48 protein-coding genes (1 of these 48 running past the window's edge) are annotated in these 57,671 nt (G+C 60.7%); 37 read left to right on the top strand and 11 right to left on the bottom strand.

Features of this window, described 5'->3' with window-relative positions; genetic code table 11:
• From JN12_RS08180 to hemE, 4 genes are all read left to right on the top strand, one after another.
• Positions 1 to 348: the end of a hybrid sensor histidine kinase/response regulator gene (locus tag JN12_RS08180; RefSeq protein WP_145020964.1), read on the top strand. Its footprint begins 1,206 nt before the window's first position; the window shows 348 of its 1,554 coding nt (coding positions 1,207-1,554); the start codon falls outside the window, past its left edge; the stop codon is at positions 346 to 348.
• Positions 348 to 2,504, top strand: a complete 2,157-nt coding sequence (locus JN12_RS08175; protein WP_145020960.1) for a hybrid sensor histidine kinase/response regulator — start codon at positions 348 to 350, stop codon at positions 2,502 to 2,504. Before JN12_RS08180 ends, JN12_RS08175 begins: the two co-directional genes overlap by 1 nt.
• Before the next feature lie 83 nt (positions 2,505 to 2,587).
• Positions 2,588 to 3,658 carry a radical SAM/SPASM domain-containing protein gene (locus JN12_RS08170; RefSeq protein WP_145020957.1) on the top strand — a complete coding sequence of 357 codons (1,071 nt, stop codon included), beginning with the start codon at positions 2,588 to 2,590 and terminating at the stop codon, positions 3,656 to 3,658.
• 181 nt (positions 3,659 to 3,839) lie between these two features.
• On the top strand, positions 3,840 to 4,862 hold the full coding sequence (gene hemE, locus JN12_RS08165) for a uroporphyrinogen decarboxylase (protein ID WP_145020954.1): 1,023 nt from the start codon (positions 3,840 to 3,842) through the stop codon (positions 4,860 to 4,862).
• A gap of 68 nt (positions 4,863 to 4,930) precedes the next feature.
• Here the strand turns inward: hemE and ybgF are convergent, their stop codons facing one another.
• The 7 genes from ybgF to JN12_RS08130 form a co-directional block, all read right to left on the bottom strand.
• On the bottom strand, positions 4,931 to 5,758 hold the full coding sequence (gene ybgF, locus JN12_RS08160; protein WP_145020951.1) for a tol-pal system protein YbgF: 828 nt from the start codon (positions 5,756 to 5,758) through the stop codon (positions 4,931 to 4,933).
• Positions 5,759 to 5,835: 77 nt separating this feature from the next.
• Complete coding sequence (gene pal, locus JN12_RS08155; protein ID WP_145020948.1) at positions 5,836 to 6,417, bottom strand: peptidoglycan-associated lipoprotein Pal; 582 nt, start codon at positions 6,415 to 6,417, stop codon at positions 5,836 to 5,838.
• 109 nt (positions 6,418 to 6,526) lie between these two features.
• A complete protein-coding gene (tolB, locus tag JN12_RS08150) occupies positions 6,527 to 7,813 on the bottom strand; it encodes a Tol-Pal system beta propeller repeat protein TolB (RefSeq protein ID WP_145020945.1) in 1,287 nt (428 codons plus the stop codon).
• Positions 7,810 to 8,550, bottom strand: a complete 741-nt coding sequence (locus tag JN12_RS08145) for an energy transducer TonB (RefSeq protein ID WP_145020942.1) — start codon at positions 8,548 to 8,550, stop codon at positions 7,810 to 7,812. Before JN12_RS08145 ends, tolB begins: the two co-directional genes overlap by 4 nt.
• A 44-nt stretch (positions 8,551 to 8,594) precedes the next feature.
• Positions 8,595 to 9,005 (bottom strand): protein TolR, encoded by a 411-nt coding sequence (tolR, locus tag JN12_RS08140; RefSeq protein ID WP_145020939.1) that lies wholly within the window; start codon positions 9,003 to 9,005, stop codon positions 8,595 to 8,597.
• 9 nt (positions 9,006 to 9,014) lie between these two features.
• Positions 9,015 to 9,689, bottom strand: a complete 675-nt coding sequence (gene tolQ / locus JN12_RS08135; protein ID WP_145020936.1) for a protein TolQ — start codon at positions 9,687 to 9,689, stop codon at positions 9,015 to 9,017.
• Between the two features lie 138 nt (positions 9,690 to 9,827).
• Entirely contained in the window at positions 9,828 to 10,607 is a 780-nt protein-coding gene (locus JN12_RS08130; protein ID WP_145020933.1) for a carbon-nitrogen family hydrolase, read from the bottom strand.
• 111 nt (positions 10,608 to 10,718) lie between these two features.
• Here JN12_RS08130 and hemW point away from each other — a divergent pair, with 111 nt between their 5' ends.
• From hemW to JN12_RS08030, 20 genes are all read left to right on the top strand, one after another.
• On the top strand, positions 10,719 to 11,861 hold the full coding sequence (hemW, locus tag JN12_RS08125; protein ID WP_145020930.1) for a radical SAM family heme chaperone HemW: 1,143 nt from the start codon (positions 10,719 to 10,721) through the stop codon (positions 11,859 to 11,861).
• Positions 11,862 to 12,018: 157 nt separating this feature from the next.
• Positions 12,019 to 13,050 (top strand): heat-inducible transcriptional repressor HrcA, encoded by a 1,032-nt coding sequence (gene hrcA / locus JN12_RS08120; RefSeq protein ID WP_145020926.1) that lies wholly within the window; start codon positions 12,019 to 12,021, stop codon positions 13,048 to 13,050.
• Between the two features lie 164 nt (positions 13,051 to 13,214).
• Entirely contained in the window at positions 13,215 to 13,799 is a 585-nt protein-coding gene (grpE, locus tag JN12_RS08115) for a nucleotide exchange factor GrpE (protein ID WP_145020923.1), read from the top strand.
• A 97-nt stretch (positions 13,800 to 13,896) separates the two neighbouring features.
• Entirely contained in the window at positions 13,897 to 15,855 is a 1,959-nt protein-coding gene (gene dnaK, locus JN12_RS08110) for a molecular chaperone DnaK (protein WP_281287727.1), read from the top strand.
• Positions 15,856 to 15,979: 124 nt separating this feature from the next.
• Entirely contained in the window at positions 15,980 to 17,101 is a 1,122-nt protein-coding gene (gene dnaJ / locus JN12_RS08105) for a molecular chaperone DnaJ (RefSeq protein WP_145020917.1), read from the top strand.
• A complete protein-coding gene (locus JN12_RS08100) occupies positions 17,098 to 17,655 on the top strand; it encodes a phospholipase D-like domain-containing protein (protein ID WP_246125799.1) in 558 nt (185 codons plus the stop codon). Before dnaJ ends, JN12_RS08100 begins: the two co-directional genes overlap by 4 nt.
• 86 nt (positions 17,656 to 17,741) lie before the next feature.
• A complete protein-coding gene (gene larB, locus JN12_RS08095) occupies positions 17,742 to 18,491 on the top strand; it encodes a nickel pincer cofactor biosynthesis protein LarB (protein ID WP_145020914.1) in 750 nt (249 codons plus the stop codon).
• A gap of 1 nt (position 18,492) precedes the next feature.
• Positions 18,493 to 19,671 (top strand): nickel pincer cofactor biosynthesis protein LarC, encoded by a 1,179-nt coding sequence (gene larC, locus JN12_RS08090; RefSeq protein WP_145020910.1) that lies wholly within the window; start codon positions 18,493 to 18,495, stop codon positions 19,669 to 19,671.
• On the top strand, positions 19,668 to 20,120 hold the full coding sequence (locus tag JN12_RS08085; protein WP_246125798.1) for a phosphatidylglycerophosphatase A family protein: 453 nt from the start codon (positions 19,668 to 19,670) through the stop codon (positions 20,118 to 20,120). The genes larC and JN12_RS08085 overlap by 4 nt, the downstream gene beginning before the upstream one ends.
• Positions 20,117 to 21,352 carry a competence/damage-inducible protein A gene (locus JN12_RS08080; RefSeq protein WP_145020903.1) on the top strand — a complete coding sequence of 412 codons (1,236 nt, stop codon included), beginning with the start codon at positions 20,117 to 20,119 and terminating at the stop codon, positions 21,350 to 21,352. Before JN12_RS08085 ends, JN12_RS08080 begins: the two co-directional genes overlap by 4 nt.
• A 19-nt stretch (positions 21,353 to 21,371) precedes the next feature.
• Positions 21,372 to 23,465 carry a sensor histidine kinase gene (locus JN12_RS08075; protein WP_145020900.1) on the top strand — a complete coding sequence of 698 codons (2,094 nt, stop codon included), beginning with the start codon at positions 21,372 to 21,374 and terminating at the stop codon, positions 23,463 to 23,465.
• 309 nt (positions 23,466 to 23,774) lie between these two features.
• Positions 23,775 to 24,791 (top strand): recombinase RecA, encoded by a 1,017-nt coding sequence (gene recA, locus JN12_RS08070; protein WP_145020895.1) that lies wholly within the window; start codon positions 23,775 to 23,777, stop codon positions 24,789 to 24,791.
• 156 nt (positions 24,792 to 24,947) lie between these two features.
• Positions 24,948 to 26,099, top strand: coding sequence for a type IV pilus twitching motility protein PilT (locus JN12_RS08065; RefSeq protein ID WP_145020892.1), 1,152 nt, complete (start codon positions 24,948 to 24,950; stop codon positions 26,097 to 26,099).
• 1 nt (position 26,100) lies between these two features.
• On the top strand, positions 26,101 to 26,562 hold the full coding sequence (locus JN12_RS08060) for a regulatory protein RecX (RefSeq protein WP_145020889.1): 462 nt from the start codon (positions 26,101 to 26,103) through the stop codon (positions 26,560 to 26,562).
• Positions 26,563 to 26,780: 218 nt separating this feature from the next.
• A complete protein-coding gene (gene alaS / locus JN12_RS08055; RefSeq protein WP_145020885.1) occupies positions 26,781 to 29,414 on the top strand; it encodes an alanine--tRNA ligase in 2,634 nt (877 codons plus the stop codon).
• Between the two features lie 74 nt (positions 29,415 to 29,488).
• Complete coding sequence (locus tag JN12_RS08050) at positions 29,489 to 30,619, top strand: ATP-binding response regulator (protein ID WP_145020882.1); 1,131 nt, start codon at positions 29,489 to 29,491, stop codon at positions 30,617 to 30,619.
• Between the two features lie 134 nt (positions 30,620 to 30,753).
• On the top strand, positions 30,754 to 31,632 hold the full coding sequence (argB, locus tag JN12_RS08045; RefSeq protein ID WP_145020879.1) for an acetylglutamate kinase: 879 nt from the start codon (positions 30,754 to 30,756) through the stop codon (positions 31,630 to 31,632).
• On the top strand, positions 31,629 to 32,819 hold the full coding sequence (locus tag JN12_RS08040) for an acetylornithine transaminase (RefSeq protein WP_145020876.1): 1,191 nt from the start codon (positions 31,629 to 31,631) through the stop codon (positions 32,817 to 32,819). Before argB ends, JN12_RS08040 begins: the two co-directional genes overlap by 4 nt.
• Positions 32,820 to 32,898: 79 nt before the next feature.
• On the top strand, positions 32,899 to 33,807 hold the full coding sequence (argF, locus tag JN12_RS08035) for an ornithine carbamoyltransferase (protein ID WP_145021253.1): 909 nt from the start codon (positions 32,899 to 32,901) through the stop codon (positions 33,805 to 33,807).
• 31 nt (positions 33,808 to 33,838) lie between these two features.
• Positions 33,839 to 35,059: an argininosuccinate synthase gene (locus JN12_RS08030; protein ID WP_145020873.1), complete on the top strand. Its 1,221-nt coding sequence runs from the start codon at positions 33,839 to 33,841 to the stop codon at positions 35,057 to 35,059.
• A 99-nt stretch (positions 35,060 to 35,158) separates the two neighbouring features.
• On the opposite strand, the gene JN12_RS08025 is transcribed toward JN12_RS08030, so the two are convergent.
• Complete coding sequence (locus tag JN12_RS08025) at positions 35,159 to 35,602, bottom strand: single-stranded DNA-binding protein (protein ID WP_145020870.1); 444 nt, start codon at positions 35,600 to 35,602, stop codon at positions 35,159 to 35,161.
• 142 nt (positions 35,603 to 35,744) lie between these two features.
• Between JN12_RS08025 and JN12_RS08020 the strand changes: the two genes are divergently transcribed.
• The 5 genes from JN12_RS08020 (at position 35,745) to JN12_RS08000 (ending at position 41,111) form a co-directional block, all read left to right on the top strand.
• Entirely contained in the window at positions 35,745 to 36,449 is a 705-nt protein-coding gene (locus JN12_RS08020; RefSeq protein WP_145020866.1) for a lysophospholipid acyltransferase family protein, read from the top strand.
• The gene (locus JN12_RS08015; RefSeq protein ID WP_145020864.1) at positions 36,446 to 36,628 is read left to right on the top strand and encodes a hypothetical protein; all 183 of its coding nucleotides are present in this window, start codon (positions 36,446 to 36,448) and stop codon (positions 36,626 to 36,628) included. Before JN12_RS08020 ends, JN12_RS08015 begins: the two co-directional genes overlap by 4 nt.
• 1 nt (position 36,629) lies before the next feature.
• A complete protein-coding gene (locus JN12_RS08010) occupies positions 36,630 to 37,025 on the top strand; it encodes a tetratricopeptide repeat protein (protein WP_145020861.1) in 396 nt (131 codons plus the stop codon).
• A gap of 66 nt (positions 37,026 to 37,091) precedes the next feature.
• On the top strand, positions 37,092 to 38,768 hold the full coding sequence (locus JN12_RS08005) for a ribonuclease J (RefSeq protein WP_145020858.1): 1,677 nt from the start codon (positions 37,092 to 37,094) through the stop codon (positions 38,766 to 38,768).
• Positions 38,769 to 38,816: 48 nt separating this feature from the next.
• Positions 38,817 to 41,111 (top strand): DNA translocase FtsK, encoded by a 2,295-nt coding sequence (locus JN12_RS08000; RefSeq protein WP_145020855.1) that lies wholly within the window; start codon positions 38,817 to 38,819, stop codon positions 41,109 to 41,111.
• Positions 41,112 to 41,117: 6 nt separating this feature from the next.
• Here the strand turns inward: JN12_RS08000 and pgsA are convergent, their stop codons facing one another.
• On the bottom strand, positions 41,118 to 41,663 hold the full coding sequence (gene pgsA / locus JN12_RS07995; RefSeq protein ID WP_211360518.1) for a CDP-diacylglycerol--glycerol-3-phosphate 3-phosphatidyltransferase: 546 nt from the start codon (positions 41,661 to 41,663) through the stop codon (positions 41,118 to 41,120).
• Positions 41,664 to 41,852: 189 nt separating this feature from the next.
• Here pgsA and JN12_RS20765 point away from each other — a divergent pair, with 189 nt between their 5' ends.
• From JN12_RS20765 to msrB, 8 genes are all read left to right on the top strand, one after another.
• A complete protein-coding gene (locus JN12_RS20765) occupies positions 41,853 to 44,186 on the top strand; it encodes a sensor histidine kinase (protein ID WP_246125797.1) in 2,334 nt (777 codons plus the stop codon).
• 48 nt (positions 44,187 to 44,234) lie between these two features.
• Positions 44,235 to 47,105, top strand: a complete 2,871-nt coding sequence (uvrA, locus tag JN12_RS07985; RefSeq protein ID WP_145020852.1) for an excinuclease ABC subunit UvrA — start codon at positions 44,235 to 44,237, stop codon at positions 47,103 to 47,105.
• Between the two features lie 214 nt (positions 47,106 to 47,319).
• The gene (locus JN12_RS07980; RefSeq protein ID WP_145020849.1) at positions 47,320 to 48,645 is read left to right on the top strand and encodes an HD domain-containing protein; all 1,326 of its coding nucleotides are present in this window, start codon (positions 47,320 to 47,322) and stop codon (positions 48,643 to 48,645) included.
• A gap of 1 nt (position 48,646) precedes the next feature.
• Positions 48,647 to 49,198, top strand: coding sequence for a hypothetical protein (locus JN12_RS07975; RefSeq protein WP_145020846.1), 552 nt, complete (start codon positions 48,647 to 48,649; stop codon positions 49,196 to 49,198).
• Between the two features lie 68 nt (positions 49,199 to 49,266).
• Entirely contained in the window at positions 49,267 to 52,431 is a 3,165-nt protein-coding gene (locus JN12_RS07970) for a site-specific DNA-methyltransferase (protein WP_145020843.1), read from the top strand.
• A complete protein-coding gene (locus JN12_RS07965; RefSeq protein WP_145020841.1) occupies positions 52,422 to 55,520 on the top strand; it encodes a DEAD/DEAH box helicase family protein in 3,099 nt (1,032 codons plus the stop codon). The genes JN12_RS07970 and JN12_RS07965 overlap by 10 nt, the downstream gene beginning before the upstream one ends.
• 18 nt (positions 55,521 to 55,538) lie before the next feature.
• Positions 55,539 to 56,126, top strand: a complete 588-nt coding sequence (locus JN12_RS07960; protein ID WP_145020838.1) for a phosphatase PAP2 family protein — start codon at positions 55,539 to 55,541, stop codon at positions 56,124 to 56,126.
• Between the two features lie 199 nt (positions 56,127 to 56,325).
• Positions 56,326 to 56,841, top strand: coding sequence for a peptide-methionine (R)-S-oxide reductase MsrB (gene msrB, locus JN12_RS07955; protein ID WP_211360517.1), 516 nt, complete (start codon positions 56,326 to 56,328; stop codon positions 56,839 to 56,841).
• Between the two features lie 16 nt (positions 56,842 to 56,857).
• On the opposite strand, the gene queF is transcribed toward msrB, so the two are convergent.
• Both queF and JN12_RS07945 read right to left on the bottom strand, forming a co-directional pair.
• A complete protein-coding gene (gene queF, locus JN12_RS07950; RefSeq protein WP_145020835.1) occupies positions 56,858 to 57,286 on the bottom strand; it encodes a preQ(1) synthase in 429 nt (142 codons plus the stop codon).
• Positions 57,287 to 57,357: 71 nt separating this feature from the next.
• On the bottom strand, positions 57,358 to 57,671 hold a 314-nt coding region (locus tag JN12_RS07945; protein ID WP_211360516.1), incomplete at its 5' end, for a transposase.

The following is a 57,671-nucleotide window of genomic DNA, read 5'->3' as shown; positions in this document are numbered from 1 at the left end:
GCAGAGATAGTGGCGAATGGCGGACAGATTCGGCAGTGGCTGGCCACCCAGCCCTATCCGGTGGATACACTCGGGACTGACGGTCGTTTTCTGTTGATTACGGTACGCGATACCGGAGTGGGTATCCCCTCCGATGCCCTGGGGACCATCTTCGACCGCTTCGTTCAGGCACGGAACCGGCGCCAGGGCAAGACCAAGGGGACCGGTCTTGGGCTGGCGTTCTGCCGCAAGGTGATGGATGTCCATCATGGTTATATCTGGGCCGAGAGCGAAGAGGGGAAGGGGAGCACCTTCGGCCTGCTCTTCCCCGTGGATGAGCGCAAAAAAGGGGAAGGGGCAGCCAGGTGATGAGCGGCAAGCGGCTGCGGCTCCTGCATATCGAGGATTCTCCGGAGGATGCCGCTCTCATTCTCAATGAGATCAGTGCCGGCGGGTATCAGCTGCAGTGTGAACGGGTCGCCAATACGGCAGCCATGCAAAAGGCTCTGGTCGACAATGTCTGGGACCTGGTCATTGCCGATTTCATCCTGCCGGGTTTCAGCGCGTTCGATGCCCTGATAATTCTCAGGGAAAGTGGTCTGAACCTGCCGTTCATCATCGTTTCCCGGCCGATCGGAGAGGATCAGCTGGTGGCGGCCATGAAGGCCGGTGCCCATGATTACCTGCTGAAGGAGAACCTGTCCCGGCTGGTGCCGGCCATAGAGCGGGAGCTCCGGGAGGCCGCCGAGCGAAGCCGGCACCGCAGGGCGGAGCAGGCCATCAGTCAGGGTAAAAAGGAGTGGGAGGCCGCTTTTGACTCGGTTTCCGACCTGATCGTTCTTACCGACCCTGATGGTGTGGTCATCCGCTGTAACAAGCGGCTCATCGAGTATTTCCTCACCTCGTACAGCGACATGCTGGGAAGGAATATCGTCGACATCTTTTACGGTTCCACCGAACCGGACAACCCGGTATTCCAGCCGGGAAACTTTTCCCAGGGGATCGACGATCTGGCCTTCCCGATGCTGGAGGGGTGGTTCACTGTCTCCAGCTACCCGTTTCACTGGGATGACAATCAACTGGCCGGCGGTGTGTACGTCATCAAGGATGTTACCAAGCGGAAACAGATCGAGCAGGAAAAGCAGATCATCGACCGGGAGCTCCTTACCCTTTACGCCATTGCCTACCGCCTCAATTCCGCCCGCAGCTCGAAGATGGTCATGGTCGACCTGCTCTTCCAGCTGCACAACATGCTGCAGATCGACTTTTCTAGCATCCACCTCCTGGACAACGGTGTGCTGAAGCTGCGTGCCTCCCTCGGGCTTCCCCGGAGCGCCCAGGAGGCGATCAAGCGTCTTCCCGACTACGCCCCCTGGGTGAACCAGGTCTTAGCGGGCAAGCCGTTCCGTTCCCACACCCTGGTGGGTCGGCTGCCGATGAAAATGGTCAAGGGTGCCCGTGAAATGGGGATCCGCGCCTGGTGTGCCGTCCCCCTGACCATTGGTCAGGACGTACTCGGCGTGCTCATGGTGGGACACAAGGCGGAGCGGCACTACTCGGACCGTGAGCTGTTCCTGCTCTCGTCCATTGCCAGCCAGCTGGCCGTGCTGATCGAGAACCACGCCCTGTACGACCAGATGAAGGAAAAGGCCGAGGAACTCCAGCGGAGCCGGCAGGCCCTCAAGGAAAACCTGCAGGAGGTGAAGAGGGCGAACATCGAACTGGGGCGATTGAATGCCGCCAAGAACAATTTTATCGGCATGGCGTCCCATGAGCTGAAAACCCCGATCACGTCAGTCCTCGGCGGAGTGCAGTTCCTTCTTCATTACAGCGACATCTCACTGACACCGGAGCAGCATGACATCTTTACCTCGGTCTACGAAGGGGTGCTCCAGTTGAAGGATATCGTGGACAATCTGCTCTCCATCTCCCGGATCGAGGCCAAGGGGTTGGTGTTGCAGAAACGCCCCCTCAACCTGGCACTGCTCTGCCGGGAGGTCTACGATACCTTTGCCCTCCCCCTGTCGAGGCGGCGGATCGTAGTGGATATCGAAGCGGATGAAGAGCCGGTACCGGCAGACGACTCCTTTACCAAGCTGGTGGTCAGGAACCTTCTGGAAAATGCCATCAAGTTTACTCCGGACGGCGGCTCGATCCTGCTCAGCGGCCGGGTGACGACCCGACAGGAACTTCTGGCCGGTACCGCGCTCATCCAGCAGTTCTATCCGCATTTTCCCAGGAATCTGGTCAAAGGGGAGCACTTCTACCGCCTGGAGGTGGTCGACAGCGGGATCGGCATAGCACCGGCGGAACGGCAACGGATCTTCGATAAGTTTTACAGCGCCGGCAGTCTCGACCACCATTCCTCCGGCAAGACCGACTTCATGTCCAAGGGGACCGGGCTGGGGCTCTCCATTGTCAAAGGGATACTGGACGCCCACCACGGCCTTGTTTGGGTGGAGGATGGCATGCACGGAACCGGCAGTGTCTTCACCCTCGTCTTTCCCCTCAATGACTCACCGTAGCCTTTGCATCGGCGAATCTTCTTGTTTTTCACGCATCTTTCATAGTAGGATTTTCAGGTTGTCAGCAACCGATCGGAGAGACCATGAACCAAGAGTTCGCCCCGAAGTGGGTCGCCTGGGAAACCACGCAAAAATGCAACCTGAAGTGCGTTCACTGCCGCTGTTCGTCGGACATTACCTCGTCGGAAGGGGATTTCACCACCGAAGAGGGGAAAAAGCTCTTGAAGGAGATCGCCGATTTCTCCAAACCGGTTATTGTCCTGTCGGGCGGCGAGCCGCTGCTCCGCCCGGACATCTTCGAGTTGGCCGAATACGGCACCTCCCTGGGACTGCGGATGTGCATGGCCACCAACGGTGCCCTGGTGACCGACGACGTTTGTCTCAAGATGAAAAAGGCCGACATCAAGATGGTGTCGCTCTCCCTGGACGGCTCGACAGCCGAGGTCCATGACAACTTTCGCCAGTGCCCAGGCGCCTTCGACGGTGTGATGAACGCCGCCGCCCTGTTCCGGAAGCACGGCCAGAAGTTCCTGATCAACTCCTCATTTACCAAGCGGAACCAGACCGACATCGCCCATACCTTCAAGCTGGCCAAGTCGCTCGGCGCTACTGCCTGGTACATGTTCATGATCGTTCCGACCGGTCGCGGCGAAGAAATCATGTCTGAACTGATCTCCAAGGAAGATTACGAGGAGATTCTCGACTGGCACTACGAGCAGGAGAAGCTGGAAGACGACATCCTCATGCGTCCCACCTGCGCCCCCCACTACTACCGGATCGTGCCGCAGAAGGCCAAGGCCGAGGGGGTCAAGTTCGAGCGCCGCTCCCTCACCTTCTCCACCGGCGGCGGCAAGGGGTGCATCGCGGCCCAGACCATCTGCCTCATCGACTGCTTCGGCAACGTCAAGCCCTGCTCCTATTTCCACCGTACTGCCGGCAACGTGAAGACCACGCCGTTTCGCGAGATCTGGGAAACATCGGAACTCTTCAACGACCTGCGCAACTTCAAGGCCTACAAGGGCAAATGTGGCCAGTGCGAGTACCTGAACGTCTGCGGCGGCTGCCGCGCCCGGGCCGATGCGGTGTATGGGGATTACATGGAAGAGGAGCCGTTTTGCAATTACGTCCCGATACGCCTTCAGAAGAAGGCGTAGGGCCGCGGCTTTTGGGCAATCTCGGCGTTGCCTGCGTCATCGCTTGTGCGACGTGGCGCTGTTTATGCCCTCTGGGTACCACGCCTCCGCGCTCTTCCTTGGCACCACCGACCTTGCCGCAAAATCCACAGCCCGTATGGTTACATCATTGAATCAAAAAATTTCCTGAGGAGGGTTTTAGATGAATACACGTTTTCTCGACGCCTGCTGGGGCAAGCCGGTTGACCGGACCCCGGTCTGGCTGATGCGTCAGGCTGGCCGCTATCTTCCTGACTACATGCGGGTTCGCAGCAAGTGTACCTTCCTGGAGCTCTGCAAGACCCCGGAACTGGCTGCCGAGGTAACCATCCAGCCGGTGGACATCCTTGGCGTCGATGCCGCCATCATGTTCTCCGATATCCTCACCCCGGTGGAGCCGATGGGGATGAAGCTCGATTTCGTTCCCGGCCCGGTTTTCGAGCACCCGATCAGGACCATGGCCGATGTGGAGGCGCTCCGTATTCCCGAAATGGAGGCCGATGTCCCCTATGTGCTGGACACCATCAAGATCCTCAGGAAGGAGCTGGCCGCCAAGGTGCCGCTCATCGGCTTCGGCGGGGCGCCGTTCACCCTGGCCTGCTACATGGTCGAGGGGAAGGGGTCCAAGGACTGGGCAAACATCAAGCGGATGATGTACGCCGCCCCTGACGTCTATGCCGCCCTGATGGAGAAGGTGACCACCATGGACATGGAATACCTGAACGCCCAGATCAAGGCGGGTGCCCAGGCGATCCAGATATTCGACACCTGGGGAGGCGTCCTCTCCCCGACCGATTACGAAAAGTTTGTCCTTCCCTACACCACCAAGCTGATCAATGGCCTGAACCGCCAGAACACGCCGGTCATCCACTTTGTCAAAGGTGCCGGCACCATGCTCGACCTGGTCAAGAAGGCGGGCGGGGACGTGATGGGACTCGACTGGCACATCAATCTGGGAAGAGCGAGGGACATCATCGGGCCGGATATGGCGGTACAGGGGAACCTGGACCCGACCGCCCTCTTTGCGCCGAAAGCGGTGATCGAAGCAGAGGTCAAGCGGGTGCTGGCCGAGAACGCCGGCCGGCCGGGCCACATCTTCAACCTGGGCCACGGCATCCTGCCGACGGTGCCGCCGGAGAACGCCATCCACATGGTTGAGTGCGTACATCGATTGTCGCAGAAATAGAATTTGATCAATAAAAAAACGAAAGGCGGGAATGACCCCGCCTTTCGTTTTTTTATTGATTGTTTGACCTACTTCAGCTCTTTCAGCTTTACCTTGGCCGGTCCCGCCTCTTCGGACAGGGGAAAGTCCTCGACAATCTTCTTCAGAATGAAGCGGGCGCTTTTCGTATCTCCCAGCTCCCGGAAGGCCAGGGCCTGCTTCAGCATGGCGGCCGGCACCTTTTCCCTGCCCGGGAACTCCTTGATCACCTTCTGGTATTCCAGGATCGCCTGTTCGTAGTTTTTGTCGCCGTACCAAGTCTCACCCAGCCAATAGCGGGCATTAACCGCCAGCTCGTGCTTTGGATACTTCTCCAGGAATGCGGTGAAGGATTCCCGGGCCTTGGCCATGTTGCCGGCCTTGTACGCGTCCCGTCCCTGCTGGTACAGACCGTCAGGCGTTGACTGGGTCTTGGCCGCGGCATCGGCAGCCTGTTTGCGGACCTCGTCCAACCCCTTCTCCAACTTGCCGAGCCGCTCTTCCACGGTAGTGATGCGCCGCCCCGTATCCTCCCGCAGGAGCGACAACTCCTCGGCAGGCTTCTTGCCTGCCAGGGAGAGATCGTCTACTTTCCCGGCCAGGACCTGCATGTCCACCTTGGTGCTGTCAAGGGTCGCCTGCAGGTCAGCCACGATTTTCCGCTGACTTTCCACCTCTTTCAGCAGCCCATGGGTACTTTTTTCCAGTCCTTCCCTGGTCTCGGTCTTAACACCGCCGACTTCTTTTTCCATGGTCAGCAGGCGCCCTTTCATCTCTTCCAGGTCTCGCATGGTCGAATCCATGTCGCTCCTGGTGGCACACCCGGCCAGGAGACAGACCCCAGCGGCCAGAAGAAACCTGATAGTGCTGTGCTTCATTCAAACCTCCCGGAAAAAACGTTACATAGCAAAAAGGAGCCGATGCCGGCTCCCTCTTGTCTCAAAGTATGTAGCTACTACTTGGTAATGACAAATTCTGCCCGACGGTTTTTGGCCCAGGCAGCCTCGTCATGGCCCGGATCGGCCGGTTTCTCCTTGCCGTAGCTGATGAAGGAGAGCCTGTTGGTCGGCACTCCGAGGGTGGTCAGATAATTCAGGGCCGCCTTGGCCCGCTTCTCGCCCAGGGCCAGGTTGTACTCGTCGGAACCACGCTCGTCGCAATGGCCTTCAACCTGAATCGTCCCGTTGTACTTCTTCAGCAGGTACTCGGCGTTGCCGTACAGGGTGTCCCGCGACGCCTGGGTCAGCACAGAGGAATCAAAATCGAAATAGACCGTCTGGAGCTTGACTTCCGGTGCCCGGGCTACAGTCGTCTGGCTGTCTGCAACGACTCCGTTGACGGCAGTGCTATCCTTGACGGGCTGGCTTTGTACCGGCTCGGTCGGCACCTGGGCCTGTTGCGTGGCCGGCTGCGCTACCGGCGCTTGGGAAGGTGCCACCGGTTCGTCCTTCTTTACCAGTTCTTCTTTGGCACAACCGCCGACAAACAGCATGCCTGAGCAGAGCACCACCGCCAAACCGAACACTCCCTTGCGCATTGTCTCCTCCTTCATGGGGTACGAAAAATAATGAATCAGGCGTAGCCGGCTGAATTATACACCAGCAACCTCTCATTTCAAGCAGATATCACGTTACATTTTTCATGAGCTACCAGCGTACCGACCAGGTGGGATGGGAGTCGTTTGCCTTCCCGCGGGAAACCCTGGTCTGGCCGCTGCCGTCGGCACGCATCACGTAGATCGATTCCCGGCCGTCCCTGGTGGAACTGAAGACGATGAAACGGCCATCAGGGGACCAGCGGGGGTGTTCGTTGCTCCCTTGGGAGGTGAGCTGGACATCTCCGCTTCCGTCGGTGTTGATCGAATGGATCTGGAAGTCCCCCTGCTGCCGGCAGTAAACGATCCGGTCCCCTTTGGGCGACCAGCGGGGGCTGACGTTGTAGGCCCCCTCGGTGGTCAGGCGGCGGACGCTGCTGCCGTCGGCGTTCATCACGAACACCTGAGGTTTGCCCAGCCGGTCGGAGACAAAGGCGATCTGCCGGCCGTCGGGTGACCAGGCCGGCGAGACGTCGATGGCCGGATTGTTGGTCAGGCGGGTCGGCTGCTTGCCGTCCCGGTTGATCAGGTAGATTTCGGAATTGCCGTCCTTGCTCAGGGCCAGGGCGATCCGCTTGCCATCCGGGGACCAACTGCCGGTGACGTTGATGCCGCGGCTGGAGGAGGTTCGTGCCTCGGCCCCGGTAAACAGCTCCCGGCGGTAGAGGTCGGGATTCCCCTTTTTATAGGAGGTATAGATCAGCTCGCGACCGTTGGGCGAAAAGTCCGGGTTCAGGTTGATGGACCCGTTGTTGGTGAGGCGCTGGAGATTGAAGCCGTCGTAATCCATCAGGTAGAGTTCCTTGTTGCCGGACGCCTTGGAGACGAAGGCAACCTTCCCGGTGAAGGGACCCCGCTCCCCGGTGACGATCAGCAGCAGATCGTCGCTGAAGGTGTGGGCCATCCGGCGCAGCTCCTTTATGTTCCCCGAGTAGCGCTTGGCCAGCAGCTCCCGTTCGCGGATCACGTCATAGAGGCGGAACTCCAGGATCAGTGTCGAACCGTTGACGGTATAGCCGGATTTGATGAGCAGGGTGGCGCCGGCGTTCTGCCAGGGGGCGAACGAGAACTCGCCGGGCCGTATGCCGCGGTTCTCGGTAACTATCGGGGTCGTAACGGTAAAGGAACCGGCCAGGGTCAGGTCGAACTGGAAGAGCTCGGTCACCTCCCTGGCGATGGCATCCTGGGGGGCGCTGTCCAGGGGGACCGGCGGCGCTACCATAAGGGTGAGCGGCTTATTGCCGGGGGCGGTCACCCTGATGAACTCCTCCTGGCTGAGGAGTGTTGCCGGCATGCCGGCGATTGCCAGGACGAGTATGAGCAGAAGGAAACGTTTCATCGCTTGCTGACCTCTTCAGGGCTGAACACAAAGAGTTTTTCAAACTCCTTGCCGTTGGGAGGGGGGGGAAAGGAGGCTTTGGCCTTTTCAATGGCGCGCATGACCGCATCGTTGAAGAGGGGGTCGCGGGAGCTTCGTTCCATGACCGTGCGGACCAACTTGCCGTTCCGGTCGACGACGAGCCGGACCGCAGTTTCCGGACGTCTGCTCTGGTAGGCAATGGTCTGGGCCAGGGCGTCCCGCAGCCGCGACTGGAGATAGGAACCGTAGTCGCTGCCGGCCTGGGTGCCTGTGCCGGCCGGCATGCCGGCGCGGCCCCCTCCGGCATGCTTCCGCTGGAGGGCTTCCAGGGCCGCCTCTTCGTGCTTGGCCTCTGCACGCTGTTCCATTTGCTTCATCCGTTCGTCCAGACGCGCGGCCTCGTCGCCGCCTGCCGCGGCCTTACCGCCGGGCGCCGCCTGGGTTGGCTGTTTTGCTGGAGCAGGATTCTTGGTTTTTGCCTTGTCCGCTTGCTTGGCAGGAAGTGTCATGGGGGCCTTCTGCTCAGGCGGAGCGACTGGTGCAACCGTCTCCGGGGCCTTGCCAGGGGTGGGGCTGCCGGCCCGGGGAGAGGCCACCGGCAGGTTTACCACGTCCACGTAGTAGACGGGCTCCTCGATCGGCGCGGGCAGGAAGGTATGGACGTAGGTGCTGAGCAGGAATGCCAAGGCGTGGAGCAGGAAGGAGCCCAGAAACATCCATCCGGGCCCCTGTTCTGTGCGGTGCAGCGAATGGGTCATTGCTACCGGGCGGGCTCGGTGACCATGCCGAGGCGTTCCACACCGGCCCCCTTGATCTCGGCCATGGCGCGGACTACTTCACCGTAAGGGACGTCGCGATCCGCCTTGAGAAAGACTTCCTTTTTGGTCCGGTTGGCCAGGAGAGCGGTGAGCTTGTCCTTCAAAGAACCGCCGGGGACCTCGGTCCGGTCGATGAAAAATTTCCCCTGGCGGTCGATTGAGACGACGATCGCCTCTTCCTTGGCGCTCAGTGACTTGGTATCTGCCTTGGGAAGGTTGACCTGCACCCCCTGCTGCATCATGGGTGCCGTCACCATGAAGATCACCAGGAGCACCAGCATCACGTCCACCAGCGGTGTGACGTTGATCTGGGACATGGTGCCGCGATCGTTGTTTCTGCTTCCTATCTCCATGGCGTCATCCTATTTCTTCGCAATGGACCGTTGGACGATGTTGAGAAATTCAGTGGAAAAATTGTCCATCTCACCGATCAGCACCCTGATCTTGTGCTGGAAGTGGTTGTAGGCCATGACCGCAGGGATGGCTGCCACCAGGCCGATGGCCGTGGCGATGAGGGCCTCGGCGATGCCGGGGGCGACCACGGCCAGAGAAGCGGAACCGGTCTCGCCGATCCCCTTGAAGGCGGTCATGATCCCCCAGACCGTACCGAAAAGGCCGATGAACGGAGCGGTGGAGCCGGTGGTGGCCAGGAAGGTCGTGTATTTTTCCAGCCGGGTGATCTCGGAGGTGGTGGCCCGCCGCAGGGCCCGGGCGATGTTGTCGATCCCCCCCAGGTCGGTGCTGATGACGGTCGGATCGGCCTTTTCCTCCCCTCTCTCCATCAGCTTCTTCAGCTCACTGTATCCTTCGCTGAAGAGAACCGACAGGGGGGCATTGGCGAACCGGTCCAGTTGGCTGTTAATGGCGTCGAACCGCTTGGTTTTCCAGAAAAAATCCAGGAACCGCTCGGACTCGCTGTTGGCGCGGTGGACCTGGAGTAACTTGTAGAAGATGATCCCCCAGGAGACGACCGAGAAATAGAGCAGGACGAAGAGGACCAGTTTGACGACGAGGCCGGTGCCGGCAAAGAGAGACACTGTGGAACACCTCCGGTGCGGGGTAGGGGCGATCCTTGTGATCGCCCGAATTGGGCAGACACGAGGTCTGCCCCTACTGCTGTTCTGGTTGCTACCGGGTTACTAAATAGTCCTCTGTCTCGGGCAAGTCAACAGATTTCAATAGCAATCCGGTTTACGATCATCGAAGCAGGGGATCTGCTCCCGCCAGGCAGCCATCTCGTCGAAGTCGATGGTGGCGGTAACGGCTGCCTGCTCGTAGCCTCCCTCGGCCAGGACCTCACCTTTGGGGCCGATGACCATGCTCATGCCGAAAAAATCGAGCTTGCCGACGAGGCCGCAGCAGTTGGCAGCCACCACGAACAGCTGGTTTTCGATGGCCCGGCCGAGCAGGAGAGCGCGCCAATGCTCGTCTCTCGGTTTCGGCCATTCGCCCGGGACCACCAGGATCTCTGCCCCCTCTACGGCCAACCGCCTGGCCAACTCCGGAAAGCGGAGGTCATAGCAGATGAAGACGCCGAGTTTGCCGACGCTGGTCTCCACCAGAAGCCAGGAGTCGCCGCCGTCGAAGAAGCGGTCCTCCTGCATGAGGGAAAAGAGGTGGATCTTCCGGTACTTCCCTTTCAGTACCCCGTTGTCCAGGACATAGGCGCAGTTGTAGACCTTGCCGTCGTGGGGCTCGGGCAGGCTGCCGACAATCACCATGCCATACTGCCGGGACAGGTCGGCAAGCTCCTCCACGATGCCAGCCGTCCGGAGGGCCAGTTCATTCAGCTTTTTGTAGGCAAAGCCGGTGGCCCACATCTCCGGCAGCACCACCAGCTGGGTACCCTCCCTGGCCAGGCGTGCCAGCTTGGTACGGACATGGGCCAGGTTGGGCTCGATCTCGCCGAGGGTAATGGTGAACTGGAGTGCAACGGTTTTGACGGTACGGGACATGGGCGACCTCCTGTTCTCTCACGATGGCACAATTTACTGCGTTTTACCGGTCCAGACAAGGGAAGAGTGAATCGGCTGGTGCCTCTTGTCCCGTTCGGATATAGTGACTCCATGCCGGTATCCATCTACCTCCATATCCCCTTCTGTGTGCAGAAATGCCGCTACTGCGACTTCAATTCCGTGGCCGTGGCCCCGTTCTCCCTTGAGGAATACACGGACCTGCTGATCAAGGAGATGTCGCTGCGCTCTGCAATGCTTGATGCCCCGGTGACCGCGACGACCCTCTACCTCGGCGGCGGCACCCCTTCGCTCCTTGCCCCTGAGTTGGTGGCCCGGTTGGTCGAGGCGGCGGTGCGCCGTTTCCACCTGACCGCCGACGCCGAGGTGACCCTGGAGGCTAACCCCGGTACCGTCACTGCCGCAACCCTTGGCGGTTACCGGTCTGCCGGGGTGAACCGCCTCTCTCTCGGCGTCCAGTCTCTGGATGATCGCTTCCTGGCCATCCTGGGCCGGGTGCACACTGCTGCCGAGGCGAGGCAGGCAGTGGCCCTCGCCCGCCGGGCCGGCTTCGATAACCTGGGGATCGATCTGATCCACTCCCTGCCCGGCCAGACCTTGGGGCAATGGCAGAATACCCTCCGGGAGGCCGTTGCCCTTGGCCCGGAACATGTCTCGGCCTATGGCCTGTCCATCGAAGAGGGGACCCCGTTTGCGGCGTCGCTGGTGCGCGGCGAGCTTGAGCTGCCGGACGAGGAGGAGTCGGTACGGATGATCGAAACGAGCAGGGATACCCTGGCTGTTGCCGGTTTCGAGCCGTACGAGATCGCCAACTTCGCCCGGCCCGGTTGGCGCTCCCGCCACAACCAGGTCTACTGGCGGCGTGGCAGCTATCTGGGGTTCGGTGCCGGCGCCCACTCGTTCCTGGCGGGCGGGTGGGGGGTGCGGTGGCACAACCCGCCGGAGCTCACTGCGTACCGGGATACAATCGTTGCCGGATTCCCGGCAGAACTGGACCGGGCAGCCCTGACCGAAGAGGAGGCCCGGAGCGAGTTCATGTTCCTCGGCTTACGGCTGCTGGAAGGGGTGAGTGATGTTGCCTTTTGTGCCGCCTTCGGGCTGGGGCTGGCCGAGGCCTGGCCCACGGAGATCGACGCGCAGATCGCTGCCGGCCTGCTGGAGAGGGACGGCGACCGGCTTCGCCTCACCCGGCAGGGCCTGCTGCTGGCCAACCGGGTCTTTGCAGCTTTCGTCTGACCCGGGTTTCGTGAGGCGTGGAAGCCGGATTTATCCGGGAATCCACTTGACAAACTTCACCCTTGTCATTACCTTTAGCACAGTTAGCACTCATCGCTGGAGAGTGCTAATCTTGTTTTAAGGGACCGGACAAACCGGTCCCAAGGGACCAGGAGCCATGCGCGACGAATTGAGTGATCGGGGCAAGCAGATCCTCGAAGCGATCATCGAGGACTACATCTCGACGGCAGAGCCGGTGGGGAGCAGGACCATCAGCCACCGGTACGGCCTGGACCTGTCGCCGGCCACCATTCGCAACGTCATGGCTGATCTGGAGGAGATGGGGTTTCTCGCCTCCCCCCACACCTCGGCTGGCCGGGTTCCCACGGACAAGGCCTACCGCCTCTATGTCGACTCGCTCCTGGAGGTGCGTGCCATAGGGCGGGGGGAGCGGGAACAGATCAAGCGGCATTGCGACATCAGGGGTAAACAGGTAGGCGATGTCCTGAAGGAGACCAGCCGGATGCTCTCCTCCATCTCCCATTACATGGGGGTGGTGGCGACCCCTCACGTCTCGGCCAATGTCTTCCGCCACGTGGAATTCGTCAGGTTGGGGGGGCGCCGGGTCCTGGCCATCTTCGTCCTGCAGAACGGCACCGTTCAGAACAAGATTGTCGAGACGGATACGGAGCTGTCGCCCGTTGATCTGGTTGCCATGGGGAATTACCTGACCGAGTTCCTTCAGGGGCTGACCATCGCCGAGGTAAAGCAGCGGATCATCGAGGAGATGGCCTCGGAGAAGGCGCGGTACGACAACATGCTCGCCCGGGTGCTCGACCTTTCCCGGCTCTCCCTCCCGGACGACGATTCCGAACTGTTCATCGAGGGACAGTCCAACATTCTGGATCTCCCCGAGTTTGCCGATGTGGAGCGGATGAAGGAGATCTTCCGGGCCTTTGAACAGAAGGGGCATCTGGTGCAGCTGCTGGACCGCTGCCTGACCGCACCGGGGATCAATATTTTCATCGGCTCCGAATCGCGCCTGGGTCCCCTGTCGGGACTGAGCCTGATTACCTCTACCTATGCCACCGGCAAAAACACCCTCGGGGTCCTGGGGGTTATCGGCCCGACCCGCATGGGGTACGCCAAGGTTATCCCGATTGTCGACTATACGGCCAAGCTGGTGAGCCGGGTGCTGGAGCTGGAGTAATTCCCCAAGAGCCATTCAAACACGGAGACACGGAGGGCACAGAGAAGAGCAAAGCGTTTTGGTTACAAACGATATGCCTGCTGGCCTCGGTTTTAGATGGTGCCTTCCTCCGTGTCTCCGTGTTTTAAACTGAAGCTGATTCAACAAGAAGGAGTTCAACGAACGTGGAAAAGAAGAAACGCGAAACCGTCAATAATGCCGAAACGCCGGAGCAACAGCCGGAAACCGTTGCCGCTGAAGCTGCCGCAGAGACGGCTGCACCGTCCGACCGGGTGAAGGAGTTGGAAGAACTGCTCGCCGCCAAGGAGGCGGAAGCGGCTGCCAACTGGGAGAAATTCGTCCGGGAGCGGGCTGATCTGGAAAACTACCGGAAGCGGGTGCAGCGGGAAAAAGAGGAATTGATCAAGTACGGCAACGAAAACCTCATCCTGGAGATCCTGCCGGCAGTGGACAACATGGAGCGCGCCCTGGCCCATGTCGACCTGGAGAGCCAGGACCCGGTCATCACCGGGGTGCGGATGACCCTGGAGATGCTCCTGTCGGCCCTGAAGAAGTTCGGTGTAACCCCGGTGGAGATCGGCAAGGGCACCCCCTTCGACCCGGCGCTGCACCAGGCCATGGGACAGGTGGCATGCGAGGACCAGGAGGTCAACACCGTCGTCGATGTATACCAGAAGGGGTATCTGCTGAGCGAGCGTCTCCTCAGGCCGGCCATGGTCACCGTGGCGTGCGCCCCTAAGAGCGAGTGAGGTGGTAGGAGTGAGGAGGTCGATTTCTCCTCACTCCTCACCCCTTACATTTTTTTCCCGTGCCCCTTGTTTTTTCAGGGGGGGATGGCTACGTTGTCTGTGCAAACGAAATCCAAGGAGGAAGCAAATGAGCAAAGTTATCGGAATTGACCTGGGGACCACCAACTCCTGTGTCGCCATCATGGAAGGTGGGGAGCCGGTTGTTATAGCAAACGCCGAAGGGAGTCGGACCACGCCGTCCATGGTCGCCATCACCGACAGCGGCGAGCGGCTTGTGGGGCAGCAGGCCAAGCGCCAGGCAGTCACCAACCCGGAAAACACCCTGTTCGCCATCAAGCGGTTGATCGGCCGGAAGTACGATACCGAAGCGGTGCGCAAAGACATCAAGATTTCGCCGTTTAAGATCGTCAAGGCGGACAACGGCGATGCCTGGGTGGAGGTGCGGGGCAAGAAGTACTCCGCTCCCGAGATCTCGGCCATGGTGCTGCAGAAGATGAAGAAGACCGCCGAGGACTACCTGGGCGAAACAGTCACCGACGCGGTCATTACCGTGCCGGCCTATTTCGACGACTCCCAGCGCCAGGCCACCAAGGATGCCGGGAAGATCGCCGGCCTGAACGTGCTCAGGATCATCAACGAGCCGACTGCGGCCGCCCTGGCCTACGGCCTCGATAAGAAGAAGGACGAAAAAATTGCGGTCTTCGACCTGGGGGGCGGTACCTTCGATATCTCCATTCTCGAACTGGGCGAAGGGGTGTTCGAGGTGAAGTCCACCAACGGCGACACCTTCCTGGGGGGCGAGGACTTCGACCAGGTGGTGATCGACTGGATCGCTGACGAGTTCAAGAAGGACCAGGGGATCGATCTCCGCAGCGACAAGATGGCGCTGCAGCGGCTGAAGGAGGCGGCGGAAAAGGCGAAGTGCGAACTCTCCACCTCCATGGAGACCGACATCAACCTCCCGTTCATCACCGCCGATGCCACCGGTCCCAAGCACCTGAACCTGAAACTCTCCCGGGCCAAACTGGAAGCGCTCTGCGGGGAACTCCTGTCCAAGCTGGAAGGCCCCTGCCGGACCGCTCTAAAGGATGCCGGGCTCTCGCCCAGCGAGGTGGACGAGGTGATCCTGGTCGGCGGCATGACCCGGATGCCGGCGGTACAGAAGCGGGTGCAGGACATCTTTGGCAAGGTGCCGAACAGGGGGGTCAACCCGGACGAAGTGGTCGCCATCGGCGCCGGCATCCAGGGTGGCGTACTCAGGGGGGACGTGAAAGACGTGCTGCTCCTGGACGTCACCCCGCTCTCCCTCGGCATAGAGACCCTGGGGAGTGTTATGACCCGGTTGATCGAAAAGAACACCACCATCCCCTGCCGCAAGTCCCAGGTCTTTTCCACGGCCGCCGACAACCAGCCCGCCGTTTCCGTCCATGTCCTCCAGGGCGAGCGGGAGATGGCCGCGGACAACAAGACCCTCGGTAACTTCGAGCTGTCCGGCATCCCGTCGGCACCCCGCGGTGTGCCCCAGATCGAGGTGACCTTCGATATCGACGCCAACGGCATTGTCCACGTCTCCGCCAAGGACCTGGGAACCGGCAAGGAGCAATCGATCCGGATCACCGCCTCTTCCGGCCTCTCCAAGGAGGAAGTGGAGAAGATGGTCCGGGATGCCGAGTCCCATGCGGCCGAGGACAAGAAGAAACGCGAACTGATCGAGGCCCGCAACCAGGCCGACAGCCTCGCCTACCAGACCGAGAAGTCGCTCAAGGAATTCGGTGACAAGATCGATGCCGCTGACAAGCAGAAGATCGAAGAGAAGCTGGCTTCTCTCAAGAAGGCCCTGGAAGGAAACGATGCCGACGCCATCAAGAAGGAGTCCGACGAGCTGATGCAGGCCTCCCACAAGTTGGCCGAGGCGGTGTATGCCAAGGGCCAGCAGGGTGCTGAAGGCGGTGCCGAGCAGCCGGGTGGCGGAGCTGCCGGCGCCCAGGGTGGCGCAGCCGGGGGCGAGAAGGTCGTGGACGCCGACTTCGAGGAAGTGAAGGACGACAAAAAATAACCACCTGACGTAGGGGCGCGGTTGCCGCGCCCAGGGCGGGGAAACCCCGCCCCTACGTTGAATCCCGCAACAGGCAGCGGCCAGAACGGTCCGCTGCCTCTTTGCGTTACAAAGGATATGTCAATTGGCTGAGAAACGCGATTATTACGAAGTCCTGGAGGTCCACAAGAACGCCTCCGAAACCGAGATCAAGAAGGCCTTCCGCCGGCTGGCCATCCAGTTTCACCCGGACAAGAACCAGGGGGACAAGGCGGCAGAGGAGAAGTTCAAGGAGGTCACCGAGGCCTACGAGGTGCTTTCCGATTCCCAGAAGCGTGCCCAGTACGACCAGTTCGGCCACGCCGGCCTGGGTGGCGGCGGCTTTTCCGGCAGCGGCTTCGGGTTCGGCGGGGGATCACCGTTTGGTGACATCTTCGGTGACATCTTCGGCGATATCTTCGGTGGTGGCGGTACCCGGCAACGGAGCCGGGGGCGGCGGGGCGACGATCTGCAGTACTCCATGGAGATCAGCTTTGAAGAGGCGGCCAACGGCCTGGAGAAGAAGATCGAGGTCCCGTATGCCAAGCGGTGCGACACCTGCAGCGGCAGCGGCGCCAAGCCCGGCACCGAGCCGAAGGTCTGCCCCACCTGCCGCGGCGCCGGCCAGGTTCGTTTCCAGCAGGGATTCTTCAGTGTCAGCAAGACCTGCAATCAGTGCAATGGCGACGGCCGGGTGGTCGACGAACCGTGTCCCACCTGCCGCGGCAACGGCAATATCCGCGACCGGAAAACCCTGTCGGTAAAGGTGCCGGCCGGGGTGGAGACCGGCATCCGTCTCAAGCTGACCGGCGAAGGAGGCCAGGGGACCAAGGGGGGCGGCAACGGCGACCTCTATGTCTATATCACGGTAAAAGAGCACCCGATCTTTACCCGGGAGGGGAACGACGTCATCTGCGAGATCCCCATCAGCTTTACCCAGGCCACCCTCGGCTGCGAGATCGACATCCCGACCCTGGGCGGAAAGGTCGCCATTAAGATTCCCGAGGGAACCCAGTCCGGCAAGGTCCTCCGTCTCCGCGGCAAGGGTATCCAGTCGCTCCAGGGGTATGGCAAGGGGGATCAGTTGGTGGTGGTCAAGCTGGAGACCCCGACCAACCTGAACAAGAAGCAACGGGAACTGCTGGAGGAGTTCGCCCGGATCAGCGGCGAGGATGTTCATCCGCTCCGGAAGGGGTTCTTCGACAAGGTCATGGATATCCTGAGTTGATCGGCCACGGTCTGAAAAAATGCCTGGCCCTGGCGATTATCGTCGGTCTCTGCGTTGCCGGCCAGGCGGGACCTCTGTCCGCAAGGGAAAATCTGCCGGCCCAGGTTACCCTGCTCAGGAACAGTGACTACGCTCCGGCCCTCCTGGACGGGATACGTGAGGCCGGGAAGGGTATCGTGGTCACCATGTATCTCTTCAAGATGACCGATTCTCCCGGCAATCTTCCCCGCAGGATTGCCGAAGAGCTGGTGCGGGCCCGTGGCCGTGGGGTGGAGGTGACGGTGCTCCTGGAGCAGAGCGACCGGCCGCAGGATTCCCTTAACGATGACAACCGCGCAACAGCCCAGTTCCTCAAGCGGGGAGGGGTCAAGGTCTTCTTCGATACGCCGCGGGTCACCACCCACGTGAAGGCAGTGGTCATCGACGGCCGCTGGGTCTACCTGGGAAGCCACAACCTGACCCAGAGCGCGCTGCGCCACAACAACGAACTCTCCCTGCGCATCGACTCCCGGGAACTCGCCGCCGAGATCACCGCCTTTCTGGACCGCATCTAATGCTCACGGCCCGCTTTTCTTTCCCTTTTCACATGGTATAGTTTTCCGTCACCCATCGGGACACCAGTTTGGAGAGACCCCGCACCATGGATGTTACCGCATTGAAGCAACTTCTGGAGCGCTTGAGCCGTGGCGAGGTCGCGGTTGACGAGGCCCTGGAAAACCTGAAGCACCTCCCCTTTGAGGAATTGGGTGACGCCACCATCGACCATCATCGCGGTCTCCGCCAGGGGTTTCCGGAGGTGATCTTCGGCGGCACCAAGACCCTCGGTCAGCTGGAACGGATCATCACCGCCCTGGTGGCAAAAAAGAACAACATCCTGGCTACCCGGATCGACGAGGATAAGGCATACTACCTCGGCCAGGCCTTTCCCGGTGCCGTCTACCATAGTGAGGCCCGCTGCCTGACCATCGAGCAGCAGCCGATTGCCATCCGCGGCCGGGGAGCAATCCTGATTGTCTCGGCCGGTACCTCCGACCTGCCGGTGGCGGCCGAGGCTGCGGTAACGGCCCGGATGCTGGGGAACCGGGTGGAGCAGCTCCACGATGTGGGGGTGGCCGGCATCCATCGCCTCCTGGCGCGGCGGGAACTCCTCCTTACCGCCAGTGTGCTGATTGTCGTGGCCGGCATGGAAGGGGCACTGCCGTCGGTGGTGGGGGGGCTGGTGGAGCGACCGGTGATCGCCGTTCCCACCTCGGTCGGCTACGGCGCCTCGTTCGGCGGGCTGGCCGCCCTCCTGGGGATGCTCAACTCCTGCGCTGCCGGCGTCACGGTGGTCAACATCGACAACGGCTTCGGCGCCGGTTATGCCGCCAGTCTCATCAACAGGGAATAGGATGTCTCACCTTCATTTCGACTGCACCGCCGGGATCTCCGGCGACATGACCGTGGCGGCACTCATCGATCTGGGGGTTCCATTGGAACATCTGCGGACGGAACTGGCCAGACTGCCGCTTCCCGCTGACCGGTACCGCATTGCCACCGAGCCGTGTCAGCGGCAGGGGATCCGGGCGGCCCGGTTCATCGTCCAGATCGCCGAGGAGCATCATCACCGCCACTACAGCCGGATCAGGACGATGATCGCAGAAAGCTCCCTGGCTGACGGTACAAAGGAGCGCAGCCAGCGGATCTTCCGCCGGCTGGCCGAGGCCGAGGCAACGGTGCACGGTGTGCCCCTGGAGGCGGTCCATTTTCACGAGGTCGGGGCCATTGACTCCATCGTCGATATCGTCGCTGCAGCCATCGGCCTGGAGTATCTGGGGGTGACGAGCATCTCCGCCTCTCCCCTCCCGTTGGGAAGCGGTTTCGTGGAGACTGCCCACGGCCGGCTTCCGGTCCCTGCCCCGGCCACGGCCGAGCTGCTCAAGGGGGTACCGGTGCACGGCGATACCGGCCCGGGCGAACGGGTAACCCCCACCGGGGCGGCCATTGTCGCTGCCTTGGCCGACCGGTTCGGCTCCGCCCCTGCCATGCGGCTGACCGGGATCGGCAACGGTGCCGGCGCTAAGGACTTTCCCGACCTACCCAATATCCTGCGCCTCTTCCTGGGGGAGCCGTCCGGCGCGACAGATGCCTGGGCCGACGAGATCCAGGTCCTGGAAACACACATCGACGACATGACGCCGGAAGTGGCCGGTTTCCTCATGGAGCGGCTCTTCGACGCCGGGGCACTGGATGTGGCCTACTCGCCGCTACAGATGAAAAAAAGCCGGCCGGGCATGAAACTGACCGTCCTGGCTGTGCCGGGTACTGCCGATCGGCTGGCCCGCCTGGTCCTGGCCGAATCCACGGCCATCGGCATCCGCCGTTACCGGGCCGACCGCCTGATCCTGGACAGGTCCGTTGAAGAGCGGGAGACCTCGCTCGGCCGGGTCGGGGTGAAGGTGATCAGCGACCAGGGCCGGCTGCTCCGGGTCACCCCGGAATTCGACGAGTGCCGACGGCTGGCCCTGGCGCACGGGATGCCGATCCTGGACGTGTACCGCCTGATCGAACGGGAATGCACTCTTCCGTGAACCGCCTGATCAAACTACTGGCCACCTGGTTCGGCGCGGGACTCTCCCCGGTGGCACCGGGTACTGTCGGCACTGCCGCGGCTATCCCCCTTTATCTGCTCCTGGCCAGGCTGCCGCTCCCGTGGTACTTGGCGTTCCTGGTCATTTTCAGCGTCGTTGCCTGCTGGGTTGCCGACCGGGCGGAGACCATCTACGAACGGCACGATCCGGGACTGATCGTCATCGACGAGGTGGCCGGCTTTCTCCTCACCATGGCCGGGTCTACGTTTGGCTGGCGGGAGATACTGACCGGTTTTCTCCTCTTTCGGTTCTTTGACGTGGTCAAGCCCTTTCCGGCCAGGAACATAGACCGGCAGATGAAGAACGGCTGCGGCGTTGTGCTGGACGACCTGGCGGCAGGCCTCTACGCCTGCCTGTCACTACACCTTGTGGTGAGGTTCTGGCAATGATTGCAACTCTTTCCATCGGCGACGAACTGATGCTCGGCGAGATCGTGGACACCAACGCCCCGTTCATCGCGACCCAGCTCTATGCCGAAGGGTACAGGGTCAGTCGCCACCTGGCGGTGGGGGACGATGAGGCGGCCATTGCCGCTGCCATCCGCGACCTGGCAGCCAGCCACCGGGTGATCGTCGCCACCGGCGGACTCGGTCCCACCGAGGACGACGTGACCGCCCGGGCCGCGGCCCAGGCCTTTGGCCATGAAATGGTCCTGCGGGAAGAGGTCCTGACCCACATCCGCGCCTTTGCGGCAAGGGTCGGCAGAACGCTCCATCCCCGAAACGAGCAGCAGGCATGGCTGCCGGCAACGGCCGAGCTCGTCCCCAATCCGGTCGGCACCGCCTATGGCTTTCGCCTCGATCACGGCGGCTGCAGCCTCTTCGTGCTCCCCGGCGTACCGGAAGAGATGGCGGCGATGTTTACGGCCACACTCCTGCCGACGCTCCGGCGGCTACTCCCCTCCCCCCCTGTTCTTCTGACCCGGGTGCTCAAGGTCATCGGCCTGCCCGAGGCCGAGATTTCCGCCCGCGTCTTTGACCTGGCCGGCCCCGGCATCGAGGTTGCCTACTGCGTGGCCTTTCCCGAGGTGCAGCTGAAACTCCGCGCCACCGGCAGCGACCGGGCCGGCGGGGTGGAGGCGCTGCTGGACGATACCGTTGCCCGGGTCCGGGAGCGGCTCGGGCACGCACTGTTCGCCGAGGGGGAGGAGACCATGGATACGGTAGTGGCCCGGTTGTTCCGTGAGCGGGAGATGACCCTGGCCCTGGCCGAGTCGTGCACCGGCGGCCTGATTGCCAAACGGATCACCGATCTGCCGGGAAGCTCGGCATACTTTGTCCAGGGGATCGTGGCCTATGCCAACGAGGCCAAGGAACGGCTCCTGGGGGTGCCGGCGGAGCTGCTCGTCAACGTCGGCGCGGTCAGCCGGGAGGTGGCCGAGGCGATGGCAAAAGGGGCGCGGGAATGTGCCGGCAGTGATCTGGGGCTGGCGGTAACCGGCGTTGCCGGGCCGGACGGCGGCTCGGCAGAAAAGCCGGTCGGCACGGTCTACATCGCTCTGGCCGACGCCGACGGGTGCCGTGTGGAACGGTTCCGGTTCGGCGGCAACCGGGACAAGGTCAGGATCAGAACCGCGGTGACGGCCCTGGACTGGTTGCGTCATCGGCTGCTGGCCCGGTAGCGGCAGGGGGAAAGAAGGTATGGTGCGAAAAAAGGTCCTCGCCTGGCTGATAGCCGCAGGCATTGCCGGAGCCGTCCTTCCCCTGCTTGAACTCGGCAGGGTCGCCCACTTCTGGCCCTCCGTGGATGTCCACCTCTCCATTCCCCTCGCCCTCATCGGCCTGCCGCTCCTCCTCTTTTCCCTCGTTGCCCTTTCCCACCAGTTCATTGCCAGCCACCTGACCAGTCAGGATCAGGAGGTCGTCAGCCTGGAGGTGGCGCTGGAAAAGCGGCTCCGCCGCTATAAGTCGCTGCTGGAAGGGGCGGGGAACGCCATCTTCGTCTTCAATGCCGAAACCGGCGTCATGGAAGAGGTCAACCGGCTCGGCACGGAACTGCTCGGCTACAGTCAGGAGGAGTTGAGTGCCCGCCGGGGCTCGGACCTGGTCGCCGAGGAGGGGCTGGGCGACTTCATGGCCCTGGTCATGCGGGTCAAGCGGCAGGAACGGGGGCGGTCGACCGGGATCACCTTCTGTCACAAGGACGGTACCCGTCGCGTCTGTGAAATCGATGCCCGGTTGATTGACCTGGGTGATGAGCGGCTGGTGCATGTGACGGTGCGCGATGTCACCCTCCGTCACCAGGCCAAGCGGGAGGTGCGTCAGCGAAACCACGAGCTTACCATCCTGAATGCCATCCTCACCCAGGCCAACGACACCCTGCGCCTCCAGACCGTTCTGGATGTCTCCCTTGCCGAAACCATGGCGCTGTTCGATTCCGAAGCCGGGACGGTCCATCTCCTGGCCGCGGACCGAAAGACTCTGGTGCTGGCAGGCAGCAAGGCGCTGCCTCCCTCCCTCGAAGAGGAACTGCACAGCATGAGCCTGGCCCGCGATGCCAGTTGCCGGATGGTGACCCATCTCAACTGCCACAGCGTCGCCACTGTCGAGCTTGAGGATTGCTGCCTGAGCAGCTGCCTGCGGGCAGCGGGTTGGGGGAGCGTCGTTGCGGTGCCGCTCATCGCCCATAATGTGCTGATCGGGGTCATGCACCTGATGAACAGCAGTGAGCGTCTCTGTCGCGACGATGAACTGCGGTTTCTGACCACCCTGGGCAAGCAGGTCGGGATCGTCATCGAGCATGTCCGCGTCTTCAGCCAGCTCCGGGAAAAGAATGACGAACTGGAACGTTCCCACACCATGCTGGAGCGGAGTAGCCGGGAGCTTGCCCTTTCCCAGAAACGGCTCCGCAAAAACCTGGAACTGGTGGAGGATGCCAACCGGGAACTGGAGCGACTCGACCGGATGAAGAACCACTTTCTCGGCATGGTCTCCCATGAGTTCAAAACCCCCCTTACCAGCATCATCGGCAGCTCCGAGCTCCTCCTTGCCGCCCAGTGCCTCGAAGCACCGGAAGAGGTCCGCCGTCTGCTGGAGATGATCCTCCAGGGGGGGATACGTCTCAACGACATCGTCAACGATCTGCTCAAGGTTGCCCGTCTGGAGGCCAAGAGCCTGCTCCCCAACCGGAATATCATTTACCTGGAGGAGGTGCTGAATACCATCCACGAGCGTTTTTCGCCGATTCTGGTGGAACGGTGCCAGACCCTGCTGATCGACAAGGGAGCGGGCCATCCCCCCTTCAATGCCGACCGGGGTTTCATCGAGGATGTCTTTGGCGAACTGCTGGAAAATGCGGTCAAGTTCACTCCGGACGGCGGAGTCATTACCATTGTCACCCGCTGCTCCTGTCAAGACGATCTGTATGACCGGAAAGCGGCCATGCACCGCTTCAACCAGCTCTTTTGGGAACAGATGGACGATCGGCTGTTCCTTATGGTGGAGGTACGGGACAGCGGGATCGGTATCAGCTCAGAAGAGCATCTGCGGATCTTCGACACCTTCTACGAGGTTGGCGAGATCAACCACCACTCCAGCGGCAAGTACAAGTTCCAGGGCAAGGGGACCGGCCTCGGCCTGGCCATCGTCAAGGGGATGGTCGAGGCCCACGGCGGGATGGTCTGGGTGGAGAGCAGTGTCGATGACGGGGAACCGGGCAGCTCCTTCTGTTTCCTCATCCCCATGGGCGAACCGACCCTGCAGCCGGAGCTCCCCCTCTTCCAGGAGGATGACTGATTCTGCTTTGTCGGATTACGTCCCGTAGGACCCAAAAGGGCCTAAAGGACAGCATGCCGGTAGCCCGGTGATTTATCGCCGGGACTCGTGGATAATCATATCGTTTTCGTCACGTACGTGACTGAAGGATTGCCCTATACCCCTTACCGGGGGATGAATCCCCCGGCTACAGGCATTCTGTCCCGATGGGACGAAACCGAATGTGACGGCGTAGTACTAACTTAGGTTGAAATGTTTCCTTCACCTATGCTATGTGTGTGGGCCATTACCCGGCATCTTACCGATGATCGGCCAAGCGGAGGATCTGCGATGCAGGAACGTGAAAAAGCGATAGACCTGGCAGTCAGCCAGATAGAAAAACAGTTCGGCAAAGGGGCTATCATGCGGCTCGGGAACGATGAGCCGCTCCCGGATGTGGCAGCCATCCCCACCGGTGCCCTCTCACTGGATCTGGCCCTGGGGGTCGGCGGCGTGCCCCGGGGAAGGATCATCGAGATTTTCGGCCCGGAGTCGTCGGGCAAGACCACCCTGGCCCTGCATATCGTGGCCGAGGCCCAGAAGCTGGGTGGGATCGCCGCTTTTGTCGACGCGGAACATGCCCTTGATATCGGCTACGCCCGGAAGCTCGGGGTAAAGACCGACGATCTCCTGGTCTCCCAGCCCGACACCGGCGAGCAGGCCCTGGAGATCGCCGAGATGCTGGTCAGAAGCGGCGCCATCGACATCCTGGTGATCGACTCGGTGGCGGCCCTGGTTCCCAAGGCCGAGATCGAAGGGGAGATGGGCGACTCCCACATGGGGCTCCAGGCGCGGCTCATGTCCCAAGCGCTCCGGAAGCTGACCGCCATCATCAGCAAATCCAACTGCTGTGTGATCTTCATCAACCAGATCCGGATGAAGATAGGCGTCATGTTCGGCAACCCCGAGACCACCACCGGCGGCAACGCCCTCAAGTTCTACGCCTCGGTCAGGATGGATATCCGGAAGATCGCCTCCCTCAAGCAGGGGAATGATGTCATTGGTTCCCGCACCAGGGTGAAGGTGGTCAAGAACAAGGTGGCGCCCCCCTTCAAGGAGGTGGAATTCGATATCCTTTACGGCGAAGGGATCTCCCGGGAAGGGGACGTCCTGGATCTCGCCGTCGACCGGGCAATTGTGGACAAGAGCGGCGCCTGGTACTCGTACGGCAAGGACCGGATCGGCCAGGGGCGCGAAAACACCCGCATCTTCCTCAAGGAGCATCCGGAGATGTTGGCGGAGATCAGGGAGAAGCTGCTTGCCCAGTGCGGGCTGACAGCTAGCGGCGGGGCAGAAAAGCCAGTGTAGCAGGAAACAGAAGAATCAAAGGTTGCTCAAAAATAGTCAGATCGTCGCACCCGCAAAAAGCCCCGCGGAGGCGTAGCAGCGCTACGCCGCACAAGGCGGCTTTCGGGGACGGCGGCGAGATGGCTGTTTTTCAGCAACCTGCTAAGGGAGCCACCCATGGACCTGATAGAAATCCTGACGATCGCGGTAAAGGCTCGCTCCTCGGACATCCATATCAAGACCGGCCTGCCGCCGGTGGTGCGGATCGACGGGAGACTCCGGCCGATCCCCAATGCGCCCAGGTTGAGCGGCGAAACGGTCGGTGCCATGGCGGACTCCATGATGAACGCCCGCCAGAAGAAGCAGTTCGAGGAGAATTACGAGGTCGATCTGGCCTACGGAGTTCCCGGCCTCTGCCGTTTCCGGGTGAGCGTCTATCACCAGCGGGGGACGGTGGCCATGGTCTTCAGGGCCATTTCTTTCGGCATCCCTTCCCTTGAGACCCTTAACCTCCCCCTGGTCCTGAAGAAGATCTCTGCCGAGGAACGGGGGCTGGTCCTGGTCACCGGCACCACCGGGAGCGGCAAGTCCACTACCCTGGCGGCCATGATCGACTACATCAACGAGAGCCGGACCTGCAACATCATCACCGTCGAGGATCCGGTGGAATTCCTGCACCGAGACAAAAAGAGCATCATCAGCCAGCGGGAACTGGGGTTCGATACCCTCTCCTTCAGTTCTGCGCTCAAGGGGGCGCTGCGCCAGGACCCGGACGTCATCCTGGTCGGCGAGATGCGCGACCTGGAGACCATCGAGACCGCCATGCACGCGGCCGAGACCGGGCACCTGGTCATGTCCACCCTCCATACCCTGGACGCGGCCGAGACGATCAACCGGATCATCTCCGTGTTCCCGCCGTACCATCAGCGCCAGATAAGGATGCAACTTTCCGGCGTCCTCAAGGCAGTCATTTCCCAGCGTCTCGTTCCGAGGGCGGACGGCAAGGGACGGGTGCCGGCGGTGGAGGTCATGATCGGTACGGCCCGCATCCGCGAGTGCATCGACGACAAGGAAAAGACCAAGCTCATTCCCGAGGCAATTGCCCAGGGTCACGTGAACTACGGCATGCAGACCTTTGACCAGTCACTGATGCAGCTTTTGACCGGCAAGATGATCACCTATGAGGAGGCGATGCGCCAGTCCTCCAACCCGGACGACTTCGCCCTCAAGATCTCCGGCATCTCCTCCACATCCGATGCCACCTGGGATCAGTTCTCCGCTGAAGACAAAGGACCGGAAGGGGACGCGCCGGAGATAGAGAAATTCTAGGATGGCCGGCACAGCCATGGATGCGGCCCTGAACCTGCTGGCCCGTCGCGACCACAGCAGTGCCGAACTCTCCCGGAAGCTGGCAGCCAAGGGGTTTCCCGCCGATGAGATCGAGGCGACCCTTTCCCGGCTGCATGGCCTTGCCTACCTGGACGACCGCCGCTATGCCGAACAGTGGGCAGCACGGGCGGTGCGAGAAGGAACGGCGGTTGGCCCCCGGCTGCGCCTGGAACTCCGGCGCCGGGGCATCCCACCGGAGATCGTTGAAGCGGCCATGGCTGCGGCAGGGGAAGAGCTGGACGAGCGGCAGGCAATAGGAGAGCTCCTGGCCCGTCGGTTTACCGGGTTCGATCCCGCAACTGCCACGCCACGGGAGACGCGCCGGCTGGTCAACTGGTTCCAACGCCGCGGGTTCTCGCTTTCTGCCATCTTCGACACCCTGCGCATGGCCGGCGACGAGTGACAGACAAATTAAGTTTTCGTCCCATCGGGACAGAATGCATGTAGCCGGGGGATTCATCCCCCGGTGATGGAATCGGATTAATCCCGTCGTCACGTACGTGACGAGAGTGGCATCTTGCCGAAATGACCGGGGAATGAATTCCCCGGCTGTCAGCATTCTGCCCCTACAGTTCACTGGACAACACTGAGTAACATTCACAATAAACACCTGAGGCACCGATGACCGGAAAAGAGATACGCGCCAGATTCCTGAAGTTTTTCGCCGACCGGGGGCACACCATTGTTCCCAGTTCCGGCCTGATTCCCCATAACGACCCGACGCTCCTGTTCACCAATGCCGGTATGAACCAGTTCAAGGACTGCTTCCTCGGCATGGAGAAGCGTGACTATGTACGAGCCTGTTCGTCGCAGAAATGCGTCCGGGCCGGCGGCAAGCACAACGACCTGGAAAACGTCGGCCGGACCGCCCGCCACCACACCTTCTTCGAGATGCTGGGAAACTTCTCCTTTGGCGACTACTTCAAGAAGGAGGCGATCGCCTTTGCCTGGGAACTCCTGACCAGGGACCTGGGGCTGGACAAGGACCGCCTCTACGTCACGGTCTATACGGACGACGACGAGGCCGCCGACATCTGGCACCTGCAGGAAGGGGTGCCGAGGGAGCGGATCTACCGTTTCGGCGAAAAGGACAACTTCTGGTCCATGGGTGATACCGGCCCCTGCGGTCCCTGCTCCGAGATCTTCTGGGACAATGGCCCGGAAGTGGGGTGCGGTAGCCCGACCTGCGCGGTCGGGTGCGACTGCGACCGGTACATGGAGATCTGGAACAACGTCTTCATGCAGTTCGACCGCTCCTCAGACGGCACCCTGACGCCGCTCCCCAAGCCGGCCGTTGATACCGGCATGGGACTGGAGCGGATCGCCACGGTTCTGCAGGGGGTGAAATCCAACTACGATACCGACCTGCTCCAGGGGATCATCCAGTATGTCGCCAAGCTTGGCGGCAAGAGCTACCGGCAGAACGACAAGGACGACGTCTCCATGCGGGTCATTGCCGACCACGCCCGGGCCGTCACCTTCCTGATCTGCGACGGCGCGCTCCCCAGCAACGAGGGGCGGGGCTACGTGCTGCGCCGCATCATGCGCCGTGCGGCCCGCCACGCCAAGATGCTCGGTTTTGCCGAACCGATTCTCCACCGGACGGTCGATGCGGTGAACAGCATCATGGCCGACGCCTTTCCCGAGCTCCTGGAGCGGGAAGAGTACATCAAGAAGGTGGTCCTGGCCGAGGAGGAACGTTTTGCCGAAACCCTCGACCGCGGGCTGGCCATTCTGAACGAAGAGGTGTCCAGCCTGAAGACGGCTGGCCGGACCGTTCTTCCGGGTGAAGCGGTCTTCAAGCTCTATGACACCTTTGGTTTCCCGGTTGACCTCACTGCCGATATCGTTGCCGCCGAAGGGATGACGGTGGATGAGGACGGATTCGCCCTCTGCATGGAGCGCCAGCGGAACCAGGCGCGGGAACACTGGAAGGGGTCCGGAGAAGAGGGGATCGCCTCCATCTACAAGACCCTCTACAGCGAGGGGACCCGCTCCCTCTTTACCGGCTACGACGAGCAGACCGCCTACGGGATCGTGTCGGTGCTGGTCAAAAACGGCGCGGTGGTGACCGAAGCGTCGACCGGTGACGAGGTGGCGGTGATCACCGACCGGACCCCGTTCTACGGTGCCTCCGGCGGCCAGGCCGGGGACACGGGGGTGCTTTCCACCGGCAGCGCCCACTTGGAGGTGACCACGACGCTCCGCCCCTATACCGATCTGATCGTCCACCGGGCAGTGGTGAAGAACGGCACCATCCGAACCGGCGAGGCGGTCGACCTCAAGGTCACGGTAGAGGAGCGGTTGGCCACGGCCCGTAACCACACGGCTACCCACCTGCTGCAGTCGGCACTGCGCCAGGTGCTGGGCGACCATGTGAAACAGGCCGGTTCCCTGGTGGAACCGGAGCGGCTCCGGTTCGACTTCACCCACTATTCCGCCGTCACTGCCGACGAGCTGCGGCGGGTCGAGGAACTGGTGAACGGCTATATCATGGCCAACGCCCCGGTAAACTCCCAGGAGATGGCCGCGGCCGAAGCGATGGCCAGTGGCGCCACCGCCCTGTTCGGGGAGAAATACGGCGAAACGGTCCGGGTCGTGACCGTTGGGGACGTGAGCAGTGAACTCTGTGGCGGCACCCATGTGGGGGCGGCCGGTGACATCGGTTTCTGCAAGATCGTCTCGGAGGGGGGGATCGCCGCCGGGGTGAGGCGGATCGAGGGCCTGACCGGTATCGCTGCGGTCCGTTACGTCCAGCAGCTGGAAGACGAGCAGCGCCAGGTGGCGACCCTGGTCAAGGCCGAGGGGGGAAGCAGTATCGACAGGGTGGAGCGGCTCCTGGCACGCCAACGGGAGCTTCAGCGTGAGGTTGAGACCCTGCAGGCCCGCATCAACGCCAGCGCCTCGGCCGACCTGCTGGCCGGGGTCAGGGAGGTGGCAGGGGTCAAGGTCCTGGCAACGCAGGTGGAGGGGGCCGATGCTAAAGGGCTCCGGGAACTGGCAGATACCCTCAAGGAACGGCTCGGTTCAGGTATCATTGCTCTCGGCAGTATTGCTGACGGCAAGGTAGCCCTCCTGATAGCGGTGACCAAGGACCTGACCGGCCGGTTCAAGGCCGGGGACCTGATCCGGGAACTGGCCCCGGTGGTCGGCGGTAGCGGTGGCGGCAAGCCGGAACTGGCCCAGGCCGGTGGCACCAAGCCGGAAAACCTGGCCGCTGCCCTGGAAAAATTGTCCACCCTGATCGTCGGGTAGTTGCCAACACCCCAGAACAGGGTATGGTTATAGCGTTACCTTTATCTTAATCTAACAATACAAGGTCGTCGATCTTGCCGGAACTCTCCCAACAACCAGTCCTTGAGCAGCGCCAGCAGCTCATTCAGAAACGGATACTCATCGTCGATGATGAAGCGATCATCCGCGACCTCTGTAGCCGTGCACTCAAAGGGTACGACGTAGTCCAGGCGGGCGACGGTGAAGAGGCGTTGCATATCTTCGAGAAGGGTGGCATCGATGTCATTCTGACCGATGTCATGATGCCCAAGATGGATGGCATCGAGCTGCTCCGCCGCCTGAAGGAGAAGGAACCGACCCTGGTGGTCATCGTCATGACCGGTTTCGCGGAAAAGGAGATCATCCTCAACGCCCTCAAGGCCGATGCCGACGACTTCATCTCCAAGCCGCTCAACCTGTTACAGCTGAAAACCGCCGTTGACAAGGCATTGGTGAAGAAGGCACTCAAGGAAGAGATCGCCAACCTGAAGAATCTGGACCGGCTCAAGTCCAACTTCCTGTCCATCATCTCCCACAAGTTCCGCACGCCACTGACGGCAATATCCCTTTTTCTCCAGAACATGGGGACCGGCGTCTTCGATGCGCAGGACGAGGCCTTCAAGCATAACCTGCAGTTGATTCTGGACGAAGCCTACTACCTGGAGCGGATGGTGTCCGACCTCCTCGTGTTCAGCCGCGTCATGGATACCGGCCAGGGGCTGAAACTGGAGCCGTGCTCCCTCGAAAAGCTGATTCACGTCATTCTGTCCGAATCCCGCGAGGTCACGAGGAAATCGGGCATCGATGCCGAACTGGTGATGGAACCGGTCCCGCCGCTGATGCTGGACGCCGACAAGATCACCTTCTGCTTCAAGCAGGTGATCGACAACGCCTTCAAGTTCACCAGCAACAGTGGCCAGGTGACCATTGCCCTGCGCCCCGAAGGAACCGGCTGCCGCTTCAGTGTCACCGATACCGGGACCGGGATGCCGAAGGACGAACTCCCCAAAATCTTCGAAAAATTCTACCAGATCGACCCGTCCCATACCGGCCAGATCAGGGGATTCGGGCTCGGCCTCTATTATGCCAGGGAGTTTGTGCGCGCCCACGGCGGAACGATCCAGGTGGAGAGTGAGCTGGGACAAGGCACCACCGTGACGATCACCCTGCCGGGTGGCGAAGGGTAGCCCGAATTGGGCAAAATCCCGTCCCCCCTTTTCTGCAGCCGTTTCGCAACCCCTCTTTGTCGTTGATTATTTTCCTTCATCTGCTATAGTTGTGCACTTCGCACCCCCATTCCACCTGCAAGGCGGTAGGCAGTATGCAGCACCTGATCGATAAGGCCAACACGCTGATGGAGGCCCTTCCCTACATCAGGCGCTTCTCCGGCAAGACCGTGGTCATCAAGTATGGCGGTCACGCCATGGCCGACGAAACGCTGAAGGAGTCCTTCGCCCTTGACGTCATCCTCCTCAAGTCCCTCGGCATCAACGTGGTCGTGGTGCATGGCGGCGGTCCCCAGATCAACGAGACCCTCAAGCGCTACGGCATCGTCTCCGAGTTCGTCCGTGGCATGCGGGTTACCGATAGCCAGACCATGGCCGTTGTCGAGATGGTGCTCACCGGCCAGGTCAACAAGGAAGTGGTCGGCTATCTGAACCAGCACGGTGGCCGGGCCGTGGGCCTGTCCGGCAAGGATGGCTCCCTGCTCCTCTGCGAAAAGATGCTGCAGGAGGTGAAAGCCGACGACGGAACCGTGGAGATGGTGGATATCGGCTATGTGGGGAACGTGGTCAAGGTGAACCAGGAGCTGATCCAGACCCTGGAGCACGGCAAGTTCCTGCCGGTCATTGCGCCGGTTGGGGTCGGGGTGAACGGCGAGAGCTATAACATCAACGCCGACGTGGTGGCGGGCCGGATCGCCGGGGCGCTGCGGGCCGAAAAGCTGATGCTTTTGACCGACGTTTCCGGGGTTAAGGACAAGGCAGGGAAGCTCCTTTCCAGCATAGCCCTTGCCGACGTGCCGCGGCTGATCGATGACGCTACCATTTCCGGTGGCATGATCCCCAAGGTCGAGTGCTGTGTGGATGCCCTGAATGAGGGGGCGAAAAAGGCACATATCGTTGACGGCCGGGTGCAGCACGCCGTCCTGCTGGAGATATTCACCGACGTGGGCGTCGGCACGGAGATAACCCAATGACTTCACAAGAATGGATTGAACGGTCCGACCGGGTCATCATGAAGACCTACGGCCGCTACCCCATCGTCCCGGTCCGGGGTGAGGGGTGCGTGCTGTGGGATGCGGACGGCAAGCGGTACCTGGACTTTCTGGCCGGCGTAGCGGTCAACAACCTGGGGCACTGTCATCCCAAGGTGGTAAAGGCGATCCAGGAGCAGGCGGCGACCCTGATCCACTGCTCCAACTATTACCAGATCCCGACCCAGATCGAACTGGCCGAGCTTCTCTGCAGCCACTCCTTTGCCGACAAGGCCTTTTTCTGCAACAGCGGCGCCGAGGCCAACGAGGCGGCCATCAAGCTGGCCAGGAAGTACAGCCGCGACACCTACGGGCCGGAACGGTACGAGATCATCACTGCCGCCGATTCGTTCCACGGCCGGACCATGGCCACCGTTTCCGCCACCGGCCAGGAGAAGGTGCAGAAGTTCTTTGACCCGCTCCTGCATGGGTTTCGCCATGTTCCCTTCAACGACGTGGCGGCGCTGAAAGGTGCTATCACCGCCAACACCTGCGCCATCATGCTGGAGCCGATCCAGGGCGAGGGAGGGGTGAACGTCCCGGCTGCCGGCTACCTGCAGGCGGTGCGTGAGCTGTGCGACGAGCACGGCCTGCTCCTGATCCTGGACGAGGTCCAGACCGGCATCGGCCGGACCGGCAGGCTCTTCGCCCACGAGCATTTCGGCGTCACTCCCGACATCATGACCCTGGCCAAGGCGCTGGCCGGCGGTGCCCCCATCGGCGCCATGCTGGCCAGGGAGAAATACGCGACCGCCTTTACCCCCGGCACCCACGGCTCCACCTTCGGCGGCAACCCGCTCATGACCGCAGCGGCGCTGGCCGCTGTCCGGGCTATCCTGGAAGAGGGGCTCCTCAACCGCGCCGAAGAGATGGGTGAGTACCTGCTGGGCGAGTTGGAGGCACTCAAGGGCCGCTTCAGCATCATCACCGGCGTGCGCGGCATCGGCCTGATGATCGGCATGGGACTGACCATCCCCGGCAGCGAGATCGTCAAGAAGGGGCATGAACGGGGGGTACTGCTCAACGTCACCCACGACAGCGTGCTCCGGTTCGTGCCGCCACTCACCGTCACCAGGCAGGAGGTTGACGAGATGATCGGCATCCTGACCGGCATCCTGGAGGAGATCTGATCGGCGCTCTGTAGGGGCGATCCTCGTGATCGCCCGGATTCTGGGCGAATACGAGATTCGCCCCTACAAGGATATACCAATGGAAAAGGATTTCCTGGCCCTGAGCCAGTACAGCAGGCAGGAACTGGACGACCTCTTCATCCTCACCCGCGACCTGAAGGAGAAGCAGCGGTCGGGGATTCCCCACCATCTCCTGGCGGGCAAGACCCTGGCCATGATCTTCGAGAAGTCGTCCACCAGGACCCGGATTTCCTTTGAGGTCGGCATGTTCCAACTGGGCGGGCACGGCCTGTTCATTTCCAACAAGGATTCCCAGATGGGGCGGGGCGAGCCGATCAAGGACACGGCACGGGTCATGGCCCGTTACTGCGATGGGGTGATGATCCGCACCTTTGGCCAGGAGATCGTTGACGAGTTTGCCCGCTATGCGTCGGTACCGGTCATCAACGGCCTCACCGACCTGTTCCACCCCTGCCAGATCATGGCCGACCTGTTCACGGTCATCGAGCACAAGGGCGGCTACGAGGGGCTCACCTACGCCTGGGTGGGGGACGGCAACAACATGGCCAACACCTGGATCGAGGCGGCTGCCATCTTCGGTTTCGAGCTACGCCTGGCCTGCCCGAAGGGGTACGAGCCCGACGCCGGGGTACTCAGGTGGGCCGCCGACAAGGGGGCGAAACTGGTGCTGACCACTGACCCGCGGGAGGCGGTTGCCGGCGCCCATGTCCTCAATACCGACGTCTGGGCCAGCATGGGACAGGAGGCCGAGCAACAGTCGCGGGCAAAGGCCTTTGCCGGCTACTGCCTCGATGAGACCCTGGTCGGGCTTGCCGCAGCCGACGCCATCGTCCTCCACTGCCTCCCGGCCCACCGCGGCGAGGAGATCAGCGACGGGGTGATCGAAGGGAAGCACTCCGTGGTCTGGGACGAGGCGGAAAACCGGCTGCATGTACAGAAGGCAATCATGGCAACACTATTGAAGTAAGCCCGATCATATTGATGCAAAGGAGACCTACATGGCAAAAAAAGAAGTGAAGAAGATCGTCCTCGCCTACTCGGGCGGTCTGGACACCTCCATCATCCTCAAGTGGCTGAAGAACGAGTACGGCTGCGAGGTGATCACCTTTTCCGCCGACCTGGGGCAGGGGGACGAGCTTGACCCGATCCGGGACAAGGCCATTGCCACCGGTGCCGACAAGGTCTACATCGACGACCTGAAGGAAGAGTTCGTCAGGGACTTCGTCTTCCCGATGTTCCGGGCCAATGCCCTCTACGAGGGGCATTACCTGCTCGGTACCTCCATTGCCCGGCCGCTGATCGCCAAGCGGCAGATGGAGATCGCTGCCATCGAGGGGGCCGATGCGGTTTCCCACGGCGCCACCGGCAAAGGGAACGACCAGGTCCGGTTCGAACTGGGTTACTACCACTTCAATCCAGCCATCACGGTCATCGCCCCGTGGCGGGACTGGAAGCTGAACAGCCGCCAGGCGCTCATCGCCTATGCCAAGAAGAACGACATCCCGATCCCGATCACCAAGAAGCGCCCCTGGTCGTCCGACCGGAACCTGCTGCACATCTCCTTCGAGGGAGGCATCCTGGAGGACACTTGGGCCGAGCCGCCCGAGAACATGTTCGTCCTGACCAAGGCCCCGGAAAAGGCCCCCAACAAGCCGCAATTCGTGGAGGTTGAATTCAGGAACGGCAATGCCGTGGCGGTGGACGGCGAGAAAATGAGCCCGGCCCAGCTCCTGGCCCATCTGAACTACATCGGCGGCGAGCACGGCATCGGCCGGGTCGACCTGCTGGAGAACCGTTCCGTCGGGATGAAGTCCCGCGGCGTCTACGAGACCCCGGGCGGCACTATCCTCCGCGAGGCCCACATGGCAGTGGAGCAGATCACCATGGACCGTGAGGTGATGCGGGTCCGCGACTCCCTCATCCCCGAGTATGCCCGGATGATCTATGCCGGCTACTGGTTCTCGCCGGAGCGGGAGATGCTCCAGACCCTGATCGACGATTCCCAGAAGTGCGTCAACGGCGTGGCCCGGGTCAAGCTCTACAAGGGGCACTGCCGCACCGTCGGCCGCAAGTCCGACACCGACTCACTCTTCAACCTGGACTTCGCCACCTTTGAGAAGGATCAGGTCTACAACCAGAAGGACGCGGAGGGGTTCATAAAGATCAACTCCCTCAGGCTCAGGATCAGGTCGCTGATGCACGCCAGCCGGAAGAAGTAGAGAATGCTGCGGCTGGTTACATAGATTGGACAACAAAGGGGCATGATCAAATCATGCCCCTTTGTTGTATCCACCATTTGCATACAAAAGCTACCTGCCTTAGAACGGGATATCGTCATCGGGATTGAAGGCCGGCTCGTCGTAGCTCGGGCCGGCGCCGAAGCTCTCCGCCTCGCCGGACTGCCTGCCGCTGGGACGCCCGCCCCCCTCGCCTTTGGGGCTCAGCATCTGCATCTTCTCCCCGACCACTTCGGTGGTGTAGCGGTCCCGGCCGTCCTTATCCTGCCACTTGCGGGTCTGGAGCCGTCCCTCGATGTAGACCGTCTTTCCCTTGGCCAGCCACTCGCCGGCCACTTCGGCCTGACGGCCCCAGAGGACCACGTTGTGCCACTCGGTCTTTTCTTCCCAGTCGCCGCTCTTGCTCTTGTACCGCTCCGACGTTGCCACGGAGAAGCTGGCCACCGCCGTACCCGAGGCAGTGTAGCGAACCTCGGGGTCTTTACCCAAATTGCCGATCAACATGACCTTGTTGAGGCTTGCCATGACAGGCTCCTTATCAGTTAGGGGATTGTGGAAACGTGCAGGCAGTCTATAAAAACCCCCACCCCTTGGCAAGCGCTATTTTGTTTGACGGAACGATGAAAAAAAAGTAAGTTAGCCGGGAATAATCGGCCAGGTTTACTGCATGCTGCGAGCCCATCTCTTCCTGCTGGTCTTCATCCCGCTGACCGTTCTCTTTGCCGCCAGCGCCATTCTCTTTACCTTTTTCGACCCGACCGGCAGTTGCTACCACGCCCACGCCCGGGGGTGGAGCAGAACGGCGCTCCGGCTTGCCGGGGTAAAGGTGGCGGTGGAAGGGCTGGAGCACGTCCCGCGGGGCGAACCGCTCATCTTCATGGGGAACCACCAGGGGAACTTCGATATCCTGGCGCTGTTCCTGGCCATTCCCCAGCGCTTTGCCTGGCTGGCCAAGGAAGAGCTGTTCAAGGTGCCGGTGTTCGGCCATTCCATGCGGCGAGCCGGTTACATCCCCCTTGACCGGGGAGATGGCCGGGAGGCGCTGCGCAGCCTGGAGCGGGCCGCAGGCATGATTCGGGCAGGGGCCAGCGTGATCGTCTTCCCGGAAGGGACCCGAACCAAAGACGGCAACCTTCTGCCGTTCAAGAAGGGGGGGTTCCTCCTGGCCGGCAAGGCCGAGGTGCCGATCGTGCCGTTCACCATTACCGGGAGCATGGCGATCAACCCCCGCAACCGGATCGAACTCTATCCCGGCACGCTGCATATCCGCTTTGCCCCGCCGATTGCCACGGCCGGGCGTGGCCGGCAGCGCGACGAACTGATGACAGAGGTCAGGCAGGCCATTGCCGCCGGCCTGGAGTACAGCGTATGACCGCAGCATATATCGGACTCATCGTCGTGGGGCTCGGGCTGGTTGCCCGGGGACTGCCGGCAGCGCACCGTCTTAGCCGGCCGCGGGACATCGTGGCCGCCCTGGCGGTGCTGGTCGGGCTGTGTGCCGCCATTTTCGGGACACTGATGACAGCGGTTCCCGGCTTCCTGAAGGGATGACATGACAGAAAAGGTCAAAACCGTTGCAGTCAACGTAGGCGTTGCCTGCGTCATCGGCCTGATCATGATAGCCGTTACCATCCAGTACCGGCAGTGGCGCCAGTTTGGCAAGGGGGAAAAGGCCTTGGCTGTCGGGGACTACATCCAGGCGGTAGCCGGCTTTGAGTCGGCTATTCACCTGTACACCCCGGGAAGCCCTTTGGTGAGCCACTCAGCGGAAAAGCTCTGGCAGATCGGCGAAACCCTGGAGCGGCAGGGCGATACGGACAAGGCGCTGATCGCCTACCGGGCGCTGCGCAGCTCCTTCTATGCGGCCCACTGGCTCATCACTCCCGGCCAGTCTTGGATCGCCCGCTGCGACGGGAAGATCGCCCAGCTGACCAGACCGGCAAAATGAAAAGGTTCAAAGTTCAGGGTTTTGATTGCGTCGTTACCTTGAACCTTGAACCTTGAACGGAGTTTCATGGACTTTCCCGAACACGACACCACCGGTCTCAAGATCATCCCCCTCGGCGGGCTTGGCGAGATCGGTCTCAACATGATGCTCTTCGAGTACGGCGATGATATCATCGTCGTCGACTGCGGCCTGATGTTTCCCGAGCCCTACATGCTCGGCATCGATCTGGTGGTGCCGGACATCTCCTACCTGAAGGAGCGGGCCGACCGGGTCCGGGGGATTCTTCTCACCCACGGTCACGAAGACCACATCGGCGCCCTCCCCTATGTCCTCCCCGAGGTCAATCCCCCCATCTACGGCACGGCCCTGACGCTCGGCTTCGTCAAGGAGAAGCTGAAGGAGTTCGACCTGGATGAAAAGGTCGTGCTGGAGACCGTGCGCCCGCGGCAGACGGTGACGCTGGGGGCCTTTTCGGTGGAATTCATCCGGGTGGCCCACTCCATCGTCGACGGCTGCGCCCTGGCCATCCGCTCCCCGGAAGGGGTGGTGATCCATACCGGCGACTTCAAGATCGACCAGACCCCGGTAGATGGGGAGCTGACCGATCTGGCCACCTTTGCCCGCTACGGCGAGGAAGGGGTGCTGGCTTTCCTCGCCGATTCCACCAACGTGGAGCGGGAAGGGTACACCCTGTCGGAGCGGCTGGTGGGGGATGCCTTTGACGAGATCTTCCCCAAGTGCGGCGGCCGGATCATCGTTGCCGCCTTCTCCAGCAACATCCACCGGGTCCAGCAGGTGGTGAATTCCGCGGCCCGTGCCGGCCGCAAGGTCCTCCTGAACGGCCGCTCCATGGTGGCCAACGTTCAGATCGCCCGGCAGCTCGGGTACCTGCAGATCCCCGAAGGGCTTCTCATCGAACTGAAGGAACTGCCGCGCCTCCCCAAGGAGGAGATCTGCATGATCACCACCGGCTCCCAGGGTGAGCCGATGTCGGCACTCACCCGGATCGCCATGGACGACCACAAGCAGATCAAGCTGGAAGAGGGGGACACGGTCATCCTCTCCTCCCGGTTCATTCCGGGCAACGAAAAGACCATCTCCGACCTGATCAACCACCTCTACCGGCGCGGGGCCGAGGTCTTTCACGAAAAGGTCTCCGAGGTCCATGTTTCGGGCCATGCCAGCCAGGAGGAGTTGAAGCTGCTCCACAACCTGGTCCGGCCCCGCTGGTTCATCCCGGTCCACGGCGAGTACCGGCATCTGGTCCGCCATGCCCGCCTGGCCCAGGAGTTGGGGGTGCCCAAGGATCGCTGCATCCTGGCGGTGAACGGCGACATGATCGCCTTCAGCGACGGCGAGGGATGCATTCTCGGCCGGGTGCCGGTCGGCAGGGTCTTCGTCGACGGCAAGGGGGTCGGCGATGTGGGCGACGTGGTGCTCAAGGACCGCCAGCACCTGTCCCAGGACGGCATGGTGGTGGTGATCATCGGCATCAACCAGACGGCCGGCGAGATCATCTACGGCCCGGACATCGTCTCCCGCGGCTTTGTCTTCGAGGACGAGAGCCAGGAGTACCTGGACGAGGCAAAAAAGATTGTCCTGGATACCCTGGCCCTGAACAGTCCGGAATTCCTGGGGGACTGGAACGAGGTGAAGCAGGAGGTCCGGACAGTCCTGCGGCGCTTCTTCAAGAAGACCATAGAACGGCGGCCGGTGATCCTGCCGGTGATCCTGGAAATGTAACGAAAGGCGTAGGGGCGATCACAAGGATCGCCCCTACACGCAAAACGGATGACCGACGAAATAGACAAAAAAGAAAAACTGACCGTCGAGATCAAGGGGATGCTCCTGGCAGCTAGCGGGCTCTTTCTCCTGATCGCCCTCGTGTCGTTTAAGACCGACGACCTCTCCTTCAACACCTTTTCCTCGGAAGGGGTGGTGCGCAACTTCGGCGGCCGGGTGGGGGCAGAAATGGCCGACCTGCTGCTGCAGGTCTTCGGCCTGGCAGCCTACGCCATTCCCCTGGCCCTGCTCTACCTGGCCTACCGGTCGCTCCGCTTCAAGGAGTTCCGCTGGCGGGCCTACAAGATCGTGGCCTTCATCGGCCTCCTGGTCACCCTTGCCACCTTCTTCGCCTTCAACATCCAGTTCACCGAACTCCTCGGCCAGCGGGTCCCGACCGGCGGCGCCATCGGCTACAAGACCGCCGACCTGCTCAAGCGCTACCTGGGGGTGCCGGGGGCGCTGCTGCTGCTGCTCCCCATGCTCGCCGCCGCCATCATGGTCCTTTCCCGCTTCTCCTTTGTCCTGTATGCCGACTGGTGGATCAACGCCATGGGCGACCGCCTGAGCCGCTGGCGGGAAAAACGAACGCTGAATAGGGCGCTCCGGGCACACGACGATGGGAAGAAGTCAGCGGCAGAGAAGTCCGCGTCGGTCATCAAGCCGCTCCAGGTAACGGTCCCGGCCATGCCGCCCCTGCCGAAGAAGGAGAAAAAGAAGGAAGAAGAGAAGCTGAAACCGGTCCAGGAGACCTTCGATTTCATCAGGAGCGATGGCGACTTCAAAACCCCGCCCCTGTCACTGCTGGACAACCCGCCGGCCAGCGAACGGAAGATCGACAAGGAGGCGCTGCAGATGAACGCCCGCCTCCTGGAGAAGAAGCTCAAGGACTTCGGGATCGACGGCGAGGTGGTGGAGATCTGTCCCGGCCCGGTCATCACCATGTACGAATTCTCGCCCGGTCCGGGGATCAAGGTCAGCCGGATCGCCGGCCTGGCCGACGACCTGACCATGGCGTTGCAGGCGATGGCGATCCGGATCGTGGCCCCGATCCCGGGCAAGGGGGTCGTCGGGATCGAGCTCCCCAACCGGGACCGGGAGATGGTGTTCCTCAAGGAGATCTTTGCCAGCGAATCGTTCCACAAGGGGAAGATGAAGCTCCCCATGGCGCTGGGGAAGGACATCAGCGGCCAGCCACTGGTGGCCGACCTGGCCAAGGCGCCGCACCTGCTGGTGGCCGGCGCCACCGGCTCCGGCAAGTCGGTGGCCATCAACACCATGATCCTGTCGCTCCTCTATACTGCCACCCCCAAGGATGTCCGGCTGATCATGGTCGATCCGAAGATGCTGGAGCTCTCCATCTACGAGGGGATACCGCACCTGCTGCTGCCGGTGGTTACCAACCCGAAGAAGGCCTCCCTCGCCCTGAAATGGGCCGTGGAGGAGATGGGCCGCCGCTACCGGCTCATGTCCGACAAGGGGGTCCGCAACATCGATTCGTACAACCGGGAGCTTTTGCGGGAAGAGAAAGAGTCGGCCGAACTGCAGGCCAAGGGGACGGTCTCCGTCGAGGAGGTCCCCGAGGAGCTGCAGGAAGACGAAGAGGCGGCGATCAAGGAGTTCCTGGCCAAGGAGGAGGAGCTGGAGCACGGCCACCTCCCCTACATCGTGGTAATCGTCGACGAGCTGGCCGACCTGATGATGGTGGCCGGCCGGGACATCGAGGAGTCCATCGCCCGCCTGGCCCAGATGGCGAGGGCGGCCGGCATTCACCTGATACTCGCCACCCAGCGGCCGTCGGTGGATGTCATCACCGGCCTGATCAAGGCCAACTTCCCGGCCCGGATCTCCTTCCAGGTGTCGAGCAAGATCGACTCCCGCACCATCCTCGACTGCAACGGCGCCGAATCGCTCCTGGGGATGGGGGACATGCTCTTCCTCCCGCCGGGCACAGCCAAGATGCTCCGCTCCCACGGCGCCTTTGTCTCCGATGCCGAGGTGCAGCGGGTGGTGGAGTTCCTGAAGAAGCAGGGGAAGCCGGTCTATGAGAAGTCGATTCTGGAGATGAAGGAGACGGACGCTAAGGGAGGGGGCGGCGAAGACGAGGAGGACGACCCCCAGTACGACGCGGCCGTGGCCCTGGTGGCCGAGGCCCGCCAGGCCTCCATCTCCATGGTGCAGCGCAGACTTCGGATCGGGTACAACCGGGCGGCCCGGATCATCGAGAAGATGGAGCAGGAAGGGATCGTCGGCCCCTCCGACGGGACGAGCAAGCCCAGGGAAGTGTTCATCAATAAGTTGTAGTGAGCTTTATGCCTGCCGGGAGTTCACCTTCCTACTCCATACCGCCACATAGTGCCCGCCGGATACCAGCGCCATGACGAGCGTCACGAAAAACAGCATCGGCAGCCACTGCACGGCTCCAATAATTCCGGCACTATCTGCAAGCACGACCAGGATCAGGAAGATCTGCAAAAAGGTATTCAGCTTGCCAAGAAGACTCGGCCCCATCTCCAGGTGGCCGGCTCTCTTATAGTAGGCAATGGCACCGGTGACAATGACCAGGTCGCGACCGATTATGGTCGTTGCCAGCCACCAGGGGATGCGGCCGAGCCAACCGAGAACCAGTGCCGAGGAAACCACCAGGAGTTTGTCCGCCAGCGGGTCGAGGAGCGCCCCGAGTGGAGTGCATTGATCGAAGCGGCGGGCAATGAAACCGTCGAGACCGTCACTCGCCCCGGCGAACAGGAAAATGCCCAGGGCTATGCCATAACTTTCCCGCAGCAGGGCAAAGATAATGCCGGGCACCAGCAGCATCCGCAAGATGGTCAATGTGTTGGGAACATTCAGCAGCATCTGCCGTCCTTGGTGTCAACGCGGTCGAAAGAACGACTCAATCTTACCGGAGAAACACTCTTCGTCCAGTTTTTGCTTACAAATGCCAAACAGAAATCCTCTCTAATGGTACATTGTTTCGCTTGATTCCACCTCGTTGCCTGCTATTGTTGATAACGACTAATAATAATTGAGCAGCAGGAGATTTCCTTGGCAAATCGGAACTCCTCAATTAGCAGGCTTGCCATCGCCCTTCTTCTGGGCGTAGCTGGTTTTTTGGGAAACTGGTTCAAGCTCCAGCTCTTTTTCAATGTCGACTTCCTCTTCGGTTCATTCTTCGTCATGCTGGCGGTTGCGCGCTACGGAGTTGCAGTGGCGCTCACTGCCGGCGTGATCGCGGGCAGCGGCTCCTACTTTCTCTGGCATCACCCCTGGGCCATCATCATCTTCACGGCCGAGGCGCTCTTCGTATCACTCCTCAACCGTCGACAACCCGGCAAACTCGTCATTCTGGACACCCTTTTCTGGCTTTGCCTGGGAATGCCGCTTGTATGGCTCTTCTACAAAGTGGTTATGGGTATGGATGCCGAAGTGACCCAGTTCATTGCCCTCCAGCAATCGATCAACGGCATCTTCAACGCCCTTCTCGCCACCGTCGTCATCTATTGCGTACAGCTGGTCAGTCGGACCGGTGGTAAAGGAAAGACGCAACTCATCCCCCTTTCGCAGCTCGTCTTCACGGCCATGGTCGCCGTCAGCATCATCCCGTCATTTGTTTCAGTGGTCCGGGGCGTCGATGGTGAAGTACGGGCCATGGAAAAGGATCTCCTCAGGCGGGTCAATTCCATTGCGGACAGCTCCCGGGACATCCTGAACGTATGGATTTCCAGTAACCAGCAGAGTGTTATTTCACTGGCACAACTGGTCGGAGATCCGAATACCGCACCGTTTGCCCACATGCAGCAGCATACCGAGGCGCTGATAATGGCCAACCCGGCGCTTCTGCGACTGATGGTTGCCAACAGTCGAGCAAAGTCCGTCGCGTTCGCGCCTCTGGTCGATGTCATGGGAAAATCGACGCTGGGGATCGATTTTTCCGACCGACCGTTCATTGCGGAACTGCTGCGGTTGCGCAAACCGCTGGTGTCGGATCTGGAGGTGGCCAGGATCGGGCCTCCCGTTCCCAGGCTGGCCTTTGTTGCACCGGTAATAAAGGATGACGAATATCGTGGGTTCTGTGCGGGCGTCGTTAATCTGGACCGACTGGCCGAGCAACTCACAATCCTCGCCCAAAACCGCTTTGCCGAGATAACAATACTGGATCGTCGGGGAAGGGTTGTGGTTAGCAGTTCCGACAGATGGCAGCCGATGCAGCAGTTCGGCAGGCCTGCTGGCGGGGAAGTGCAAAAATTTGACGACGGCAGCTACCACTGGATTCCCGGTCCGGGGAAAATGACCAGCACGATGCAGCGCTGGCGAAGCTCGCTGTTTGTCAAAGAGGTGAAACTGAATGAAGAACTGCCATGGAACATTGTGGTAGAGGGTTCCTTGATCCCTTACCTCAACCAGGTCAACCAGAAGACCATCGACGAGTTCATGCTGCTCTGGGAGCAGATCATCCTGACAATTGTCGTTTCTTACCTGATTAGCAAAGGTTTTGTCGGCTCGCTGCAAAGGCTGGAAACCATAACCATGGAACTGCCTCATACAATCGCTACGAACACGAATCCCAACTGGCCTGAAACAAGAATCGGGGAACTCTCCAATCTGGTCGGCAATTTCAGGCAGATGGCAGAAGCACTTGGTGATCACATCCGGAAATTGAACGATCTGAACAAGGAACTGGAGAGCTTCTGCTACTCGATCTCCCATGAAATGCGCGCCCCCATTGCACGTCTGGAAGGGTTCAGCAAAATGTTGATTGAATGTGACACCCTTTCGGACCCGGACACCCATGTACACTGCGTGGAACGGATCGAGGCCGCAAGCCGGCAACTACGGGCCGTCATCGACAGTCTGTTGATGATGAACCGGCTTTCGCGGGCAGAGATGACTTCATCTCCGGTGGACCTTTCCGGAATGGCGCAACAGATCGTAGACGAACTGCGAAGAGAGGTTGGGCTGCGGCCCATGACCGTCACGATTGCCCCGAACATCGTAGCCAGGGGGGACCGTCAGATGCTGGAGATCTGCCTGCGGAACCTTCTGGAGAACGCGGTCAAGTACACATCGAAAAAATCCGATGCGGCAATAGAATTTGGACAGATGCAAAAGGCGGGTGAAAATGTCTATTATGTCCGGGACAACGGAGCGGGATTCGACATGGCCTTTGCAAACAAGCTGTTCAAGCCTTTCTCCAGACTTCACAACGACAACGAATTTGAAGGGAGCGGCATCGGCCTGGCAACCGTGCAGCGGATCATCGAACGGCATGGGGGCAGTATCTGGGCGGAAGCATCTCCCGATACCGGGGCAATTTTCTGGTTTACCCTTGGCGAAAGCATGGACCCTGGGCATAGCGATTTTGGTTTTCCTGGTGTATAGTTCCCCCTGCGTCACGAAATTCCCCTCCACAGAGAGCAGATCAACCCCATGGCACACGATACCATCGTCATCAAAGGAGCCTGCGAGCACAACCTGAAGTGCATCGACGTCGAGATCCCCCGGGATCAGCTGGTGGTCATCACCGGCATCTCCGGTTCGGGCAAGTCGACGCTGGCCTTCGACACCATCTATGCCGAAGGGCAGCGCCGCTACGTCGAGTCCCTCTCCGCCTACGCCCGCCAGTTCCTGGAGCAGATGGAGAAGCCGGACGTGGAGTCGATCGAGGGGCTCTCGCCGGCCATCTCCATCGAGCAGAAGACCACCAGCCGCAATCCCCGCTCCACGGTCGGCACGGTCACCGAGATCTACGACTACCTCCGCCTCCTCTTTGCCCGGGTCGGCAAGCCGTACTGCTACCAGTGCGGCAAGCTGATCGCCTCCCAGACCGTCTCCCAGATGGTGGACCAGGTCATGGCCCTGCCCGAGGGAACAAAGATCCAGCTCCTCTCCCCCATGATCCGCGGCCGCAAGGGTGAGTACAGGAAGGAGCTGCTGCACCTGCGCAAGGAGGGATTCACCCGGGTGATCGTGGACAGCGTCCAGTATGAGCTGACCGAAGAGATAGCCCTGGACAAGAACAAGAAGCACGACATCGACATCGTGGTGGACCGGCTGGTCGTCAAGCCGGGTATCGAGCGGCGGCTGGCCGACTCCTTCGAGACCGCCCTGCACCATGCCGAAGGGGTGACCAAGGTGGCCATCGTCGGCGGTAGGGGCGGCGTCTCGCCGCCCGAGGCAGGGCGGGGAAACCCCGCCCCTACAGTGCCGGAAACCATCCTCTTTTCCGAGGCACTGGCCTGCATCGACTGCGGCATCTCCTACCCGGAGATGACCCCCCGCATGTTCTCCTTCAACAACCCCTACGGCGCCTGCCCCGACTGTACCGGCCTGGGGACCAGGATGTACTTCGATGCCGACCTGGTGGTCCCCAACCCTGACCTCTCCATCCGCGAAGGAGCCATCGCTCCGTGGGAGAAGCGGCTCTCCGGCTGGTACCACCAGACCCTGGAGGCGCTGGCCAAGGCCTTTTCATTCGACATCCGCACCCCGTTCAAAAAACTCCCCGAGTCGGTGCAGGAGGTCATCCTGCGCGGCTCCAAGGGAAAAAAGGTCGAGTTCTGGTGGGAGGAGGACGGTGGCCGGCGCCACACCTACCAGAAGGAGTTCGAGGGGGTGCTGAACAACCTGGAGCGACGCTACCGGGAGAGCGATTCCGAGCATGTCCGGGAGGAGCTGGAAAAGTACATGAACGTCATGCCGTGCCCCACCTGCGAGGGGGCGCGGCTCAAGAAGGAATCCCTCTTCATCCGGGTTGGCGAGCGGAACATCCGGGAGGTGACCGCCCTTGCCATCCGCGACTGCCTCGCCTTCTTCGCCGGGCTTGAGCTCACGGAAAAGGAGGCGGAGATCGCCCGCCGGATCCTCAAGGAGATCCGCGAGCGGCTCAACTTCCTGGTCAACGTGGGGCTCGATTATCTCTCCCTCGACCGGACCGCCGGTACCCTCTCCGGCGGTGAGGGGCAGCGGATCAGGCTCGCCACCCAGATCGGCTCATCCCTGGTGGGGGTTCTCTACATCCTGGACGAGCCGTCCATCGGCTTGCACCAGCGGGACAACGCCCGCCTGCTGCAGACCCTCAAGCATCTGCGGGACATCGGCAACACAGTACTGGTCGTGGAGCACGACGAGGAAACCATCCTGGAGGCAGACCACGTCATCGACATGGGACCGGGCGCCGGGGTCCACGGTGGCGAGGTGGTGGCGCAGGGGACACCGGCCGAGATCATGAAGGACCCGGCCTCCCTCACCGGCAGGTACCTATCGGGTGAGCTGACCATCGCCGTACCCAGGGAGCGGCGCAAGGCCACCAGGCACCTGAGGATCGTCGGCGCGACCGAGAACAACCTGAAGGAGGTCACCGTGGAGATCCCCCTCGGCGTGATGACCTGCGTCACCGGCGTCTCCGGTTCGGGCAAATCGACCCTGGTGATCGACACCCTGCACAAGGTGCTCGGCCAGCGTCTCTACAAGAGCCGGGAGCGGGCCGGAGCGGTGAAGGACATCCTGGGCCTGGAGCTCCTGGACAAGGTGATCAACATTGACCAGTCCCCCATCGGCCGGACCCCTCGCTCCAACCCGGCCACCTACACCGGGGTCTTTGCCGACATCCGCGACATCTTTGCCCAGCTCCCCGAATCCAAGCTGCGTGGCTACAAGCCCGGCCGCTACTCCTTCAACGTCAAGGGAGGGCGGTGCGAGGCGTGCAGCGGCGACGGGATCATCAAGATCGAGATGCATTTCCTCCCCGACGTCTATGTCCAGTGCGAGATCTGCAAGGGTGCCCGCTACAACCGGGAGACCCTGGAGGTGCGCTACAAGGGGAAGACCATCGCCGAGGTCCTGGACATGACCGTCTCCCAGGCCCTGGAGTTCATGGGCGCGATCCCGAGGATCAGGAACAAGCTGCAGACCCTGGAGGAGGTGGGGCTCGGCTACATCAGGCTCGGCCAGGCCGCCACCACCCTCTCCGGCGGCGAGGCCCAGCGGGTGAAGCTGGCCAAGGAGCTCTCCAAGCGGGCCACCGGCCGGACCATCTACATCCTGGACGAACCGACCACCGGGCTCCACTTCGCCGACATCGCCAAGCTTTTGGAGGTGCTGCAGAAGCTGGTGGAAGGTGGCAACACCATCGTCATCATCGAGCACAACCTGGACGTCATCAAGACCGCGGACTGGCTCATCGATCTGGGTCCCGAAGGTGGTGACCGGGGGGGAGAGATCGTTGCCGCCGGCACGCCGGAGGAGGTGGCGCTGGTGACCCGGTCGTACACCGGGCAGTTTTTGCGTAAGCTGCTCTGATTTACCTTGAAAATCCTCCTTGATGTGGTGGAATTTCAAGGTGACGCCCTCGTCTGGACTTCTGCGCAACTTTGCACTAAGTGTTTTGGCCCCGTAAGCGAAGAGGTTCTCGTTCGGGCCACTCTTCATTGCGACGTTTTATGTCACTCGATTTTGATATGGTAATTTTGCAGCACATCTGCTATCAAAATTTGTTTAATTCTTAGGCGCCATTATGAGCAAAGATTCTCACGAAATACGCGACCCGATTCACGTCTTCGCCTACTTTGACTCCGATGAGCGCGCCGTCATAAATTCCCGGCCGTTTCAGCGGTTACGCTCCATACATCAGCTAGCGCTGACGTATCTGGTGTATCCCGGCGCCACCCATAAGCGATTCGAGCATTCCATCGGCGTGATGGAACTCGCAGAGCGGGTTTTCAATGTAGTTACGCATCCGCTCCATATCCATCCCAAAGTATCGGGCATCATCCCGCAAAAGCAGGCACAGCTCAGCTATTGGCGCAGGGTCCTTCGCATGGCGGCACTTTGTCATGACCTCGGCCATCTCCCGTTTTCCCATGCCGCCGAAAAGGAACTGCTTCCCAAGGGATGGAATCATGAACGGCTAACCGTGGAGATGCTCCGTAGCCAGGAAATGCGGGATATCTTCGGCGACATGACACCGCCCATTAAAGTCGAGGATGTCGTCAAGGTGGCAGTCGGAGAAAAGGAACTCTCCAAGTTTGAGAAGGTAACGTATTCGCCGTGGGAAACCATTCTCGCCGAGATCATTACCGGCAATGCCTTTGGTGTAGACCGGATGGATTATCTTCTACGGGACTCACATCATAGTGGTGTGGCCTACGGTAAATTCGACCATTATCGCCTTGTCGATACGTTGCGCATCCTGCCGGTCCATAATGATGAAGAAAACAGTGACGAGCCGATGCTCGGAGTGGAAGTCGGCGGAATTCATTCCGCTGAAGCGCTCCTCCTGGCCCGCTACTTCATGTTCACCCAGCTATATTTTCATAGCGTGCGCAGGATCTACGACCAGCATCTGAAAGACTTTCTCCTGGCATGGCTGCCGGGTGGAAACTACTCCACGGATATCGAGAAACATCTGGCCATGACCGACAATGAAGTTACCGCCGCCTTCTGCGAGCTTGCGCGGCAGCCCGGCCATCCGGCGCACGATGTGGCCCGGCGGATCATGACGCGGCAGCACTTCAAAGTGCTTTACGAGCGCAATCCCGATGATCTCGACAGGAACGCGAATGCAGTCAGGGCGGTCTATGCTGCAACATGCCGGGAATTCGGAGAGGAAGCGGTCCGATGCGATGACCCACCACCCAATTCGTCGCAATCCCCCAACTTTCCCATCTTGAAGGGTGATGACCGGATTGTCTGGTCGCTTCAGGAGTCGCAGATTCTTAAAGATAAACTTCCGCCCATCACTGTCGGGCGCGTGTATGTAGCGCCGGAACTCAGAGACAAGGCCCGTAAATGGCTTGATGGCCATCTCCAGGAAATTCTGGAGCATCCGGAGGAGGAATAACATGGAACGTTTGCAAAGAGCCGCCGTCATACTTTCACTGGCGGAAAAATTGTGGGAAAAAGGGAGCTGGTGCGGCGAAACCCACATTCAAAAGGCTGCCTATATCCTGAAGGAAATGCTTGAGGTGCCGCTTGAGAGCGAATTTGTTCTTTACAAGCATGGCCCCTATTCGTTTGACCTCACGGACGATCTGGCCCGTTTCAAGGCTGACGGCATCCTGCAGGAAGAGGTCATGCCGTATCCGTACGGGCCGAGAATAAGGCCGGGGAAGCTTGCTGAGCAGATCAGGTCAAAGTTTCCCAAGACTACAGCAAAATACCTTCCGATTGTTCAGTTTGTTGCGGACAACCTGGGCGACAGCAAGGTTACGGTCCTGGAGCGTCTTGCCACCGCCCTCTATGTTACGCGAGAAGGTGTTGCAGCGGCAGATGTGAGGGCACGCGCCCGGAGGCTCAATGAACTGAAACCGCATGTTCCCCTGGATGAGGCTCAGGAGGCGGTCGAACGTGTGGACAGAATGATTGGGGAGAGTAGGCGACTGAAGGCGGCTTGAGCGAGTTTTTTTGCGAAGGCGAAGATTGCGGTCTTCGCCTTTTTTCTTTGCATACGAAGAGGGGTTTCATGGCAACAGCATTCGACCAGTTCAAAGAGTTTCTCCGCGAGATGTTCCAGTACGACACCAACGATCTGGACTTCGGCATTTTCAAGATTCTGAAGCTCAAGCGGAAATATATCGAGCAGTTCATCAGCGGCGACGGTCCCGACGATCTCAAAGCGACAGTTGACCGGGAACTGGCCAGGGTTGAAAAGGTGGATGCCGAGGCGGCGCGGAACTGGCTGGCATCGTTTGCCTTTTTGTTTGGCGATATGGGTCGGCCGATGTGGGCTGAACTGGAGAAGACGCCGCTTGACGAGGTGAAACAGGCGAGGTTCCGGGCGCTGTTCACGCTCCCCGTTGTCTCGGATACTCAGCGCGAAGAGGCGGAGCGCCACCTGGCGACCTGGCTGGAGTCACAAAAAGTGAACCCGGCCAACATCGAAGAACGGCTCTACAACTACCTGCTGAACTTCTTCGAGCTGTACTACCAGAACGGCGACTTCGGCTACAACAGCCGGGCCGCCAATGCTTTCAAGGTTCCGTACGAGGCCGATTACGACGGCTCGGACACCTTTTTTCACTGGAAGCACAAGGACAGCTACTACATCAAGACCGGGGCCAGTTTCCCCAGCGTCAAGTGCGCAGTGGCGGGGAAGAGTCTGGAATTCCGCCTGGAGACCGGCGCGGAGAGAGAGGTCGAGGCGACGGCCCAGAACAACAACAAGGATAAGGAGATCAAGCTCTACCGGCTGGCGCGGATCGAGGAGCAGGAGGGCGTCTGGCAGGTGGTGTTCCATCTGGCCAAGGCGGGAACAGCGAAAACGGAACTCTACCCCAAACTGTGGGCGACGGTCTTCGACGCCGAAGCCGACCTGACCCCGTACCTGTTCAAGAAAGAGGCCGGCGGCGATGGGGCGAAACCGATCTTCAACGAACTGGCGGCCGACCATGACAAGACCGACGGCGGGCAGGTGAAAGGGGTGAACCAGCTCCGGTTGAAAGAGGAGAGCTATTACAAGGAACTGGCCAAGCGGCCCGAATTCGCCGGGCTGGGGAAGAACGAGGCTGACCGGGTCGAGGCGCTGCAGGCGAACTCCATCGCAGCCGCCCTTTACCAGCTGGACAAGGCGCTGAATCAGTTCTATGTGGGCAACGACGCTGATTACTTCATCCACAAGGATCTGCGCGGCTTCCTCACCAGGGAGAAAGACCGTTTCATCAAGAATGTCATCTTTTCCGACCTGGACTCTCTCCTCAACCGTAACATCGACAACACCACCCTCATCATCGGCCGCGGCTTCAACGCCGTAGCCGGCCGGATCATCGAGTTTCTCGACACCCTGGAGACCTTCCAGCGTAACATCTTCACCCTGAAGAAGAAGGTGATCGACACCCACTGGCTGATCTCCGTAGGGAAGATCCCTGAGAAGTTCCATGGGGCAATCATTGCCAGGCCGGAACAGGTGCGGCAGTTCAGCGAGATGTACGGGGTGACGATTGAGCGAGCGGAGCATCTCAAGGAGCATCCGACCCTGGTGGTAGATACGGGGCTGTTCGATCCCGAGTGGGCGTTGGAGCTGCTGTCAGACCCGGCGTTTGATAATCTGGATGAACAGACAGATGGTTTGCTGATTCACTCGGAGAACTGGCAGGCGTTGAATATTTTGCAGGAAAAATACCGGGGGCAAGTTAAGTGCATCTATATCGATCCGCCATACAATACGGGAAACGATGGCTTTATATACAAGGATAGTTTTAGACATTCCAGTTGGGCCACAATGATGTCCGATCGGTTGTCGGTTTCCGAAAAACTGCTTGCGGATAACGGTGCAATGTTGATCAGCATTAATGATCTGGAGATGCCTTCTTTAGTTCAAGTTGTTGACGGGATGCTACAGAGCCAGAGACAGGAAACTCTGATTTGGAAATCGAGAATATCTGAGGATACACGGTCGCTTACCGGTATATCGAATGATCACGAATACATTGTGGCGCTTGGGGCAAACGGCAATTTGTTATTCAGGGGTGCTGCGAAAGACTTAGCAAAATTTGCCAATCCCGATAACGACCCGAGGGGAAAGTGGCGAAGTGCAGATTTAACCGGTCTTGCCACAAAAGAGCAAAGGCCGAATCTGCACTATGTGTTAGCGAATCCGGAAACGGGAAGAGAGTACTCCTGTCCACCGAAAGGCTGGAGATACGATCAAGAAACCATGAATCAGAAGATCATCGAAAAAAGAATTTTATGGCCTTCAAATGGTGACGGAAGACCGCGCCATAAATTATTTCGTGATGAAATGGAAAGTGAATTCAAACACTTCTCTTCAGTCATTAATGGCATTGGAACAGGCGACGGGACTAGGGATTTATCAGCATTATTTGAAATCCCAACACTTACGTTTCCAAAGCCACAAAAGTTTGTCTCGACCCTTGTTGAACAAGCAACCAATAATACCGAAACTGTCCTCGACTTTTTCGGCGGTTCCGGCACTACTGGTCATGCAGTCATCGCACTGAATAAAACAGACGGCGAAAAAGGCAAACGAAAGTTCGTCCTCGTGGAAATGGGAGCCTACTTCGACACCGTCCTAACACCCCGTATCCAGAAGGTTATGTACTCCCTCAACTGGCGTGACGGCCGGCCCATTGCCGACAAGGTGGATGGTTACCAGGGAATCGTCAAGGTCCAGCGGCTTGAGCAGTACGAAGATCTGCTGGCCAACCTGGAGACGGCCTGGGACGGCGAGACGCTCCCCAAGGGTCTGCCGGTGCAGTACCTCTTCCGCCCCGAGCACAATAGGCTGGTGGCGAGTATCGACCTTTCCCGCCCCTTCACCCAGACGATCAAGGCCGGCAAGACGCGAGAGGAAAAGACCATCGACCTGATGGAAACATGGCTTTATCTGCAGGGGTACTGGATCAAGTCGCGGCGAGTGTACCCCGAGAACGACAGGGACTACCTTGCAGTGGAAACCACCGTCGGCGTGCTGGTGGTCTTTCGCGACATCGACCCCGGCGAGGACGATAGCGCAGCCCTGAACGCCATCATCGACCGCTACAAAGGTGAAAGCGGTGAGTTGGCCGTGACCCGGCTGGAGGTAAACTTCGACGCCGACATCCGTACCGTGAAGCTGCCGGTCTCCCTGGTGCAGGCGGCAGATTTCGACCGGGGCGCGTCATGGAACTGAAGCTCTACAACCGGCTGAAGCGGGAACTGCTGGGGGACTTGGCAACCGCTGCCGAACAGAACAATACCGATTACCAGGCGGTGGTGGAGCGCTACGCCCCGCAGACGGAATCGGGCATACCGCGCCCCTATTCACTGAGCATCCAGGGGTGGCTCAACTTCTACAACCGCCTGATCCCTCGACCGGTGCAGCTCCGCTACTACCAGATCCTGGCCCTCTACTTCACCGAGGCGACGCTGAAGAAGATTCGCAACCGGGAAAAGGGGTACGAAGACCGGACCATGCTCGCCTACTGGATGGCGACCGGCAGCGGCAAGACGCTTCTCATGCACCTCAACATTCTCCAGTTCATCGACCACATCGGCGGCTGGCGGGCCTTCGACGAACTGCAGATCATCCTTACCACGCCTGGGGTCAACCTCATTGAGCAGCACCGCCGGGAAGTGGTTCCTCTCATCGAGAAGCTTAATCAGCAGTGCGCCGGCCGTATCCGGCTCACCATCGACTCCACCCAGTCCCTCCTCAACCGCGAGAAAAACTACTTCGACCTGCCGGACCACAAACGGGTCTTCCGGCTGGTGCTGGTGGACGAGGGGCACATCGGCCTCTCCAGCAGCGGGGCGGAGCTGGGGAAGTTCAAGGAACTGCGCCACAACCTGGCCGACTATCCCAATGCCTTCCTCTTCGAGTATTCCGCCACCTACCACGGCATTGCAGACCGGCACATCGAGGAGTACGGCGAGCAGATCGTCTACGACTACAACTACTATCGCTTCTTCAAGGACGGTTACGGCAAGGATTTCTCCGTGGCCCGCATCGCCGACGACGCCTTCGACGCCGGGCGGGAGTGCTGGGAGAATTTCACCACCGCCTTCCATACCCTGGCAGACAAGCTGACGGCCTTCCAGGAGCTGCGGGTGAGCCTCGCCACCGGCACGGAAGGGCTGCCGTTCACCGGATTCTTCCCGGACAAGCCGCTCCTGGCCTTCATGGGGCGGACCGTGGAGGACAGCAAAGACGAGGGGAAGAGCGACGAGGTTTCCGACATCAGGAAGCTGCTCGGTTTCCTGGCGCGGCTCAGCTTCGAGGAGAAAGAGCGACTGAAGGTGGTCTTTGGCGGCCAGATTGCCGGACCGCTGACTCTTACCCGCTGTCCGGCGGTAACGGACGAGATCCTCCTCTCCTGGGGTGACGGCGAATACTGGGGAATCATCAACGTCGGCAATGGCGACAAGTTTTTCAACGACTCCAAGGACCACCCCGACCTGAAGGGGGCTGACGGCGCCATGCTGGCGCAACTGCGCAAGAGCCCCATAATCGAGTCCCGCTTCCACTTTTCCCAGCTGGACAGTACGGCAAGTCCCATCACCGTGCTCATCGGCAGCCGGAAGTTTGCCGAGGGGTGGAACTGTTTCCGGCTCTCCGTCATCGGCCTGGTCAATCTCGGTTCCACCAAGGGGAACAAGATCATTCAGATTTTCGGCCGGGGGGTGCGGCTGAAAGGGTTGAAAAACGACGGCAAGCGCCATGAAACGGAGCACAACGAGGATTACGAGGCGCTGGCATTGCCCGATACTACCGTGAACCGCCTGCGGCGGCTGGAGACGCTGAACATCTTCAGCCTGAAGAAGAGCTACCTGGACACCTTCCTAAAGGCGCTGGAGGAGGATCTCCCCACCTGGGTGGTGCACCGTACCGTGCCGGTTTCCCCGGCGGCGGTCTGGGTGGGGGGCCGGACCAGGAGCAGGAACGTCGGCTTTGACGAATATCGGGACAAGCTGAAGGTCTTTAAGGTGGGCAAGCACCGGGACGAGCCGACGCTGCTTGCCGTGCGGGCGGATACCGGGCGCTGGTGCTGGCGGTATGTAGGCGACACGGGCGAACTCAGCGAAGATATGCCCGATTTCGCCATCAGTCTCGATTACCGGCCCGACACCACGGCAGGAGGGGCGGATATTGCCGCCGAACTGCTGCAGCGCGTACGGGAGCAGGCCGATTTCCTGCCGATGGTGGAACTGCAGCGAATGGTGGACCGCTGGCAGGAGTCGCGTCGCATCAGGCTCTACCGGGGAAAAGACGGGAAACTTCTTCCAGCTTCCATAGCCTGGCTGCTTGATCTGGTCGGCGCAATCCATTATCAAGCCCATCTGGACGAGAGGAGCTGGCCAGCCGTGGAGCGGCTTCTCTTCCAGACGGTGCAGGACGCACTGGACAAGATCCACCACAAGCTGATCTATGACATCAACACCCGGCGCTACCGTTATGAGGAGCCGCTGGCCCAGGCCCAGGCAGGGGGCGAGGGTGATTTCATCGACCGCTACGATGTGGCCCTGGAATTCCCGGACCAGGCGCGGAAAGAGGCGTTCGAGGCGAAATATCCGACCGATCTTCCGGAACAGCTGACTCTCAGTTTCAACGATCCCCGCAGCATCTATGCGCCGCTTCTCAGTCAGGACAGGGAGGCGCTGGAGAAAGAACTGGGGCTGAAACAGAATTCCTTGAAGCTGGCCATTTCCCCGGATTCGCTCAATGCCGGAGAACGAAAATTCGTCAACGACCTCCACGAATATTTGAGCGGTCCGGTCATGAAGGGGCGCTACGAAAAGCACGAGTTCTACCTGCTGCGCAACGTGCAGAGCCTCCGTTCCGTGGGCATCTACCTGGAGAGCGAGACGCGGGCCTTCTTTCCCGACTTCGTGCTCTGGGTGGTGCACAAGGACAGGACCCACATCATCCTGATCGATCCCAAGGGGCAGACCGGGATCACCGACTGGTCGAAGCTGGAGGAGAACGAAAAAGTCAGGATTGCCACGGGATCGCACCTGCCGGAATTGGCGCGCAAGCTATCCGCTCAACACGGCAAGCCATTCAGGGTTGATTCGTTCATCCTGCTGCGGGATTCCTCGCCTATGGGGAGGCTGAAAACCCAGACCCCGACACCCGATGAACTGCAGATGGTCGAACGGATGAAGGCAAAGCATGTGCTCCGGCTGGATTGGCATGCAAGAAACGAGACGGGAGATAAACAGTCGCACCACTGGCGCGGAAACACGTATCTGGATACTCTGTTCGGGGTCTTAGGTAAGTAGACGGGATAAAGGACCGAGATGAATCCGCAGCTCCACCACGCCCTCTACGGCCCGCAGAGCCTCAACCATCAGCTCTTCATGGCGATCAACCACGCCCACAGCTCCTTGCTGGACCCGGTAATGGAGGCGTTGATCTACCTGGGGGGCTCGCGAATCGTCTACCTCTATGTCGCGATCCTCCTCTGCGTCTCCCTGGTGCGGCGGAAGGCGCTGCCGCTTCGCTACGTCTGGATCTACTGCCTCGCCACGGCCATCGGCATCGGTCTGGAGGAGTGGCTCAAGGAGCTCTTCCGTGTTCCCCGGCCGCCGCTGGCCATCGGGCTCGATCAGGTGCGGGTCCTGGGGGAGGTGAAGCTGAAGAATTCCTTTCCCTCGGGCCACGCACTCTTCGTCTTCATGACCGCCGTCACCCTGTCCCGGCGCCGGGGTCTGGCCTGGAAGGTGCCCCTTTACTCCTTCGCCGTGCTCACGGCCTATTCCCGGGTCTATGTCGGCGCCCACTACCCCCTGGATGTGCTGGCGGGCGCCATGCTGGGCACCGGTACCGGATGGTTGGTCTGGAAAGGATATGAGCTACTGTCCCGGCAGAGGCGGCCATCCGGCTGAGTTCGTCTTCCGTCTATTCCCCGCCCTTGTACCCGCTGAAGATCCCCGTGATGGTTTTTCCTCCGCCGAAGAGCCAGCCGCAATGGAAAGCACGAATGCTGACCGCACTCTCCCGTTGCATGGCCGGTAATCAGGGGTATCCTTTTCTCGAAGCCGGGCATTGACAACAGCTTCAAGGCATGGCACGGAGGAGAGCGTCATGAAGAGATACGGCATACTACTGCTGATGCTGTCTCTGATCGGCATGGGGAGCGGAATCGCGGCAAAGGACGGTGGGCAGATCAGGGTCTTTTCCGTAGCCCAGAAGGGATACGTCATGACGGAGAGAGTGGTCAAGACGGATGCTGAGTGGCGCCAGCAGCTGACGAAGGAACAGTATACGGTGACCCGCAAGAAAGGAACTGAGCGGGCCTTTGCCAACGAGTACTGGAACAATCACGAACAGGGGATCTACCGCTGCGTCTGCTGCGACCTGGAGCTGTTCAGCTCCGGGGCAAAGTACGACTCGGGCACCGGCTGGCCGAGTTTCACCGAGCCGATCGACAAGGCCAATATCCGGACCGTTTCGGACAACACCCTGTTCATGCGCCGGACCGAGGTGCTTTGTGCCCGTTGCGACGCCCACCTGGGGCATGTCTTCGATGACGGGCCGAAGCCGACCGGACTTCGCTACTGCCTGAATTCGGCAGCGCTCAGGTTCGTCAGGAGTCCGTGAAGCAGGTGCTTCAGCTCTAGCGACGGTATTCGGCGGTCGGCCAGAAGGGGATGCCGCCCCGGGGGGTGAACTCGCCGCGCACCGTCAGCCAGACCGGGTCGAGCAGCCGGACCAGGTCGTTGCAGATCCGGTTCACGCATGACTCGTGGAATTCGCCATGCATCCGGAAGGAACCGAGGTAGAGCTTGAGGCTCTTGCTCTCCACGCAGTGCTGGTCGGGCTGGTAGTCAATGACGATCCTGGCGAAGTCGGGCTGGCCGGTCAGGGGGCAGAGTGAGGTGAACTCGGGGCACTCGATGTGGATGGTCCCGACTGCCCCGGCGGGATTACGCTCCGGCATGGCGAACGGGTTTGGGAACGATTCCAGAAGCCCGGCATCCGGCTGGTCGTAGCGATAGTGCGTTGCCCCTTGGCCAAGGGATTTCAGGTTGTCGTGCAGTTCCATGCAACACTCCTCAGGCAGTAATGTCCCCATAGTGCCCAAAACGGGTCGCCTTGCCTAGTACCTATTAACATTTAAAAGTTCGGATAAAGCCTCTTCAGCTTGATCCGGGCATCAGTTGTTGTAAATTGCCAGTCAATCTTATTGGTACAGTTATTTCGGTCTTTTTCCCATGCAGTCACTTCGGCCTGCATTGTTGCCATATCAGGGATCCGGCGATCAAGGCACTGCCCCTTAAGCACGCTGAGTTCAATCTCGGCCATATTCAGCCAACTGCCGTGCTTGGGCGTGTAATGTATATCAAGTCGTTCAGCCAGTCTTCTGGCTTCTTGAGGTTCAAACGTTTCGTAGAGAGAGGCAATGCTGTGGGTATTCAGGTTATCCATAA

The organism is Geobacter argillaceus (assembly GCF_007830735.1).
GTDB lineage: Bacteria > Desulfobacterota > Desulfuromonadia > Geobacterales > DSM-12255 > Geomobilibacter > Geomobilibacter argillaceus.
This window is presented reverse-complemented; position numbering and strand designations above follow the sequence as displayed.

What these genes read in the sequence shown, in the direction of transcription:
- alaS (WP_145020885.1), top strand. Translation starts at nt 26,781, where the DNA reads ATGACCGGAAAAGAGATACGCGCCAGATTCCTGAAGTTTTTCGCCGAC.
- JN12_RS08060 (WP_145020889.1), top strand. Translation starts at nt 26,101, where the DNA reads ATGGCCGGCACAGCCATGGATGCGGCCCTGAACCTGCTGGCCCGTCGC.
- queF (WP_145020835.1), bottom strand. Translation starts at nt 57,286, where the DNA reads ATGGAACTGCACGACAACCTGAAATCCCTTGGCCAAGGGGCAACGCAC.
- JN12_RS08145 (WP_145020942.1), bottom strand. Translation starts at nt 8,550, where the DNA reads ATGTTTCTGGGCTCCTTCCTGCTCCACGCCTTGGCATTCCTGCTCAGC.
- JN12_RS08080 (WP_145020903.1), top strand. Translation starts at nt 20,117, where the DNA reads ATGATTGCAACTCTTTCCATCGGCGACGAACTGATGCTCGGCGAGATC.
- hemW (WP_145020930.1), top strand. Translation starts at nt 10,719, where the DNA reads ATGCCGGTATCCATCTACCTCCATATCCCCTTCTGTGTGCAGAAATGC.
- JN12_RS08130 (WP_145020933.1), bottom strand. Translation starts at nt 10,607, where the DNA reads ATGTCCCGTACCGTCAAAACCGTTGCACTCCAGTTCACCATTACCCTC.
- JN12_RS08000 (WP_145020855.1), top strand. Translation starts at nt 38,817, where the DNA reads ATGACCGACGAAATAGACAAAAAAGAAAAACTGACCGTCGAGATCAAG.
- larB (WP_145020914.1), top strand. Translation starts at nt 17,742, where the DNA reads ATGGATGTTACCGCATTGAAGCAACTTCTGGAGCGCTTGAGCCGTGGC.
- pal (WP_145020948.1), bottom strand. Translation starts at nt 6,417, where the DNA reads ATGCGCAAGGGAGTGTTCGGTTTGGCGGTGGTGCTCTGCTCAGGCATG.
- pgsA (WP_211360518.1), bottom strand. Translation starts at nt 41,663, where the DNA reads ATGCTGCTGAATGTTCCCAACACATTGACCATCTTGCGGATGCTGCTG.
- JN12_RS08040 (WP_145020876.1), top strand. Translation starts at nt 31,629, where the DNA reads ATGACTTCACAAGAATGGATTGAACGGTCCGACCGGGTCATCATGAAG.
- msrB (WP_211360517.1), top strand. Translation starts at nt 56,326, where the DNA reads ATGAAGAGATACGGCATACTACTGCTGATGCTGTCTCTGATCGGCATG.
- tolB (WP_145020945.1), bottom strand. Translation starts at nt 7,813, where the DNA reads ATGAAACGTTTCCTTCTGCTCATACTCGTCCTGGCAATCGCCGGCATG.
- uvrA (WP_145020852.1), top strand. Translation starts at nt 44,235, where the DNA reads ATGGCACACGATACCATCGTCATCAAAGGAGCCTGCGAGCACAACCTG.
- JN12_RS08010 (WP_145020861.1), top strand. Translation starts at nt 36,630, where the DNA reads ATGACAGAAAAGGTCAAAACCGTTGCAGTCAACGTAGGCGTTGCCTGC.
- JN12_RS08015 (WP_145020864.1), top strand. Translation starts at nt 36,446, where the DNA reads ATGACCGCAGCATATATCGGACTCATCGTCGTGGGGCTCGGGCTGGTT.
- recA (WP_145020895.1), top strand. Translation starts at nt 23,775, where the DNA reads ATGCAGGAACGTGAAAAAGCGATAGACCTGGCAGTCAGCCAGATAGAA.
- JN12_RS08175 (WP_145020960.1), top strand. Translation starts at nt 348, where the DNA reads ATGAGCGGCAAGCGGCTGCGGCTCCTGCATATCGAGGATTCTCCGGAG.
- larC (WP_145020910.1), top strand. Translation starts at nt 18,493, where the DNA reads ATGTCTCACCTTCATTTCGACTGCACCGCCGGGATCTCCGGCGACATG.
- JN12_RS07975 (WP_145020846.1), top strand. Translation starts at nt 48,647, where the DNA reads ATGGAACGTTTGCAAAGAGCCGCCGTCATACTTTCACTGGCGGAAAAA.
- hrcA (WP_145020926.1), top strand. Translation starts at nt 12,019, where the DNA reads ATGCGCGACGAATTGAGTGATCGGGGCAAGCAGATCCTCGAAGCGATC.
- argF (WP_145021253.1), top strand. Translation starts at nt 32,899, where the DNA reads ATGGAAAAGGATTTCCTGGCCCTGAGCCAGTACAGCAGGCAGGAACTG.
- ybgF (WP_145020951.1), bottom strand. Translation starts at nt 5,758, where the DNA reads ATGAAGCACAGCACTATCAGGTTTCTTCTGGCCGCTGGGGTCTGTCTC.
- JN12_RS07960 (WP_145020838.1), top strand. Translation starts at nt 55,539, where the DNA reads ATGAATCCGCAGCTCCACCACGCCCTCTACGGCCCGCAGAGCCTCAAC.
- argB (WP_145020879.1), top strand. Translation starts at nt 30,754, where the DNA reads ATGCAGCACCTGATCGATAAGGCCAACACGCTGATGGAGGCCCTTCCC.
- JN12_RS08025 (WP_145020870.1), bottom strand. Translation starts at nt 35,602, where the DNA reads ATGGCAAGCCTCAACAAGGTCATGTTGATCGGCAATTTGGGTAAAGAC.
- JN12_RS08020 (WP_145020866.1), top strand. Translation starts at nt 35,745, where the DNA reads ATGCTGCGAGCCCATCTCTTCCTGCTGGTCTTCATCCCGCTGACCGTT.
- JN12_RS08030 (WP_145020873.1), top strand. Translation starts at nt 33,839, where the DNA reads ATGGCAAAAAAAGAAGTGAAGAAGATCGTCCTCGCCTACTCGGGCGGT.
- JN12_RS07970 (WP_145020843.1), top strand. Translation starts at nt 49,267, where the DNA reads ATGGCAACAGCATTCGACCAGTTCAAAGAGTTTCTCCGCGAGATGTTC.
- tolR (WP_145020939.1), bottom strand. Translation starts at nt 9,005, where the DNA reads ATGGAGATAGGAAGCAGAAACAACGATCGCGGCACCATGTCCCAGATC.
- JN12_RS07980 (WP_145020849.1), top strand. Translation starts at nt 47,320, where the DNA reads ATGAGCAAAGATTCTCACGAAATACGCGACCCGATTCACGTCTTCGCC.
- JN12_RS07965 (WP_145020841.1), top strand. Translation starts at nt 52,422, where the DNA reads ATGGAACTGAAGCTCTACAACCGGCTGAAGCGGGAACTGCTGGGGGAC.
- JN12_RS08065 (WP_145020892.1), top strand. Translation starts at nt 24,948, where the DNA reads ATGGACCTGATAGAAATCCTGACGATCGCGGTAAAGGCTCGCTCCTCG.
- JN12_RS08075 (WP_145020900.1), top strand. Translation starts at nt 21,372, where the DNA reads ATGGTGCGAAAAAAGGTCCTCGCCTGGCTGATAGCCGCAGGCATTGCC.
- hemE (WP_145020954.1), top strand. Translation starts at nt 3,840, where the DNA reads ATGAATACACGTTTTCTCGACGCCTGCTGGGGCAAGCCGGTTGACCGG.
- JN12_RS08170 (WP_145020957.1), top strand. Translation starts at nt 2,588, where the DNA reads ATGAACCAAGAGTTCGCCCCGAAGTGGGTCGCCTGGGAAACCACGCAA.
- JN12_RS08005 (WP_145020858.1), top strand. Translation starts at nt 37,092, where the DNA reads ATGGACTTTCCCGAACACGACACCACCGGTCTCAAGATCATCCCCCTC.